Source organism: Hymenobacter rubripertinctus, from assembly GCF_003583925.1.
GTDB classification, from domain to species: Bacteria; Bacteroidota; Bacteroidia; order Cytophagales; family Hymenobacteraceae; genus Hymenobacter; species Hymenobacter rubripertinctus.
Window position 1 is genome coordinate 1 of sequence record NZ_QYCN01000034.1, and the last position, 42,094, is coordinate 42,094.

38 protein-coding genes are annotated in these 42,094 nt (G+C 61.8%); 25 read left to right on the plus strand and 13 right to left on the minus strand.

The genetic code is table 11. The features are described from left to right. Positions 1-587: 587 nt before the first annotated feature. Positions 588-1,631 (minus strand): methyltransferase domain-containing protein, encoded by a 1,044-nt coding sequence (locus D0T11_RS17580; RefSeq protein ID WP_119657117.1) that lies wholly within the window; start codon positions 1,629-1,631, stop codon positions 588-590. Positions 1,632-1,788: 157 nt separating this feature from the next. On the opposite strand from D0T11_RS17580, the gene D0T11_RS17585 reads away from it, so the two are divergent. From D0T11_RS17585 to D0T11_RS17605, 5 genes are all read left to right on the plus strand, one after another. Then, complete coding sequence (locus D0T11_RS17585) at positions 1,789-2,721, plus strand: D-2-hydroxyacid dehydrogenase (RefSeq protein ID WP_119657118.1); 933 nt, start codon at positions 1,789-1,791, stop codon at positions 2,719-2,721. A 129-nt stretch (positions 2,722-2,850) separates the two neighbouring features. Continuing rightward, the gene (locus D0T11_RS17590) at positions 2,851-3,366 is read left to right on the plus strand and encodes an LVIVD repeat-containing protein (protein ID WP_119657119.1); all 516 of its coding nucleotides are present in this window, start codon (positions 2,851-2,853) and stop codon (positions 3,364-3,366) included. Between the two features lie 12 nt (positions 3,367-3,378). Next, positions 3,379-4,140, plus strand: coding sequence for an LVIVD repeat-containing protein (locus D0T11_RS17595; protein ID WP_119657120.1), 762 nt, complete (start codon positions 3,379-3,381; stop codon positions 4,138-4,140). Further along, entirely contained in the window at positions 4,137-4,829 is a 693-nt protein-coding gene (locus D0T11_RS17600; RefSeq protein WP_147374709.1) for a hypothetical protein, read from the plus strand. The genes D0T11_RS17595 and D0T11_RS17600 overlap by 4 nt, the downstream gene beginning before the upstream one ends. Positions 4,830-4,897: 68 nt before the next feature. Next, positions 4,898-5,473: a hypothetical protein gene (locus D0T11_RS17605; RefSeq protein ID WP_119657122.1), complete on the plus strand. Its 576-nt coding sequence runs from the start codon at positions 4,898-4,900 to the stop codon at positions 5,471-5,473. Positions 5,474-5,850: 377 nt separating this feature from the next. Here the strand turns inward: D0T11_RS17605 and D0T11_RS17610 are convergent, their stop codons facing one another. From D0T11_RS17610 to D0T11_RS17620, 3 genes are all read right to left on the minus strand, one after another. Beyond that, complete coding sequence (locus tag D0T11_RS17610) at positions 5,851-6,228, minus strand: DUF3037 domain-containing protein (RefSeq protein ID WP_119657123.1); 378 nt, start codon at positions 6,226-6,228, stop codon at positions 5,851-5,853. Next, the gene (locus tag D0T11_RS17615) at positions 6,215-7,006 is read right to left on the minus strand and encodes a HipA family kinase (RefSeq protein ID WP_119657124.1); all 792 of its coding nucleotides are present in this window, start codon (positions 7,004-7,006) and stop codon (positions 6,215-6,217) included. The genes D0T11_RS17610 and D0T11_RS17615 overlap by 14 nt, the downstream gene beginning before the upstream one ends. A gap of 449 nt (positions 7,007-7,455) precedes the next feature. Then, a complete protein-coding gene (locus D0T11_RS17620) occupies positions 7,456-8,628 on the minus strand; it encodes an extracellular catalytic domain type 1 short-chain-length polyhydroxyalkanoate depolymerase (protein ID WP_119657125.1) in 1,173 nt (390 codons plus the stop codon). 204 nt (positions 8,629-8,832) lie between these two features. Here D0T11_RS17620 and D0T11_RS17625 point away from each other — a divergent pair, with 204 nt between their 5' ends. From D0T11_RS17625 to clpB, 11 genes are all read left to right on the plus strand, one after another. Next, complete coding sequence (locus tag D0T11_RS17625; protein ID WP_119657126.1) at positions 8,833-9,780, plus strand: 1-phosphofructokinase family hexose kinase; 948 nt, start codon at positions 8,833-8,835, stop codon at positions 9,778-9,780. A gap of 80 nt (positions 9,781-9,860) precedes the next feature. Then, entirely contained in the window at positions 9,861-10,784 is a 924-nt protein-coding gene (locus D0T11_RS17630; protein WP_119657127.1) for a DUF808 domain-containing protein, read from the plus strand. 183 nt (positions 10,785-10,967) lie between these two features. After that, positions 10,968-11,192, plus strand: a complete 225-nt coding sequence (locus tag D0T11_RS17635) for a hypothetical protein (RefSeq protein ID WP_119657128.1) — start codon at positions 10,968-10,970, stop codon at positions 11,190-11,192. Further along, on the plus strand, positions 11,185-11,949 hold the full coding sequence (locus D0T11_RS17640; protein WP_119657129.1) for a zeta toxin family protein: 765 nt from the start codon (positions 11,185-11,187) through the stop codon (positions 11,947-11,949). The genes D0T11_RS17635 and D0T11_RS17640 overlap by 8 nt, the downstream gene beginning before the upstream one ends. A 257-nt stretch (positions 11,950-12,206) precedes the next feature. Beyond that, entirely contained in the window at positions 12,207-12,608 is a 402-nt protein-coding gene (locus tag D0T11_RS17645) for an NUDIX hydrolase (protein WP_119657130.1), read from the plus strand. A gap of 128 nt (positions 12,609-12,736) precedes the next feature. Further along, positions 12,737-13,069, plus strand: coding sequence for a hypothetical protein (locus tag D0T11_RS17650; RefSeq protein WP_119657131.1), 333 nt, complete (start codon positions 12,737-12,739; stop codon positions 13,067-13,069). Further along, a complete protein-coding gene (locus tag D0T11_RS17655) occupies positions 13,057-13,458 on the plus strand; it encodes a PIN domain-containing protein (RefSeq protein ID WP_182888475.1) in 402 nt (133 codons plus the stop codon). The genes D0T11_RS17650 and D0T11_RS17655 overlap by 13 nt, the downstream gene beginning before the upstream one ends. Before the next feature lie 126 nt (positions 13,459-13,584). After that, the gene (locus D0T11_RS17660) at positions 13,585-13,779 is read left to right on the plus strand and encodes a hypothetical protein (protein ID WP_119657133.1); all 195 of its coding nucleotides are present in this window, start codon (positions 13,585-13,587) and stop codon (positions 13,777-13,779) included. 28 nt (positions 13,780-13,807) lie between these two features. Next, complete coding sequence (locus tag D0T11_RS17665) at positions 13,808-14,581, plus strand: DUF3800 domain-containing protein (RefSeq protein WP_119657134.1); 774 nt, start codon at positions 13,808-13,810, stop codon at positions 14,579-14,581. Between the two features lie 645 nt (positions 14,582-15,226). Beyond that, the gene (locus D0T11_RS22200; protein WP_147374710.1) at positions 15,227-16,522 is read left to right on the plus strand and encodes a PDDEXK family nuclease; all 1,296 of its coding nucleotides are present in this window, start codon (positions 15,227-15,229) and stop codon (positions 16,520-16,522) included. A 142-nt stretch (positions 16,523-16,664) separates the two neighbouring features. Beyond that, the gene (gene clpB / locus D0T11_RS17675; RefSeq protein ID WP_119657136.1) at positions 16,665-19,280 is read left to right on the plus strand and encodes an ATP-dependent chaperone ClpB; all 2,616 of its coding nucleotides are present in this window, start codon (positions 16,665-16,667) and stop codon (positions 19,278-19,280) included. Positions 19,281-19,394: 114 nt separating this feature from the next. Here the strand turns inward: clpB and D0T11_RS17680 are convergent, their stop codons facing one another. The 4 genes from D0T11_RS17680 to D0T11_RS17695 all read right to left on the minus strand — a co-directional run bounded on the left by D0T11_RS17680 (position 19,395) and on the right by D0T11_RS17695 (position 22,086). Then, positions 19,395-20,390: a hypothetical protein gene (locus D0T11_RS17680; RefSeq protein WP_147374711.1), complete on the minus strand. Its 996-nt coding sequence runs from the start codon at positions 20,388-20,390 to the stop codon at positions 19,395-19,397. Positions 20,391-20,861: 471 nt separating this feature from the next. After that, positions 20,862-21,209, minus strand: a complete 348-nt coding sequence (locus D0T11_RS17685) for a DoxX family protein (RefSeq protein WP_119657138.1) — start codon at positions 21,207-21,209, stop codon at positions 20,862-20,864. Positions 21,210-21,214: 5 nt separating this feature from the next. After that, entirely contained in the window at positions 21,215-21,565 is a 351-nt protein-coding gene (locus D0T11_RS17690) for a DoxX family protein (RefSeq protein ID WP_119657139.1), read from the minus strand. Between the two features lie 224 nt (positions 21,566-21,789). Continuing rightward, on the minus strand, positions 21,790-22,086 hold the full coding sequence (locus tag D0T11_RS17695) for a hypothetical protein (protein WP_119657140.1): 297 nt from the start codon (positions 22,084-22,086) through the stop codon (positions 21,790-21,792). 577 nt (positions 22,087-22,663) lie between these two features. Between D0T11_RS17695 and D0T11_RS17700 the strand changes: the two genes are divergently transcribed. From D0T11_RS17700 to rlmB, 3 genes are all read left to right on the plus strand, one after another. Further along, positions 22,664-26,605, plus strand: coding sequence for a T9SS type A sorting domain-containing protein (locus D0T11_RS17700; protein ID WP_119657141.1), 3,942 nt, complete (start codon positions 22,664-22,666; stop codon positions 26,603-26,605). A 257-nt stretch (positions 26,606-26,862) separates the two neighbouring features. Then, a complete protein-coding gene (locus tag D0T11_RS17705) occupies positions 26,863-28,071 on the plus strand; it encodes a GWxTD domain-containing protein (RefSeq protein WP_119657142.1) in 1,209 nt (402 codons plus the stop codon). Between the two features lie 38 nt (positions 28,072-28,109). After that, positions 28,110-29,168, plus strand: a complete 1,059-nt coding sequence (gene rlmB, locus D0T11_RS17710) for a 23S rRNA (guanosine(2251)-2'-O)-methyltransferase RlmB (protein WP_182888476.1) — start codon at positions 28,110-28,112, stop codon at positions 29,166-29,168. A 140-nt stretch (positions 29,169-29,308) separates the two neighbouring features. Here rlmB and D0T11_RS17715 read toward each other — a convergent pair whose 3' ends face one another. Next, positions 29,309-29,692, minus strand: coding sequence for a hypothetical protein (locus D0T11_RS17715; protein ID WP_119657143.1), 384 nt, complete (start codon positions 29,690-29,692; stop codon positions 29,309-29,311). 281 nt (positions 29,693-29,973) lie between these two features. On the opposite strand from D0T11_RS17715, the gene D0T11_RS17720 reads away from it, so the two are divergent. Continuing rightward, on the plus strand, positions 29,974-31,209 hold the full coding sequence (locus D0T11_RS17720; protein WP_119657144.1) for an NADP-dependent isocitrate dehydrogenase: 1,236 nt from the start codon (positions 29,974-29,976) through the stop codon (positions 31,207-31,209). 93 nt (positions 31,210-31,302) lie between these two features. On the opposite strand, the gene D0T11_RS17725 is transcribed toward D0T11_RS17720, so the two are convergent. Then, the gene (locus D0T11_RS17725) at positions 31,303-32,430 is read right to left on the minus strand and encodes a mannose-1-phosphate guanylyltransferase (protein WP_119657145.1); all 1,128 of its coding nucleotides are present in this window, start codon (positions 32,428-32,430) and stop codon (positions 31,303-31,305) included. Between the two features lie 304 nt (positions 32,431-32,734). Beyond that, positions 32,735-33,712, minus strand: coding sequence for a KpsF/GutQ family sugar-phosphate isomerase (locus D0T11_RS17730; protein ID WP_119657146.1), 978 nt, complete (start codon positions 33,710-33,712; stop codon positions 32,735-32,737). Positions 33,713-33,886: 174 nt separating this feature from the next. Here D0T11_RS17730 and recQ point away from each other — a divergent pair, with 174 nt between their 5' ends. Further along, on the plus strand, positions 33,887-36,085 hold the full coding sequence (gene recQ / locus D0T11_RS17735) for a DNA helicase RecQ (RefSeq protein WP_119657147.1): 2,199 nt from the start codon (positions 33,887-33,889) through the stop codon (positions 36,083-36,085). Positions 36,086-36,312: 227 nt separating this feature from the next. On the opposite strand, the gene D0T11_RS17740 is transcribed toward recQ, so the two are convergent. Both D0T11_RS17740 and D0T11_RS17745 read right to left on the minus strand, forming a co-directional pair. After that, positions 36,313-37,044, minus strand: coding sequence for a GNAT family N-acetyltransferase (locus tag D0T11_RS17740; RefSeq protein ID WP_182888477.1), 732 nt, complete (start codon positions 37,042-37,044; stop codon positions 36,313-36,315). Positions 37,045-37,198: 154 nt separating this feature from the next. Continuing rightward, complete coding sequence (locus D0T11_RS17745) at positions 37,199-37,621, minus strand: BrxA/BrxB family bacilliredoxin (protein ID WP_119657149.1); 423 nt, start codon at positions 37,619-37,621, stop codon at positions 37,199-37,201. Positions 37,622-37,799: 178 nt separating this feature from the next. Here D0T11_RS17745 and D0T11_RS17750 point away from each other — a divergent pair, with 178 nt between their 5' ends. The 4 genes from D0T11_RS17750 to D0T11_RS22645 all read left to right on the plus strand — a co-directional run. Next, entirely contained in the window at positions 37,800-38,093 is a 294-nt protein-coding gene (locus D0T11_RS17750) for a hypothetical protein (protein ID WP_119657150.1), read from the plus strand. A 135-nt stretch (positions 38,094-38,228) separates the two neighbouring features. After that, positions 38,229-39,293 (plus strand): tetratricopeptide repeat protein, encoded by a 1,065-nt coding sequence (locus tag D0T11_RS17755; protein WP_119657151.1) that lies wholly within the window; start codon positions 38,229-38,231, stop codon positions 39,291-39,293. Positions 39,294-39,385: 92 nt separating this feature from the next. After that, a complete protein-coding gene (locus D0T11_RS17760) occupies positions 39,386-41,425 on the plus strand; it encodes an OmpA family protein (protein WP_119657152.1) in 2,040 nt (679 codons plus the stop codon). Between the two features lie 252 nt (positions 41,426-41,677). After that, positions 41,678-42,094 (plus strand): helix-turn-helix transcriptional regulator (locus tag D0T11_RS22645; protein ID WP_182888478.1); only part of this gene is annotated, 417 nt, incomplete at its 3' end.

Sequence of the window (42,094 nt, forward strand, 5' to 3'; positions counted from 1 at the left end):
TTTGCGCCAAAAGTGCGGCGTGTTGGTGCGCAAGTCCTGCTCGTTTAGCCGGTGCGAGAAAATGCACCATACGCGCATCCAACTCGTCATCGACGAGCACAACCGTCGGTTAACGCCAACCTGAATCACCTCGCATTATACCACCGCCGGCCGGGTATGTGGCATAGCTGGTTCAGCATTGTGCCGGAAGACCTGCCTGGACCGCAGGTGCTAACCACACCCAATCCTGCCCGCGCTTTACGCACTCACTATCATTGTTCAGTGAATCCACTCAGAAGCTCATCGAACCGGCGTACCGAACCGGTCAGAGACCTGCTACCGCCTCCTGCCCTGCTATTCATTTGCGCTGCTATCGAAAAGCTCCGCAAAGCACGGCGGGCCGACATTGGCAAACGGCGTGGCTGGCCCGGCGCTATTTGCTGCCGGCCAGGTTCAAGAGCACGCAAAAAGCCCCGCCGGAAAATCCGGGCGGGGCTCTGGTCTTGTTGTTTCCCCGTTGGTCAGGCGGGTCGGGCGGGGGTGCAGGTATCACGCGAATAGCCCGAAAAGCGCCTCGCAAGGCCGTTTCGCGGGGCTATTTGCGCAGCCTAGCAGCCGCAGCCGGGCGCAGTATCGTTGGAGCCGGCGGCCGGGGTGGGGCCGCAGTCGAAGAGGCCAAAGTGGTGGCTCCGGTCGCCGGTTACGCGGAAGTGGGGGGCATAGCGGGTTTCGGATACCATGGCGGCGGTGTTGCCGCACACGAGCATGGGCCGGCCGGTTTCGAAGCGGTGGTGGTCGTCGAGCACAAACGCGTGGGGCTGGCCAGGCAGGGTGCCCTGGTAGATGGCCACCTGGCCATAGTCTTCGCACTGGTCTTCCAGATCGAGCTTGAAGGCGCGGACCGTGAGCGAGTAAAACCGGATGTTGCCTACTTTCTCCTCAATTTCGGGGTTGCCGATGGTGAGGCGGCGGCTGGCGGTGAGCCGGTAGTCGCGCACCCCGATTTCGTGGAGCAGCCGGCGGAAATCCCCGGTGTACATGGCCCCGCTCAGGCACTCACCGTACAGGACCGGATCCTGGCGCAGGCTTTCCGGGATGCGGCGGTCGGCGAATACGTCGGCAATGTGCAGCTCCCCCCCCGGTTTCAGAACCCGGAAAATCTCGCGGTAGGTGGCTTCCTTATCGGTGCTGAGGTTGATAACGCAGTTGCTCACCACAATATCCACACTGTTGTCGGCCAGGCCGGCGGCCCGCAAATCTTCGATGTAGCCGTGGCGAAACTCCACGTTGGGCGCGGCGTAACCGAACCGCTCGGTGTGGGCATCAATGTGGCGACGAGCCACGTCGAGCTGTTCTTCCGTCATATCCAACCCGATTACGTGGCCCTGCTCACCGACCAGCTTGGAGAGCAGATACACGTCGCGGCCGCTGCCCGAGCCCAGGTCGAGCACGGTGCAGCCTTCCACGGCCGGGGGCACGGCCACGCCGCAGCCGTAGTATTTTTCGAGCACCTCGGGCTCCAGCTGAGCCAGAATGCGCTTGTGCTCGGCCGGAGTATCGTCGGTGCAGCAGGCGTTGGTTTGCAAATCGTGCTGGGTCTGAAGCTGGCGGCCGTAGTAGTGCTGAACCTGTTGTTGGGTGAGTTCTTCCATTCGGATGGGGAGGGCAGTAGTGGCGGAAGCATTGGAGCAGCTTCCCGGGGCAAAGTACGCATTCGACCCCAGGGGGCGGGTGCTGGCAGGGCCGGTATAATTCGACTATCCCGAAAAGCATGCAGCCTCGGGCGCGCTTTCCGGTCGTATAGCCCTTATGCATCTATTCGTTTACGCTGCTTTCGCCCCCGACGTGCGCACCCACCTGCTTGCCGGGCTGCCCGTCGGCGTTCAGACCGTTTTCCGGACCGACCTGCCCCCGGCCGGGCAGCAGGCGGCCCTGCACCGCGCCGACTGGCTGCTGGGCAACCCGCCCGCCGACTGGCTGTACCCGCTGCCCCCACAACTGAAGTTCTGGCAGATCGACTCAGCTGGCATTGCCCAGTATCAGCACGTGCGGCCCACCTTTCCGGTAGCCAACATGGGCGACTTCTTTGCCTGGCCCTGCGCCGAAACCATGGTGGCCGGCCTGCTGGCCGTCCTGCGGCACCTGCCCGAGCTAGCCGTCTGGCAAACCCAAAAGCACTGGGTTGGCGAGAATTTCCGCAACCAGCTGGGCCTGCTGCGGGGCAAGCGCGTCCTGATTCTGGGGCGCGGCACCATCGGGCAGGCCGTGGCTCAGCAGCTGAGCGGCTTCGGGTGCCCCGTGCAGTTTCTGGCCCGCACCGACCCCCAGGCCCAGCTCCACACCCCCGCCGATGTGCTGGCCGCCCTGCCCACGACCGACATCGTGGTGAACTGCCTGCCGGGCAGCGCCACGGGTTTTTTCTCGGCCGAACTGCTGGCTGCCCTGCCCCCGCACGCGCTCTACGCCAGCGTGGGCCGCGGCGCTACTACCGATGAGGCCGCCCTCATCGCGGCCCTGCAAGCCGGCCGCCTGGCCGGGGCCGTGCTCGACGTGACCCAGCAGGAGCCCCTGCCGCCCGCCAGCCCCCTCTGGACGCTGCCCCGCGTGCTGCTCACCCAGCACAGCGGCGGCGGCCAGCCCGGCGAGGAAGCCGGCAAAGTAGCCCTGTTTCTGCGCAACCTGCGCCACTACCAGCTGGGCGAACCGCTGGAAAACGAGGTAGTGCTGGCCCGGGGCTACTAAACCCATCCGGCCCCTGGCCCGGGAGCGGCCCTGACGGTGGCGGCTGTTTTTGGCCCGGCGCACTTCGGCGGTGCAACCTTTCCGCCCCTGGTGCGGCTCCTGAGCATATCCCCTTATTTTCAGGAAGCTATGCCCCACCGTTACACCTTATTCCTGGCCGCCAGCCTGTTGCTGGGCCTGAGCGCCTGCCCGATGGTGGAGCCCACCGACCGGATTCCGCTACCCAGCTACAAGCCCCTGCTCATGGCCCGCAGCCAGCTGGAGCAGGCCGTGGCCGTGCTGCCCCCACGTGAGCTCCACAACACCGGCAAAATCTATTTCCGCGACCCCTACCTGCTCATCAACGAGCAGTACGAGGGCTTGCACATCATCGACAACCACGACCCCACCCACCCGCGGCCGGTGGCGTTTTTGCGCATTCCCGGCAACGTGGACGTGACCATGCTGGGCTCCCTGCTCTACGCCGACAGCGGCTCCGACCTGCTCACGTTCGATATGCGCGACATGCCGAACCCCACCCTGCGGCACCGGCTGCGGGAAGCGGTGCCAGAGCTGCCCATGCCCCAGAGCGGCCTCGTTCCCGACCAGTACCAGGCGGCCAACCGCCCCGCCGATGCCGTGGTAATTGGCTGGCAGAAACTCTAACCCCCGGTTCTGATGAAAAACATTTCCACTTTCCTGCGGCTGTCCGGTATGGTGCTGAGCCTGCTGCTAACGGCTTGCAGCGCCAGCAACGATGCCAGTCCGAACCTGGCCGCCGACAACGGGCAGGGCGGTTCGCTGGCCCGCTTCACGGTGCTCGGCAACACCCTTTTCGTGGTCGACAATCAGAACCTGCGCCTGTTCAGCCTGGCCAATCCGGTGGCTCCGGCGCCCGGGGCGGTTGTGCCGCTGGGCCTGGGCATCGAAACCATTTACCCGCGGGCACCCTACCTGTTTCTGGGCACCCAGCGCGGCATGTTCATCTTCGATGCCACCCTGCCCGAGCAGCCCCGGCAGGTGGCCTACTACCAGCACGTGGCCAGCTGCGACCCCGTGGTGGTGGACGACCGCTACGCCTACGTAACGCTGCGCGACGGCCGCTCCTGCGGCGGGGGCAGCAACCAGTTGCAGGTAGTGGACCTGACCAACCTGGCCGCGCCGCGCCTGGCGCAAACCTACCCCATGACGCACCCCATGGGCCTGGGCGTGGACAGCACCCTGCTCTTCGTGTGCGACCAGAACCAGCTTAAAGTGTTCGATAACCGCATGGCGCCCGTGCTGCCCGAGCCCGAGGTTTTTCCGGTGAACGTGTCCGATGTGATTCCGCACCGGGGCTTGCTGCTTGCCATCGGGCCGGACGGGCTCTACCAGTACCGCTACCGCAAAGGCCAGCTCACGGCCCTGAGCAAGCTTGCCGTCAGCCCCACCCGCCAATGACAGGCCGGCGGCTGCTGGGAGTTGGGTTGCTGAGCATCGGGTGGCTATCGGAAGCACAGGGCCAGTCGGCGACGGTGCCCCCGGCTTCGCCCACCCAGGTAGCCGGGAGCAGGTGGGCGCTGTCGGTCGATCTGGTGCCGGTGCCGGCCAGCGGCTACCATTTCAGCGCGGAACGGCGGCTCGGGCAGAGCAGTCGGCAAACGGTGGTTTTTACGCCCCAGTTCTACCGGGGGCCAGTCAGCACCCTGACTTCAGACCTGGCCCAGGCTGCCACCGATCAGGTGCGGGGCTTCGGGCTGGGCGCGCAGCACCGCATCTACCTGGGCCGGCAGCCCACTCCGCTGGCCGGCTCCTACCTGGCCTACGGGCTCAGCTACCAGCACTTCGGAATGCGCTTTCAGGGCATCAGCTGGCAGGCTGAGCTGGCGGCCGATGGCCTGTACTACTACCAGAGCCGCCTGCGCGACCAAACCGAAACCATCAACCGGTACGGGGCCAGCGTGGTGGTAGGCCACCAGGCAACGCTGCCGGACACGCCGCTCTTCCTCGACTTCTTTCTGGGCGTGGGCCTACGGCACGCCACTTCCCGGACTACCCTTCCCAGCCCGCGCTTCGCTACCAGGCCCGCCGACTACGGTTCGGCAGGCCTCTACCTGCCGGTGGGGTTTCGGCTGGGGCTGCGCCTATGAACCAGGGCCGGGCACAACCCGGCCCGCCGGAGCGGAGTAAACCTAAGAGTCCCTTACCCCCCCGTCTCATGGAAATTACCCGCATGTTTTCCGCCGATTCCGAATCCGCGCTTTGGGAGCAGGTCGCGGCCGATATTACCCGCCAGCCCAACCTCTACGACTACCGCGCCGAACTATGCCAGCAGCACTACTGCGTGTGGCTGGAAATTGATATCGATCTGGGAGGCGGATTCGAGGGCGGGTACGAAATCACGACCCTGCGGGCGGAAGTTCCGGGCCGGCCGGCGCTGCACTTCGCCCTCCACGAGCAGGACTGGATTCACGAAATCGGGAAGCTGCTGGGCCTGGAAGACGTGCAGCTGGGCTATGCCGAGCTGGACAAAACCTTTATCATTACCACCAACGACCCCAACGCCCTGCGCCAGCTCCTGGCCGAGCCCGATGTGCACGCCATCCTGCTCCGCCACCCGGCCGGCCGCCTCGCCCTGGCCCCGGCTTCGGCGGAAGCCAACGCGCCGGTCGTACTCACGTTCAGCGAAGAGCGCGCCCTGCTGGAACCGGAGCAGCTCCGGGAAATCTACCATCTGCTGCTCCGGATTCTGCAACAACTGGCCCCGGCCCCCTTCGGCTTGCCAAGTAACTAACTGCTGTTACGCAGTAGCCGTTGAAGCATTCGTTTTTCGTTGCTCGTTTTTCGGGGCTGCTTCACCTTCATTCACCAATCAGCCCCGAAAAACGAGCAACGAAAAACGACCTGCCACCGCAGATACCGGAAGCAACCTGCGTAACAGCAGTCACTAACGCCCCAGCAACCATCATAAACACCCCGGCCCGGGATAATACCGGCCAGGTGCAACACCCAGAACAGGGAGTACACGGCCGGAATGAACAGGGCGTAGGCCCACCAGGGTAGCCGGTTGAGCCCGCGTTGCACGGGCCATTTGCTGTAAACTTCCATGAGCAGCCGGTTAAAAAGTGAATTGACTTTCGGAATATACACAATTCGACATCAACCTCATTTTCAGGCAACCAACTGCTCGTAGAGGCGGGCCAGCGTGGCGACGGGGTCTTCGCAGAGGCCCGGGTGCACGGCCGAGGTCTGGATCACGGTGCTGCGGGTAGCCGTGAGCCAGCGGAAACGGGAGGCCACGGCCAGCTGCCCGATGGGGCCGCCCGCGCGGCGGCCCTGGCAGATGCGCTCGAAAGCCCGCAGACGGGCGCGCAGGTCGTCGAAGTCCAGCCCGGCGGCCGTGAAGGCGCGCAGGCGGTCTTCGGGCAGCTGGCAGCGGGTTTCGAGGAACCCCTGGGCGGCGCAGTACAGAATCACGCCCACGTTCAGAAACTCTTCGCGCTCCACGCGGGGCACCACGCGCAGCACGGCATACTCAAACAAGTGCATGGCGGGCGGTTTCGGCTTCCTGAACAAACGTAGCGGAGGCGGCTAGGCGGGCCGTCAGAAACTGCACGTACTCGGCGCGCTGCCCGGCCGGACTCAGGTCGGGTTCCTGGAGCCACTCGTCGGGCACCAGGGCCACTACGGCTTCGATGACGGCGGGCGTGAGGCGGGCGTGGCCCCGGGCATCGGCGGCGGCCAGCGCGGTGGCCCGGGGCAGCAGCACGTGGTCTTTGAGCTGCGGAAACGGGCGCGGCCTGGGGGCCGCCCAGCCGGCCCCGGCGTGGTGCACGTAGAGGGCCGCGCCGTGGTCGATGAGCCAGAGCTCCCGGTGCCACATGAGCAAGTTGGTGTTGCGGGCGGTGCGGTCCACGTTCAGTGTCAGGCAATCGAGCCACACGATGAGCGAGGCTAATTCGGGCTCCACATCGAGCAGCAGCGGGTCGAAGGTGCTGGCCCCCGCCAGGAAGTGCAGGGCCAGGTTCAGGCCAGTGCTGAAGCGCAGCAGATCCTGGATTTCCTCGTCGGGCTCGGTGCGGCCGAAGGCCTCGCTCAGGTGGATAAACACCAGCTCGGGCATCCGCAGGCCCAGCTGCCGGGCCAGCTCACCCACAATCAGCTCGGCAATCAGCGCCTTCAGGCCCTGGCCCGCGCCCCGGAATTTCACCACGTACATGAACCCGTCATCGGCCTCGACCAAAGCGGGCAACGAGCCGCCTTCGCGCAGCGGAATGATGTAGCGCGTGACGTCAACGGTTCTCAAAGCAAGGGTGGGAGCCGACATACGAAGCAACAAGTCAGGAGGAAATGGCAAAGAACGGACAAACTGCCCGGTTTCGGGGCGGGCAGCAGCCACTCAATTACCGCACGGCAACTCGCACGCGCGGCGCAGGCAACGCCGCCTGGCCCGGACGACAGGTATACAAGCCGCCTCGTTGGACACAATTCGTATACCGGGCAGGTATACAAACCGCCTCGTTGGGCACCGGCTGTATACCTGGCAGGTACACAAACCGCCTCGTTGGGCACAATTCGTATACCGGGCAGGTATACAAACCGCCTCGTTGGGCACCGGCTGTATACCTGCCCGGTTTTTCGGGAATAGCGCGCGAAGCTTCTGCCCCGCGTTTCGTGGAACACGGAGCCGGGAATGAGCCGGGAGCAACGGCATGGGCGGCGGGGGCTTCGCGCTATCGTCGGGCGAACCGGCCTTTACGGCACCCATGAGGGGCCTTACTCGGCTACTTTCAGCAGCTGCCGGTACAGGGGCTGGCCTTTTACTTCGGCACGGAGCCAGTAGGTGCCGGGCGCCCAGCCCTGGGTGGCGAGGCGCAGGCTGCCATCGGGGGCGCGGCGCAGCGTGGCGGGCACCATCCGGCCCACGGCATCCGTTACGCGCACCTGGCCAGGCTCCAGGGAGCCGTCGGCCAGCCGCACGGTTACCGTTCCGCGCACGGGATTAGGAGCCACCGTGAGCCGCGCCGATTCGGCCCGGGCGCTGGCCGTGGTGGCCGTAACGAGGCCGCTGAGCTGGTAGCGGCGCAGAAACCGCCACACTTCCCGGCTGGCATTGATGTCGCGGTTCGTGACGCCGATGTTGATGGGGGCGCCGGGCCAGGTGTGGCCACCCCCGATGATGCGGTAGTGCTCGACCACGCTGCCGTTGCGGCCCCCGCCGAACACCTGCCGCTCGGCCGTACTGCCGTCGGTGGGGTCGAGGTCGGGTACCTGGGTGATGACGGGCGTGGGGTTGCAGCCGTTGCGCGCGGCCCAGGCCGCCACCAGGTCGGGAATGGGCACGAACACCCCGTTGCCGGCGTAGGGCACGGTGCCATCGGCGGTGCCGTGGATTTCGAGCACCGGCACCGCCCGGGTAGGCGCGCAGGCGGCCACGTGGCTGGCGGCCATGCTGCCCGTAACAGAAGCAATAGCGGCCACGCGGTTGCTGAGCTGGCAGGCCAGCTCGTAGCTCATGAAGCCCCCGTTGCTCATGCCGGTGCTGTACACGCGCTGGGCGTTGATGCGGTATTTGGCGCTGAGCGAGTCAATGAGGGCGCTCAGGAAAGCCACGTCGTCGGGGCCGCCGAGGGCGTAGGGCAAAAAGGTGTTCCAGTAGCGGTTGTTGTTGCCGTCGAGGGTGCCGTTGGGGTGCACGACCAGGAAGTTGGCCGTGTCGGCAATGGCGCGGAAGTCGCCGTACTGCTCCTGCTCCACGTTGTTGGAGCCGTAGCCGTGCAGGTTGAGCAGCAGCGGCACGGGCTGGGTGCCGGTGTAGGCCTTGGGCACGTAGAGGCGGTAGTCGCGCACCACGCCCCCGAAACGGATGGAGCCCGTGACGGTTTGCTGGGCCTGGGTGGTGATGCCGGCCAGCAGCGAGCCGGCGAGAAAGAGTAGGGTACGAGTCATAGCAGGAAAGGAATCAGGTAGGGGAAAGAGGGCAAAAAACCGGCGGCATATGCGCCGCCTTCTTCTAAGACGAAGAAACTCGCGGTATGTTTAGGCGTTCATACCCGTTACTACCCCACCGAAGCCGGCCGTACGGCGGCGCAACCGCGCCCAAGCCGGCCCCGGCTTCCCTCCTCACGCCTTCACCGAGTCAGCCCTTCGCCTATGCCCCGCATCGTCACGCTCACGCTCAACCCGACAGTCGATAAAAGCACCACCGCCGGCCAGATCATCCCCGACCAGAAGCTGCGCTGCACCCCACCCAAGTTCGAGCCCGGCGGGGGCGGCATCAACGTTTCCCGGGCCCTCAAGCGGCTGGCGACTGATTCGGTGGCCGTGTTTCCGGTGGGCGGCCCCAGCGGCCTGTTGCTGCGCCAGCTGCTGAGCGCCGAGGAAATTGAGCAGTGCCCCATCGAAACCGAGGGTTGGACCCGGGAGAACTTCATCGTGGTGGACACTTCTACCGGCCAGCAGTACCGCTTCGGCATGCCCGGGGCCGAGCTGCGCCCCGGGGAGCAGCAGCAGGTTATCCGGGTGCTCCAGGAGCTGACGGAGCTGCCCGAATTCCTGGTTATCAGCGGTAGCCTGCCCCCGGGCGTGGAGCCGGATTTCCTGGTGCAGGTAGCCCGGGCAGCCAAGAAGCTGGGCGTGAAAGTGGTGGTGGATACCTCCGGCCCGGCCCTGCTGGCGCTGCTGGCAGAAGGCGTGTACCTGGCCAAACCCAACGTGGGCGAGCTCAGCAAAATGACCGGCGTAGAGGAGCTCGACAGCGAAGCCGTGGCCGGGGCCGCCCGCCAGCTGGTAGAGAACGGGAAGTGCGAAATCGTGGTGGTTTCCATGGGGCCGCAGGGGGCCTGCGTAGTAGCCGCCAACCACGCCGACTACATCCCGGCCCCCTCCGTGAAAAAGCGCAGCACCGTGGGCGCCGGCGACAGCATGGTGGCCGGCCTCGTCTACGGGCTGGTTTCGGGCCGGAGCCTGCGCGAAACGGCCCGCTTTGGCGTCGCCTGCGGCACGGCCGCCACCATGAACCCGGGTACCGAGCTGTTCAAAAAAGCCGACGTGGACAAGCTCTACCAGTGGCTGCTGCACACCATGCCGGCGCAGGTATAAGATACCCCGGCGCGTGCCCGCCCGCGCCACTACGGCGCAATCAGCACTCATTCTCCTCCCTTCCCTCCTTCCGTTAGTGTATGGCCTCAGGTCTGGTAGCTCTTCTCGATGACATTTCCGCGCTGGTAAAAGTCAGTGCCGCCAGCCTGGACGACGTGCCGGCCCAGGTGGCCAAAACCACCGGCAAAGTATCCGGCATCGTCATCGACGATACGGCCGTGACGCCTAAGTACGTCGTCGGCCTCGATCCTGCCCGCGAGCTGTCCATCATCTACCAGATAGCCCGCAAGTCGCTGTTCAACAAGCTGGTGCTGCTGAGTCCGGCGGCGCTGGTACTGGGGTATTTTGCCCCCTGGGCCATCACGCCCATTCTTATGCTGGGTGGGGCATACTTGTGCTTCGAGGGCTACGAGAAAGTCCACGAGCTGTTCCGCGCGCCCGCCGACGGCCCCGCCGAGGTGGAGGACCTGCCCGTGATTACGCCCCAGGAGCTGGAGCAGCAGCGCGTAGCCAGCGCCGTGCGCACCGATATCATCCTGTCGGCCGAAATCATGGCCATTGCCTACAGTGAGGTTGCCGGTCAGGCCATCGTCAACCAGGTGGTGGTGATGGTGGCCGTGGCCGTGTTTATTACCGTGGCCGTGTACGGGTTTGTGGCCCTCATCGTGAAGGCCGACGACTTGGGCGTGCACCTGGCCCAAGATGTGCACCACCCCACCACCCGGAAGATGGGCCGCGGCATCGTGCGCTTCATGCCCCATTTCCTGCAGACGCTGAGCTACGTGGGCACGGCGGCCATGCTCTGGGTGGGGGCCGAAATCATTGCCCACGGCATCCCGTTCACGGCCCATCTGCTGCACGAGCTGGAAGTGGCCCTGGCCCACCTGCCGGTGGTGGCCTGGCTGGCCAAAGCCCTGAGCTGCGCTATTGGCGGTTTACTGATTGGCTTTGTGGTGGAAAAACTGGTGAGGCTGGTCAAGAAACTGCTCCCCCAACGGCAGTAGCCCCGCTGCCGCTGCCCGCTCCCGTCGCTTGAAATCTGCCCCACGGTAGCCACAACCATTGCTTGGCGCAGCTGCCCATACCGCTGAATAAATGGAAGTTTCCAGACCATACGAACCTGCCAAGTTGTATCTTCGTTTACAATTCAGTTAGCGTTTGTTGACCAACCCATCACAAATTCCATCATGGCCCGCAAAGTAAATTTCGAGCTTTCCGAATCCGGCCTCAAGCGCGTGCTGAAAAACGCCTCTGGCCGGGTAGTGAGCGAAAACCTGAATCGGGGTGTCGCCATTACGGTAATTGAGAAGGGCCAAATAGTCGAGGTACGCCCTGATAAGTCGCGCCGGGTGGTACGCAAAACGGCCCCCCAGCCAGTCCACATCACCGAACGGACGCTATACCTTGACTGAGCATATTCCGCGCTTACGCATGCTTGCCGGGCCCAATGGGTCCGGCAAGTCTTTTTTGGTGCCTTCGCTGGCTACTGAAGTCAACATGGGCGTCATCGTCAATGCTGATGAAATAGAGGCACTACTCAGAGCGCAATACCGGCAGCACACGCGGATATTAAATCTGCAGCAGTGGCAGCTTACGCTGACGGAACAGGATTTAGAGGCTTTTCGCCACTCGGCTGCTCAAAGCAATCAACCCACTCTGGCACAGGAGAAATTCTCCCGTTTGCGAATTGAGCAAAACGTACTGCTCTTCTCCCGCATTAAAGTTGACTCTTACCTGGCTTCGCGCGTTGCGGAGTTCCTGCGCTATGCGTTGCTAGCCGCCAAACAGTCGTTTACGTTCGAAACGGTGATGTCGCACCCCTCGAAACTGGAGTTTCTGCGCGATGCCCAGGCGGCTGGCTACCGCACCTACCTGTATTTCGTGGCGACGGAAGACCCTGAAATCAACATCGCCCGGGTTCGGGCACGGGTGAAAAAGAAAGGCCACCACGTCGACAGCGACAAAATTGTGTCGCGCTATGCCCGTACGCTCGATTCGTTGTTTGATGCCGTGAGGCTCGTAAACCGCGCCTTTTTGTTTGACAACTCTTCGGATGCACCGCAGTTGATTGCGGAAGTAGAAGAAGGCAAGCGCATAGAGTTCAAAACGACAACAATTCCGGCTTGGGTAGATACTTACTTCCGGCAGAAGGTCTTGCGGAGGCAATAAACCCGCCCGCTGTTCGCGCACCTGAAGTAGCTTTTCCGCTTCTGTTCAACGACAACCTCACAAAGCGGAAGAGTTGCTGGGACTACGCTCCGTGTGGCGCTCTTTCTCTGCCTGTAAGCAAGCACTGAATTCCTATGCCCTACCCTCCCCAAAAACCCGAACTGCCCGCCTGGGTGTTTCTGGCGCTGCGCTTCGGCTCGGTGGCGCTGGTAGCGGCCGTGGCGTACTTCGTGGTGCGGTGCCAATAACCTACTTCCATGCCCCCCATCGATAAAATAGCCTGGCTCCACCTGCACGAAGGCCGCGTGCTGAGCACCCGCAGCCGGGGCAAAGACCGCTACTACCTGCCCGGCGGCAAGCGCGAACCCGGCGAAACCGACGCCCAAACGCTGCTGCGCGAAATCCGGGAGGAGCTGACCGTAGCCCTGGACCCCGCCAGCCTGCAACCGCGCGGCGTGTTCACGGCCCCCGCCCACGGCCACGCCCCCGAGGTGCTGGTCCAGATGACGCTCTACGCCGCCACCTACACCGGCACCCTGCAACCCGCCGCCGAAATTGAGGAAGTGGTCTGGCTCAGCTACCGCCACCGCCCCCAGGTGTCGGCCGTCGACCAGTTGATATTCGATTGGCTGCACGAGCTGGGCGAGTTGAAGGCCTGACTGCCCGGGCAACCGGCCGCCATAGCCCGGTTTAGCCGCCGCCCCGCCCGCTGCCTGAAACCGCTAAGGAAGTGAGGGCTTCTGGGTAGCTTGATGCCGAATTATTGGGAACGACGTAAATTGAGATTATGAAACTAGCCGTTGAATTAGAATTTCCGGAGGAGCAGGCTGCTCTGGCCTTGGAATGGCTGCAAAGCTTGCCTGCCGGCATTGCTGCCCGGCTGCGCGGTAAAGGAAAAAAGCTGGCAAAAAGCCAGTCTGTAAATTTTGCAGAAGCAACTGCAACGCTTTCCCTTGCGGAAGAGCAACAGTTGCTCCACGAGCTTTTCGGAGCGTGGAAGTCGGAGGTGAGCGGCGATGAGATGAATCGTGCCATTGATGAGGCCCGGCAAACCGGCCACCGCGAGGTAGAACTACGAGCGGCTACCTGCTTGACACCAACATCTGCGTGCATTACCTGAAAGGGGAGCACGCATTGGAGGCCAAAGTAACGGCAGTTGGCTTGCGTAACTGCTTCATTTCCGAGTTGACGATTGCCGAGATGCTCTACGGACTGGCCAAATGCGAACCAGCCTATGCGGCCCAACAGCGGCAATACATCACCAAACTACAACGCCTGTTCAACACCCGGCTATTGCCCATGGCTACCGCCTTCGAGCTATACGGACCGGAAAAAGTGCGGCTACTAGAGCAGGTGAGGCAAGGAGCATTGGGCAAATATCCCGGTGAACTCGATGTGCTTATTGCTTGTAGCGCTCTGGCGCATCAATTGGCGCTGGTAACGCGCAACACCAAAGATTTCGCAGCCATCGTCGGCCTGCCGCTGGAAAACTGGATTGACAATCCGTAGCTTCTCCCGCCGCCCCGCCTGATGCCCCCGCCGCTGGAGGAGCGTGGGCTTCTGTGTAACTTGGTTTTCCTGTGGTACTGGAAGTAAACGGCTATATTTTCAGAACACCCTTAATTCACTTTGGACATGATAGTTGAATTGGAATTTCCAGATGACGATGCTGTTTTCATGATGGAATTGATTGAGCGAATGCCTGGGGTTCGTATTCTGCCGCCCACAACGGAACCCGAAGCTGCCAAGCGGGAGCGGGTCGCAGCATTTCGTAAGCAACTATATCACAGCCACAATCAGCCCGATCCGCTACAAAGCGAAGGAAAGTAAGGCAGGTTATATTCTATTGGTCTTGTTTATGTATCTACTATATGTTGATGAAAGCGGCGATATTGGCCTCCAGAACAGCCCTACCAAGTACTTTATCCTTACCGGAATCATCCTCCACGAAACGCATTGGCGGGGCATTCTGACCGACTTGGTTGCATTCCGCCGTCACTTGCGCCTTACCAAAGACCTGAAGCTGCGCGAGGAAATACACGCCGCGCCTTTTATCAACAATCCTGGCCCGTTGGTGCGCATTAAGCGTCACGACCGACTCGACATTCTGAAACAGTGCATCGATTTTCTCGGCAACCGTTCTGACGTCAGCATTATCACGATAGTGGTTAACAAAGCCACCAAGCCCGCTAACTACGATGTATTCGAAGCAGCGTGGCAAGCCCTCATTCAGCGGTTCGAGAATACGATTCGCCACCGCAATTTTCCCGGTGCTTTCCCCGACCAGCGCGGAATGGTGCTACCCGACAATACCGATGGCGGCAAGCTTACCCGCCTGCTTCGGAAGATGCGCCACTACAATCCGGTGCCCAGCCAGGCCTACTTCCAGCAGCAAGGCAGCCCCTACCGCAACATGGCGCTGCAATACGTCATCGAAGACCCTTTCCTGAAGGATTCCGCCCATTCGTTCCTGCACCAGCTGACGGATGTGGTGGCTTACTGCGCCCGCCAGTTGTTTGAGCCCAACAGCTACATGAAGAAAAAGCAGGGCCACAATTTCTACGCGCGGCTTCGGCCCGTACTCAACCCCTATGCCTCTCGTAGCCACGCGTTGCATTTGGTGCTATTGTAAAACGCATAAAAAAGGGGCTGCCTTACAGCAGCCCCGGAGGAATCCTACTAGGGCGACTAGCACCCGTTCAGATTCATACAAATATACCGAAGTTTCGGTACTATTGTTTCCACGCTTTCGTGTCTACTCCCACATAGCTCAGTTTTTCTGTCGCCCCAGTCTCCCAACCTGCTCCTACCAACTCGGCGGCTATTTGGTATGTTGCACCCAGATTTCATGGCCGCCCACCCCCTTCCATGTCCCCTGCCACCATGCAGCAACCCCGCCGACCGCAAGCCCAGCTACCGCCGCCTCGAAGTGCTGCCTGAGCCGCTGAGTGCCGAGCGACTGGCCCAAGCCCGTGATATACGCCAAGCAGTTCAAGTTTGACACGCTGTCGGAAGAGGATTTACTTCGCATACGCCGTAGTGCGTAAGCTTATCTGCTTTGACTAGGCGACCTGTTGCTCCTATCTAGCCTACGCCCCCACCCTAGCTACCCGCAACACCCACCACTTCTCTGAACTACAAGAGGTTCTGGTAGGACGTTGGATAGGTAAGCCGCAAATGCCTTCACACTCACTATTTGCGATGCTGGAAGAGACAGAAACTTCTTTGAGAATAACGTTAGCTTAAGACGATGTTTTCAAAATGAGAAACCCTTTTTATGATGAACTACCCAATTGTTAAAATTCCGCAACGTTTTATTCAAATAAAAAATTTCGTTCCTATACAGCCCTCTAAACCTACAGAACCCCTAAAGCCGATTCAACCTATTGAACCTGAGCCACCAAAGATATTGGTTGTTAAAGAGACTTTTGTATCCTCGGGGTATTTAGGGTCAATATTTTTTTGGATTATCGGAATGGGCATAATACTCATTGGCAATCTTGGCAGCAGTAGACCCGTTGCCACAGGAATAGGTCTATTATTTATTTTATTTGCCATTTTCAGACCTCGTAATAAAAATTATAAAATAGCACAAAAAACCAACTTAAAGCAACAAAATATATATTCTAAATATATAGAAAAACATGCCAAAGAACATCACAATTTTAAAGCTAAGATGATGCAATATTCTGTGGAATTACAAAAATACATATCCGATAAGAAAATTTACGATTTGTCGTTAAAAGAGAGTAAAGACGAGGATGATTACGAATGGAGTATACGGAAGTTAAGACAGTCCATACTTGCTGAAGCACTAAGTCAATCTGCTACTCCAGTTTTATTTAAAGGAAAGCAACATAAAAAAGGCATAACCGAAGATTCGTTCTTTGATGCTTTAGCCAACTTCTTTTCCGAACATGACTACGACCTTCCATTACCAATACATAAGAAAAACGCCTCTTTAGTTTCACCGGAAAAAATTGAAGTCAATATATTACGTCATCATATTATATCAGACAGAGATACGGAGCGGCCATTTATGCCTGATTTCGTTCTGTCAATTGCAAGTAATAAGCAAAGCGTAGTAATAGAAATTGATGAGCCCTATGTTGGCAGTGACGGCACTCCCATACATCACATCAATTCTAAGGATGACTACCGGGACAAGTACTTTTTGGCTAATGGTTGGATTGTAATCAGATTTGCCGAAGAACAGGTAGTAAAGCATCCTTTTGAATGTTGCTGGTTCATAGCGAATACACTGCTTCAGAATACGCCTTCATTTGAAATGGGAAGTATCCACTATAAGATGATGTCATATTGGGATGAAATCGACCTAATACGTGTACCGCAGTGGACGGAGAAGGAAGGTAGTCGGATGGCCTTTGCTCGTTACAGAAATACATATTTACCAAGCCATCTTGCAGCCAAAATAAAAGAAGAAGAGTATAACCCGTTAAAAGTAATAAACGTTGAAATCCGCACTGCTTTCAACAGCGAAGAGTTTGACAAACGCAAGGAGATACAGCGTTTGATAGATGAGGAAGAGGGCAACAATCACCTTCCTTTTTAAGGCAGACTATTTGACGCAAAATAGTTGTGCAGCTGTTTGTGTTCCCCGCCAAAACGTCAGTCCCACACCTCTCGCACCCTGTTTGCTAGCCTCGTCGTAGAACTTCTCACACCCTGAAGTTCTCACTTAACGAAAGCAAGCCATGAACTTTAACAACTATACCATTAAGGCCCAGGAGGCCGTGCAGAAGGCCACCGAGTTGGCCGGCGGCAACCAGCAGCAGGCCATCGAAACCGGGCACCTGCTCAAGGGCCTGTTCCAGAGCGACGAGAACGTCCTGTCATTTGTGGCGAAAAAGCTGGGCGCCAACCTCAACGTGCTGACGCCCCGCCTCGATGCCCTGGTGGCCGCTTACCCCAAGGTGAGCGGGGGTTCGCCCTACCTCGCCAACGACACCGCCGCGGCCCTGCAACGTGCCACCGGCTTCCTCAAGGAGTTCGATGACGAGTACGTGTCGGTGGAGCACTTGCTGCTGGGGCTGCTCGGTGGCAAGGATGGCACCGCCACGCTGCTCAAGGATGCGGGCTTCAACGAGAAGGACCTGAAAACGGCCATTCTGGAGCTGCGCGGGGGCCGCAAGGTCACGAGCCAGTCGGCCGAAGACCAGTACCAGAGCCTCAACCGCTACGCCCGCAACCTCAACGAGCAGGTGCGCACCGGCAAAATGGACCCGGTTATCGGCCGCGACGAGGAAATCCGGCGGATGCTCCAGATTCTGAGTCGGCGTACCAAGAACAACCCCGTGCTGCTGGGCGAACCCGGCGTGGGCAAAACGGCCATCGTGGAGGGCCTGGCCCAGCGCATCGTGGCCGGCGACGTGCCCGAAAACCTCCAGGACAAGGTGATTATGAGCCTCGACATGGGCCTGCTCATTGCAGGGGCCAAGTACAAGGGCGAGTTCGAGGAGCGCCTCAAGGCCGTCATCAAGGAAGTAACCGACTCCGATGGGCGCATTATCCTCTTCATCGACGAGATGCACACCCTGATTGGGGCCGGCGGCGGCGGCGAAGGGGCCATGGATGCCGCCAACCTGCTCAAGCCGGCTTTGGCCCGGGGCGAGCTGCACGCCATCGGGGCCACCACGCTCAAGGAGTACCAGAAGTACATCGAGAAAGACAAGGCCCTGGAGCGCCGTTTTCAGGCCATTATAGTCGATGAGCCGACCGTCGAGGACGCCATCAGCATCATGCGCGGCATCAAGGAGAAGTACGAGCTCCACCACGGCGTGCGCATCACCGACGACGCCGTGATTGCCGCCGTGGAGTTGAGCTCGCGCTACATCACCGACCGGTTCCTGCCCGACAAGGCCATCGACCTCATGGACGAGGCGGCCGCCAAGCTCCGCATCGAGCTGAACTCGATGCCCGTGGAGCTCGACGAAATCCAGCGCCGCATCATGCAGCTGGAAATTGAGCGCGAGGCCATCCGCCGCGAAGAAAACCACGACCGCGAGGGCATCCTCAACAAAGACATTGCCGACCTCGGCTCCCGCCGCGACGAGCTGAAGGCCCAGTGGGAAAACGAGAAATCGGCCCTCACCGGCATTCAGACCGAGAAGGCGAACATTGAGCGCTTCAAGCTGGAAGCCGACCAGGCCGAGCGCCAGGGCGACTACGGCCGGGTGGCCGAGTTGCGCTACGGCAAGATTCAGGAAGCCGAAGCCCGTCTGCGCGACCTGCAAGCCCAGGCCGAAGCCGACAAGGGCAAGGAAGGCGGCTCGATGCTCCAGGAAGTGGTGACCCACGAGGACATTGCCGACGTGGTGGCCAAGTGGACCGGCATTCCGGTAAGCAAAATGCTGCAATCGGACCGCGAGAAGCTGCTGAGCCTGGAAGCCGAGCTGGGCAAGCGCGTGGCCGGCCAGAGCGAGGCCATTGCGGCTATTTCGGATGCCGTACGCCGTTCCCGGGCCGGTTTGCAGGACCCCAAGCGGCCCATCGGCTCGTTCATTTTCCTGGGTACGACCGGCGTGGGCAAAACCGAGCTGGCCAAGGCCCTGGCCGAGTACCTGTTCAACGATGAAAACGCGATGGTGCGCATCGATATGAGCGAGTTTCAGGAGCGCCACGCCGTATCGCGCCTCATTGGGGCGCCTCCCGGCTACGTGGGTTACGACGAGGGCGGCCAGCTCACGGAGGCCGTGCGCCGCAAACCCTACTCGGTGGTGCTGCTCGACGAAATCGAGAAGGCCCACCCCGACGTGTTCAACATCCTGCTGCAAGTGCTCGACGACGGCCGCCTGACCGACAACAAGGGCCGGGTAGCCAACTTCAAGAACACCATCATCATCATGACCTCGAACACGGGGGCCGACATCATCCAGCACAATTTCAAGGAGCTCAACGAGTACAACCACGACGAAGTGGTGGACCGCACCCGCAACGAGGTGGTGGAGCGTCTCAAGCAGCACATGCGCCCCGAGTTCTTGAACCGCATCGACGAAATCGTGATGTTCCAGCCGCTCAAGCGCAAGGAAATCCGCAAAATCGTGGACATCCAGTTCAAGCAGATCCAACAGCGCCTCAATGAGGCCGGCATCCGCCTCGAAGCCACCTCAGAAGTGCTCGATTACCTCGGCGAGCAGGGCTTCGACCCCACCTTCGGGGCCCGACCGCTCAAGCGCGTTATCCAGCGCCTGGTGCTCAACGAGCTGAGCAAGGACATCCTGAGCGGCCGCGTGAGCAAGGACGCCGTGGTGGAAGCCGTGCTCGAAGACGGCGGCATCCGCTTCAACAACGTGGAGATGCCCGCTGTGTAGGTTTTTCGTAGTCGAGTATATACAAAAGCCCCGCTGGCGTTGTGCCGGCGGGGCTTTGTGCGTTGGGCTGATTACGTGGTCTGCTGGTTTTCCCAGCCCGGCGACACGCCGGATTTAGCGGCTCCGACGAGCTGCTTTGCGCTCCAAACGGGCCCGGTAGGTGCGGCCCGCCGCCAGGTGCTTCTCTTTGAGGCGCACCCGGATGGCGGCGGGCAAAGGGGCTCCGGCCAGATAACTGGTGCGCAGTTCGTGGAACTTCTCATCGGAATACGGCGCGTTGTGCACGAACATGTACGTGAGCCCACCAGCCGCCAGCAGCAAGCCGGTCGCTACCTGGCCGCCAGAAGGCTCCGCAGGTTGGGAAACGTACGGAGAGCCCGATGAACCATTACTGGCTCCGGAACCCGTCATCAGGCGCAGTCCGGGCAGGGCCAGCAGAATGGGCAGCTGCCCACCCGTGCGCCTGGCGTTGAAGAATCCTTGCACGGCGTCCAGGGTATCCTGGCGGGCATCGGCCAGCGCCTGTTCCGGCGGCAGGGAGCGAACCAGCTGGCTGGCGGGGGCCGGGGCTATGGGAGCCGGGGTGTCAGGCCCCGGGGCATCAGGGGTCGGGGTGAGGGGGGCCGGGATATTGAGCGCCAACAGGGGATTTTGCTCGGACGCGGTGCCGTGCAGGGGCAGAAAGTTACCCTTGAGGCGGCGGCTGATGTTGGGCGGTACGTGGCCGGTGGCGGCCAGCTCACGCAGCACCCGCTGCTCCTGGCTCCACCAGAACTGCACGCTCTTATTCAGCCCGATGCCCAGGAAAACAGTGCCCGCCACCACCCCGGGCGTCCAGACCCCGGCGCTGGTAGACTGCTGGGCGGGCAGAATGGAGGCCAGCATACTGGCCGTTCCCAGGCCCAGCCAGCTGGCGGCCCCGCCCCGCCGGCTCTTGAAGAGCTCGTGCACGGCCCGGGCCGTATCGGCGCGGGTCAGGGCCGGTTCAGGAAGTGAGGTGGAAACAACGATTGGCAGCGGCGCTGCCGCAGGGGCAGCTACATCCTGTGCGGTGGCGGTGGCAGCGGCAATAGCCACTACAGTAATGGCACTAAAAACCCGGGTTAGCATAAACAGCAACGAAGAGAAAGGGTACGCACTATGGCCTACAAGCCGGTAAGCCCTGTAAAGCGGATAAATGGAGGGTGAATTCTGCCTGTTGCTTCTCTCTGGCTGAACCCTCCCACTGCTACAAGCATTCGGCAGTAACGAAGACTCCGTCCGGCTGGCCGCGATACTACAAAAGCCAGGAATGCAACAGAAAGCAGGGCGCAAGATAATGGACTTCCGGCGAAGGGCAGCGTCAATAATACGCGCGTCGTCCCCCCCGCCTCGCCACTGATGCATGATCTCGCCGCTCGGGCGCGGGACGCCGCCCCCGTACTGATAACGGGAAGTGTTGCCAGTACGGGGGCGGCCGGTCGGGGTGCAGCAGCAGGGCGCGGCCGTTGGCAGGCACTTACGGCAGTGGCTAACCCTGGCAGAACAAAGCCCCGCCGACGTGGTGTCGGCGGAGCTTTTTAGGATGGTGCGGGTTCCGGCTTACCCCGAATAATGCGTCTGCCAGCTTACGTAGCAGATGTAGCCATTGAGCAGCATGAACAGGAAGGAAGGCAGCGACAACCAGAAACCGTCGCCGATTTTCATCCGCACGCCAAAGCCCAGCAGCATCAACAGGGCCAGCCCGCCGGAAGCCAGGACCAGAAGGGGCGGCGAAATCAGCCCGACAAGCAGACCAATGCCGCCCAGAAGCTCCACAATGGCCGTCAATGGGCCGAACTTCGCCAGCCCGTAGCGCACAAATTCGTCTTTGAGCTTTTGAGAGGTAAAGTAACTGATTCCGTAAAACAGAAACGAGAGGGCCGAAAGCCAGATCAGAACAACCATCATCGCGCTTAACCGGCAAGCAGGCCCGCGTGGAAGGCTGCCACGAACAACGACAGCAAGAGCAGCAGCAAAGAAGGCACGTACTTATGCCAGGGGTTGCGCACTTTGATATGCGCAACCTGCGCGCACAGCATCAGAAAAGCCATCAGCAGCGCGGGAACCAGCACCAGCCCGGGATACCAGATGCCGGCAACCAGCAGCGTGGCCAGCGCTATTTTGGCCGCCCCCACCAGGTTGCGCACCAGGTCCGGCAAGCCGTATTGCTTGAACTCTTCAACAATGTTATCGAACCGGAATACCCAGACTATCACGATGGAAAGTGCGATGATAAGCTGCGCGAGAGTAACTATCGTAGGCATGGGCAATTGGTTTTAGGCTACTGGAAAATAACTGGCTGCTTCGCATTTTTCTACCGGACTGCAAGCACAGACCTGCCACCGGATGCGCCAGTTCTGGAATGGACAACGCCCCCCAACAGACCCAAGAACGGTTGCTCCGCGCTTGTATCGGCTTTAGGCAGTGCTGTTGCTGGTAACCGCTGCTGGCAGGAACAAGTTTTTCGCGCCCGTATTTGTGGCTCCTGCTACTGCTTGCAGGCCCTTTCGTAGCAGGCACTCTGCTCCCTTACCGGTTCGATGGTGCTTGCGGCGGCGGCTCCCGCTCCAGTTGCTGGCGCAGGGCTTCGCGCAGGTAGGTCGCTTTGGCGAAATGGCTGGCCCCGGAAATAAACCAAGTGGGCCTTGTTGAATTTGGGGGCGTGGGCAATGAAATCCACCACGGTACCGGCCAGCACGGCTCCGCCCAGCGGGGGCGAAACGGCCTCGTCGGCCACGGTGGTCTGACCGTAGCGGTCGGTGGAGGAAATGGGCAACGCGAGCATCGCCCCGGCAATTAAAGGGTGCGGTGAACAACGAGCCGGCATAGCGGCGCTTCCGAAACAGGCTCAGCAGCGCCCCCGTGGTAGCGGCCTCGGAGGCCCGGGCCTGAAAGTGCGGCAGCTACCAGCCAAATGGCGGCCCACCACGCCTGGCACTGAACGCTGGCTAACCTCTTTGGCGAGCCGGGAATCCTGCGCTGGTTTGCAATCCATGTCCTGGGGCCAATCCTGGGCTAAATACCATTCAGCTACCCCTTGCGGAATCATTTGCCGGGCTCTTCGCTGCCTGTTCAGCATATCCGAGAAATAACCGCTAAAAATTTATCATTTTCGCAATAATCAGGGATTGTGATTTACTGAATAAGCAGCATCTTTACCCTTTAGCGGGTAACGGGACTATAACCCTATTCCCGCAAAACGGGTGAAAGCAGTTGGTTGCTGCGCACACCCAACAACACCCCGTCAAGGCGGGGCAACATCCTTTATTTCCCTGGTTGGCAGGGTTTTCAAGCCCCTTCCACTGCATCAATTACCACAAGTCGGTTGACTTGCTGGCACCCTGTCCCCTTTTCCCCTTTTTATGCTAAAACCATTACTTCCGCTGTCGGCTTCCCCGACGACGGCCCTGCGGCGGCCAGCCAGTGGCTGGCGCCCGTTGCTGGCCGTAGCCATTGGCCTGCTGCCCGCCCTGCCCATGCAGGCGCAGCAGCGCCCCGGACTGGTTCCGGCGGCGCTGGCCTCGCGCCCGACTGCGCAGCTGCCGACTCCGGCAGCCGTCGCCGCGCCGGCAACTGCCCGGCCCGCGCCCATTGTCCGGCGCGGGGTGCTGGGGGCCGTTTCTTCCACCGCCACGGGCGGCAACTGGAGCGAGGCGACCACCTGGACCGGGGGCGTGGTGCCCACTGCCGCCGATGACGTGACCATTATGGCGGGCGCGACGGTTACGCTGGACGTGGCCGCCAGCGTGGCTTCGCTCACGGTAGCTACCGGCGGCTCCCTGCTCAACTCCGCCACCACCGGCTACACGCTGGCCGTGGGCGGCAGCGTTACCAACAACGGCACGCTCGACCTGAGCGCCACCGCTGCCATCGGCTCCGACCTGCGCTTCACGGGGGCCGGCAATGCCACCTTCGGCGGTTCGGGTACCACCGACCTGCAAACGGTGTCGCTGGCCAAAGCGGTGCGGGCCGATATTGTGGACATGAACCTGCCCACCTTCACGGTAAAGGGCGCGGCCACCACCGATGGTTTCCTGTTTACGCGCACAACCGGCACCACCCCGGCCGATGACATGACGGGCACCCTCAAGGTGTCGGGCACGGCGACCATCAGCAGCAAGGTATTCGGCAACGCGGCCTCCTACCTTATCCCGGCCACCGGCGGCTTCTGGCTGAGCAATCCGAACTTTACGGTAGCCGCGCAAACGGGCTCAGCTACGGTAAACGGGTTACTGCGCGTTTCCACGGGCACTTTCAACGTGGGCACGGCCAGCGGCAACTCCCTCACCCTGGGTTCAGGCTCAGTGCTGACGGTGGAGGGGGGCACGCTCTCGTCGGCCGGGCGCGTGACTTCGTTCACGTCGGCTACCGCCGCTGCCACCACTACGTTCACCCTCAGCGGCGGCACCATCAACGTGGCCACCGTGGGCAACGCGTCGGGCACTCCTTCGTTTGGCATCAACGGCACCACCACCATTTCGGGCGGCACCGTTAACCTGGTGCAGCGCAGCACGGCCACCACGCCACTCGACTACTACGTGGCGGGCACCTACAACTTCACGGGCGGTACCGTGAACGTCGGGACGGCGGCCACGGCCACCAACTTCGATTTCCGCATCCGGGGCACGTTCCCGAATCTGACCATCGATAACACGACTAATCCCAAGAGTGCCCTGCTCCAGGGCCAGACCAATGTGTACGGCACGACGCTGATTACGCCGGGCGCGACGCTGAACCTGAACGGCATGTTGCTGCTCCAGCTCGGGGCCACCATCACCAACAACGGCACGCTCACGGGTACTACGGCCAGCAGCACCATTTACTTCGCGGGCAGCGTGCCCCAGACCCTGGGCGGCGCAGGAACGTTCACGACCATCCGCACGCTGACGCTGGACAACAGCGGCGGCGGCGTGACGCTGAACGTGCCCGTGGTAGTAACCCGCGTGAACCTGTTTACGGGCAACCTGAACGGGGCCGGCAACCTGACCATCGGCGACGGCTCGGCCCTCTTCTTTCTGGTGCAGGTTGGCGTGACGGGTAATACGGGCACGAGTGGCTCGATTACGTCGGCTCCGACCTTCAACATTGGCAGCGGGGCGCTGCAACTGATTTACGGCCCCGAAACCACCAACCGGACGACTGGCTTCGAAATCCCGGCTACCCGCACCGTTGATGTCATCACGATTGCCAATCCGGCGGGCGTAACCCTGGCCGGCGGCAACGTGCTGATTCCCGGCATTTCCACTGCCTCCCTCATCCTCACCAACGGGGTGCTCACCACCTCGTTGGCCAACACAGTGGTGCTGGGTGCCACCGCCGGCGGTATCCCCACGGGCGTGGCCACTTCCTACGTGAATGGCCCGCTGGGCATCACGGTGAACAGCGCTACCGCCGTTAGCCGCACCTTTGCGGTGGGCGACGCCGCCGGCTGGCGGCCGGTAGTGGTAACCGGCATTACCGCCGCTACCGACCAGGTTTTCACCGCCACCGTCATCAATGGCGCAACGGGCGGCAACGTATCCGGGATGCTGTCGGGCCTGAACCCGGCGCGCTACGTACGCCTCCAGAACTCGGCCAACCTGCCCGCTACAGCGCGCGTGCAGCTGAGCTATGGGGCAGATGACGTGGTGGGCAGCACAGTTACGGCCGTTGTGGCCCAGGCCGCTACGGCCAACGGCACCTACGCCAGCCTGGGCGGGGCTACCGCTACGGTCGTCCCCCCCACTACTACGCCTGCCAGCGCTTCGGCTACCGGCATTATCTCCACCCAGGACCTGACGCCCGGCAACGATTTCTTCGTGCTCGGTACTACGGAAGGCGGCACCCTGACTTCGTCGGTAACGGCGGTATGCAGCGGCTCGAATACCGGCACCATTACCCTGGCGGGCTTTACTGGCACCATCACGGGTTACGAGGCCAACACCGGCAGCGGCTTCGTGGCCGTGGCCGGCACCAATACCGGCGCCACGTACACCTTCACCAACCTGACGGCCACCACTACTTTCCGGGCCGTGATTATGACGGCCGATAACCGCACCGTGTACTCGGCTCCGGTAACCGTGACAGTGAACCCGGCTACCACGGCCACCTTCACGTATGCCGCTGCCGCCTACTGCCAGAGCGGCACCAACCCTACGCCCACCATCACGGGCACGGCGGGCGGCACGTTCAGCAGCACAGCGGGCCTGAGCATTGATGCCACCACCGGCGTTATCAACCTGAGCGCCAGCACGGCCGGCACCTACGTGGTAACCTACAGCGTGGGCGGCTCCTGCCCTTCCTCGGCCACGTTCAGCGTAACCATTACGACCCCGGCCACGGCCGGCTTCAGCTACGCCAGCGCCACGTACTGCACCACAACGGCCGGCACGGTTGCGCCGGCCCTGGCAGCCGGGGCTACGGCCGGGGCGTTCACCAGCACCACGGGCCTGAACATCAATGCCGCCACCGGAGCCATTACGCCCGGCACTAGCACGCCCGGCACCTACGTGGTAACCAACACGGTAGCGGCCAGCGGCGGCTGCAACGCCGTAACGGCCACGTTCAGCGTAACCATTAATGCCCCCGCTACGGCTGGTTTCAGCTACGCCAGTGCTTCGTACTGCCTGGGGGCCACCAACCCCACGCCAACGCTGGCAGCCGGGGCCTCGGCCGGTACGTTCACCAGCACCACGGGCCTGGTGATTAACGCCACCACCGGCGTCATCAACCTGGCCACCAGCACGCCCGGCACCTACGTGGTGACCAACACGGTAGCGGCCAGCGGCAGCTGCAACGCCGTAACGGCCACGTTCAGCGTGACCATCAACGCCCTGCCGGCTCAGCCGACGGTTTCGGTGCAGTACAACGGTCCCGTCACCACGCTCACCAGCAGCAGCGCTACCGGCAACCAGTGGTACCGCAACGGTGTCGCAATTACCGGCGCCACCAACCAGACTTACGTCATCAACGCGGCGGCCCAGTTCGGCACCTACACCGTTGTTGTGACCAATACGGCCGGTTGCGCCTCTCTGGCTTCGGCCTCGCAGGTGGTTACGTCCACGGTGAAGCCGCTGGCCGGCACTTCCCTGCAACTCTACCCCAACCCCACCACCGACGGCCAGCTGACGGTGAAACTGGCGGGGTATACCCAATCGGTGGAGCTGACGGTTTACAACGCCATCGGCCAGCAGGTGCGCACCCTCACGGTGCCCGCCGGCCGCCTGGAGCAACCCCTCGACCTACACTTGCTGCCCAGCGGCGTATACCTGCTCAAGGCCCGCACCGAAGGCGGCCTCGATGTTCGGCGGATTGTGAAAGAATAGCCCGCCCGAATACGTTCATGCTTCATCAGAAAGCCTGCCGATACCTGTCGGCAGGCTTTTTTTGTCCCGACTGGCCCGCGCCCACGGGCTCCTTTTCGTGCTTCGGACTACTCGCCCGACAGGCCGTTGGGGGCGTTTGAGAGGAAGAACGCACGGTTTTTGACCGTCGGGGCTGGCCCCGCACCACGGGCCGGCCAGTAGCCGGTGGCTACCGTTACGCCCCCGGCCAATCCCTTACGCCTTATCTTCCACCACCTATGAGACAGAGACACATCGCCGCGCTCCTTCTTCTGCTGCTCACCGCTTCCACTCTATACGCCGCGCCCCGCCGCGACTTCGCCACCCAGTACCGGCCCGAGCGGCGGATTGCCGTGGATACCCGCCGCGAGGGCGACAGTCTGCGCGTGTACCTGCGCTTCCCAAACCGGAGCCTGCTGCGGCGCGGCTTTCCACTGCACGTAGTGGGCTGGGCCGATTTTGATGCCCGCAAGCCGCTCTGGCGGGATACCGTGCGCCAGCTGGCCCGCCGCCTGCGGTCCGACGGCGACGCGGCCCGCGTGAGCTTTACGCTGCCCCTGAGCCGGCTGCGCAACGGCGCGGTGCTGAGCATGGCCATTGGGCCGGCCGAGGAGGCCGCGAGTGGCGACGCGGCCTGGCTGCGCCTGACCCCCGATTACCTGACCCGCAATTTTATCCTGACCGACTCGGTGGGCCAGCCCCTGCTGCGCCGCTACCTCCAGGCCCGGGAAGTGTTCGGGGTGGCGGCCTACGGCCCGGATCAGGAGCTGAGCGCCTACCGCTACCCGCTCAGCTCGCTGGCCGCCGCCCCGCCCATGTCAGGGCCCGGGGCGCTGGGGCCGCAGCCGCGCACACTCAGCGCCCAGGACTCGGCCCGGTTCCGCGCCGACCAGCTGCTGCGGCTGCCGGCCGGCCTGTATCTGCTGCGGGTGGGCACGGGGCCGCGGGCCGGGCTGCTGGTGGAAGAAAACCAGTTTCCGGCGCTGACTACGGCCGATGAGCTGATTGCCCCCCTGATTTACGTGACCACTTCCGCCGAGCGGCAGAAGCTCTTCGACGCCCCCGAGCCCAAGAAGGCCGTGGATTTGTTCTGGCTGGGCGTGGCCAATAACAGTCAGCCGGCGGCCCGCCTGCTTATCCGCACCTTTTACGGCCGGGTGGCGGAAGCCAGTCAACTTTTTTCGGCCCACAAAGCCGGCTGGCTCACCGACCGGGGCATGCTGTATCTGGTGCTGGGGCCGCCCGAGAGCGTGTCCCGGGTGGGCGCGGAGGAACGGTGGGTGTACCGGGGCGACGCGCAGCGCGGCGGCACATTCATCTTCCGCGCCAAACCCAGTACCTTTGCCCCCAACAACTACGAACTGGTGCGCCGCCCCGAGTATGAATCGCTCTGGTATGCCGCCGTGGAGCAATGGAGAAAAGGACGAACCGCCCCGCCCGGCCGCTGAATGAACGCCGCCAATTTTTTGACTCGGAAAACCGCCCCGTGCCCAACCGCCGCCCGAATCCGCGCGACGCGGACCGGCGCAACGAAGGCCGCCGCGACGATAAGCCCCGCTTGGAGGGCAGCCGGGCCGACGACGACCGTTTCGAGAACAGCCGCGCCGAGGAAGGCCGCTTCGATGATAACCGGGACGACAGCAACCGGGACGACAGCAACCGGGGCGACGATAACCGCTCCTTCGGCCGCCGGCCCGAAGGCAACCGCAGCGAAGGCAACCGGGCCGAGGGTGGACGCGGCGAAAACCGCTCTTCCGACAAGCCCCGCTACCCCCACCGCCCGGCCCAGGACCGCAGCATCGACATGATTTTCGGGTTGCGCCCGATTCTGGAGGCGCTCAGCGCGGGCCGCACGCTGGACAAGATATTCCTGCTGCGTGCTACTAAGAATTCCATGACCCAGGATATCAACGTCCTGGCCCGCGAAGCCAACGTGCCCGTGTCGATGGTGCCGGTGGAGAAGCTCGACAACATCACCCGCAAGAACCACCAGGGTGCGGTAGCTTTCGTTTCGCCGATTGACTACATGCCCCTGGACAACATCCTGGCCGGACTCTACGAGGAAGGCAAAACCCCGCTCCTGCTGGTGCTCGACCGGATTACCGACGTGCGCAACTTCGGCTCCATTGCCCGCAACGCCGAGTGCCTGGGCGTGCACGCCATTGTGGTGCCCAGCCACGGCGCGGCCCAGATCAACGGCGACGCGCTCAAAACCTCGGCCGGCGCCCTCAATATCATCCCGGTCTGCCGGGAGCACAACCTCAAGCAAACCCTCACGTTCCTGCGCGAATCGGGCGTGCAGGTCGTCGCCTGTACCGAGAAGTCGGACGCCAGCCTGGAAGCCGAAACGGTGGACCTGACCGGCCCGTTGGCCATTCTGATGGGTTCGGAGGAAGATGGCATCAGCCCCGAGTACCTGCGCCTTGCCGACCACAAGCTCCGCATTCCAATGGCCGGCCAGATCAGCTCCCTCAACGTGTCGGTAGCCAGCGGCATCATGCTCTACGAGGTGCTGCGCCAGCGGCTGGGAGCAGTTAATAAGTAGGCAGCAAGGAATTAAAAACCGGCTGTCATCCTGAGCGGAGCGAAGGATCCTGTTACGTTGAAACGATAGGCGTCACCCCGACCCTTCCTGGCGTAACAAGATCCTTCGCTCCGCTCAGGATGACAGCCGGTTTTTAATTCTCAACTCAACAGCCCCGCCTTATTCGCGGCGCTGATGAGTTGCGGTACGTTTTTGAGGGTGGCGGCCACAAAGCGTTTGCCCGATTCCTTGACCTCGTCCTTACTGACTTCGCCAGCTTCTTCGCGCACGAATTCGCTCAGGGCGTGAAAGGCGTCGCGGAGGGCCTCGTGCTTCGGGCGCTCCGCCCGAAGCTGCTCCTGCACCAGGGCCAACTGCTCCCGGATTTTCTCGCGGCGGGAGCTGAATACCGAATCATGGCCGACGTGGGGACGGATGCGTTCTACCAGCTCCAGCAGCGGCCGGAGGCGAGTAGCCGTCAGCACCACGGAGTCGGCGAGCTTGTCGCGTTTGCGCAGCGGCGGGGTAGCATCGGGGCAGTTCATGCAGGGTGCAACAATGGGTTGGGCGGCATTGGCAAGGCCGCTATAAAACGGGGCCTGGCGGGGCAGCTAAAATACGCCGTATCGGGGAGCGTTGGCAAGCGCGCTGGCGCTCAGCAATACCACTCACCTGCCCCCAATATGCCGCTTTGTGGCGGGCTTAGCCCCGGGTTGCTATCTTGCCACCGGCGAACAGATAAGTAGCCGGGCCGGTTACCCCCTGGTTCCGGCAGCCGAACAACTCGGTTCGCCAGCCTTAGTTTCACTCCCACATCCCCCCATTCATGACCAAAATCAAGGTAGCCAACCCGGTAGTTGAGCTGGACGGCGACGAAATGACGCGCATCATCTGGAAGTTCATCAAGGACAAGCTGATTACGCCCTACCTCGAACTCGATATTAAGTATTACGACCTGGGCATTGAGTACCGCGACGAAACCAACGACCAGGTAACCATCGACGCGGCCAACGCCATCAAGCAGTACGGTGTGGGCATCAAATGCGCCACCATCACGCCCGACGAGCAGCGGGTGGAGGAATTCGGCCTCAAGCAGATGTGGCGCTCCCCCAACGGCACCATCCGCAACATCCTCGACGGCACGGTGTTCCGCGAGCCGATTGTGATGAGCAACGTGCCCCGCCTCGTGCCCAACTGGACGGCTCCCATCTGCATCGGCCGCCACGCCTTCGGCGACCAGTACCGCGCCACCGATTTCCTGACCAAGGGCAAGGGCAAGCTCACCATCACCTTCCAGCCCGAAGACGGCGGCGAAACCCAGTCGTTTGAGGTCTACAACTTCAAAGGCGACGGCGTGGCCCTGGCCATGTACAACACCGACGAATCTATTCGCGGCTTCGCCCATGCCTGCTTCAACCAGGCCCTGAGCAAGAACTGGCCGTTGTACCTGTCCACCAAGAACACCATCCTCAAAAAGTACGATGGTCGTTTCAAGGACATCTTCCAGGAGATTTACGAGCAGGACTACCTGGCTAAGTTCAAGGAAGCCGGCATCACCTACGAGCACCGCCTGATTGATGACATGGTGGCCTCGGCGCTGAAGTGGAACGGCAACTTCGTGTGGGCCTGCAAAAACTACGACGGCGACGTGCAGTCCGATACCGTGGCCCAGGGCTTCGGCTCATTGGGCCTGATGACCTCCGTGCTCATCACCCCCGACGGTACCGTGATGGAGGCTGAAGCCGCCCACGGCACCGTTACGCGCCATTACCGCGACCACCAGAACGGCAAACCCACGAGCACCAACCCCATCGCCAGCATTTTCGCCTGGACCCGGGGCCTGGAGTTCCGCGGCAAGCTCGACGGCAACCAGGAGCTCATCGACTTCTGCCACGCCCTCGAAGCCGTGTGCATCGAAACTGTGGAAAGCGGCAAAATGACCAAGGACCTCGCCGTCTGCATCCACGGCAACAAAGTGGAGCACGGCCGCGACTACCTCTACACCGAGGAGTTCCTGGCCGCGCTGGACGAAAACCTGCAAGCGAAGCTTTCGAAGAATTAAAAATTAAGAGTGAAGAATTAAAAATGGCCGTTGAACGCCCCATCCGGGAATCGTTCAACGGCCATTTTTAATTCTTCACTCTTAATTTTTAACTCAATTATACCCCACGCCCTTTTTCGATTTCACGTCGGCTACGAACTCCTTGACGCGCTGCTCCTCGGTGCGCTTGCAAATGAGCAGTACGTTGTCGTACTCGGCCACGATGTAGCCTTCCAGGCCCTGCACGACCACGAGGCGGTCGGAGGGCGTTTTGATGACGCATTCCTTGGTATCGTAGAGCAAAGCGTTGCCATCCACTACGTTTTCGTCGGCATCGTGCTGGCCCATGCGGTGCAGGGAGTCCCAGGTGCCCAGGTCGCTCCACCCGAAGTCGGCGGGCAGCACGTACACGTTGTCGGCCTTTTCCATCACGCCGTAATCGATGCTGATGTTACGGCACAGGCTGTACGCGCGGGTGATGAACTCCTCCTCCCGGGGCGTGCCCAACTGGTCGGCACCTTCGTCGAATACTTCGGCAATATCGCTCAGGTAGTGATGAAACGCCTGCACGATGGCATCGGCCCGCCACACGAACAGGCCCGAGTTCCAGAGAAACTCGCCGCTGTTCACAAACATCTGGGCCAGCTCCAGATTGGGTTTTTCGGTGAAGGTTTTCACCTTGCGCAGCTCCGGCGGAAAGGTCCCGTTCTCGTGGCCGGGCATAACCTGCACGTCGCGGGGCTTCACGAAGTCGTCGAGGAACTGAATGTAGCCGTAGCCGGTATCGGGGCGGGAGGGCTGGATGCCAAGCGTGATGAGCACGTTGTGGGTGCGGGCTCCATCGAGGGCCGTGCGGATGGTGGCCCGGAAGTTCTCCTCGTGCATCACGGCATGGTCGGCGGGCGTGACCACCATCACGGCCTCGGGGTCGAGGCGGGCAATGCGGTAGCTGGCGTAGGCAATGCACGGGGCCGTGTTGCGGCCGATAGGCTCCCCCAGAATCTGGTGCGGGGCCAGCTCGGGCAGGTGCTGGTGCACCAGGTCGGTATAATCGCGGTTCGTGACGACGAACACGTTTTCGGGCGGACAGATGCCCCGGAACCGGTCGACGGTGAGCTGGAGCATGGAGCGGCCCAGGCCCAGCACGTCGTGAAACTGCTTGGGGTGATGTGTGCGGCTGAAGGGCCAGAAGCGGCTGCCGATGCCGCCGGCCATGACCACCAGATAGGTATGTTGTTCCATGAGCGCTAAACCGAAGAGTGCGGGGTGAGAGAGCGGGAGAGTACGTTAAGAAAGTCGGGCCGGCCAGGCCTGAACCGATGTTCGCTCAAGGTAAGGTACGGAAGTAGAATCTTGCATCCAGGACCGGCGGACAGTGAGTGGCAGGAGCCCCACTGCGGGCTGGCCAGGCAATGACGCTCTTGCGGTTAGCGGGCCATCCGGCCCGATTACGCAGCCTCAAACCTACGTAAATTCTTATTTATATAATAATTTTGCTAAAAAATTTAATTAAATCTATCCCCCCCCCAGTTGTCGCAGCCCTGAGCTACACCAGTCCTTCCCGCAGCAGGTCGTGCAGGTGGATGAAGCCGTTGAAGCGGCCCTGCTCCGTAACCAGGAGCTGGGTGATGTTGCGGGCCTGCATCCGGGCCAGGGCCTCCACCGCAAAATCGTCCACGTCGACGGTGACCGGGTTGGGGGTGAGAATATCCAGCGCCCGCACCGACTCCAGCCGGCCCTCATACGTGGTGAGCATCCGGCGCAGGTCGCCATCGGTAATAATGCCGACCAGGTTTCCCTCAGCCGTCAGCACGGCCGTGGCCCCCAGGCGCTTGCCCGATATTTCGAGAATGATGTCCTTGAGCAGGGCCGAATCCGGCACCTGGGGCTGCTGGTTCTGGCGGCTCAGGTCGCCCACTTTCAGGTAGAGCTGCTTGCCCAGTGTGCCGCCGGGATGGAGGCGGGCAAAATCCTGGCGCGAGAAGTCCCGGCTTTCGAGCAAGCACACGGCCAGCGCGTCGCCCAGGGCCAGGGCGGCGGTGGTGCTGGTGGTGGGGGCCAGGTTGTGGGGGCAGGCCTCGCTTTGCACGGGGGCGTGCAGAATGTAATCGGCCTGCTGGGCCAGGTAGGAGTCGGCGTTGCTCACGAGGGCGGCCAGGGGCACACCCTTGCGCTTGAGCAGGGGCACAAGCACCTTTATTTCGGGTGTGTCACCCGATTTGCTGATGGCAATCACGAAGTCGCCGGCCTGAATCATGCCCAGGTCGCCGTGGATGGCGTCGGCGGCGTGCATAAACAGGGCGGGCGTGCCGGTAGAGTTGAAGGTGGCCACCATTTTGCCGGCAATGTGGGCGCTCTTGCCAATGCCCGTGACCACAACCCGCCCTTGCAGGGAGAGTATGGCCTCTACGCATTGTGCAAAATCCGGCCGCTCATCGAGGGCGGCGGCCACCCCCTGGATGGCGGCGGCTTCCTGCTGAAGCACTTTTTTTGCGAGGGTGTTGAGTTCGGTATGCGGTTTCAATCTAAATTTGGTAGTGCGTTGCGAAAGCGGAGCTGCCGGAGAACCGTTGAACGGAGTCAGCGTGCTGCTCCTAACTTCTTCGCTGCGAGTACTATAAAATTCTTAGATTGAGTGTGGCGACCCGCAAAGGCGGCCGCCCAATCTATCAACCCAATTGAGCAAGTGAGGATGTCGATGCCAGCCGTGAAACAACAAGTGCCGCCAGAAGCTGATTTGAAGGGCAAGTTAAAGGAAGTTTTTGGGTACGGGCAGTTCCGCGGCGTTCAGGAAGACATCATCCAGAACGTCATCAAGGGTCACAACACCTTTGTTATTATGCCCACCGGGGCCGGCAAAAGCCTGTGCTACCAGCTGCCGGCGCTGGTGCTGCCGGGCACGGCCATCGTAATTTCGCCCCTCATTGCCCTGATGAAAAATCAGGTCGATCAGCTCAACGCCTTCGGCGTGAATGCCCAGTTTCTGAACTCCACGCTGAGCAAATCGGAGATGAACCGGGTGAAGCGCGACGTCATCAGCGGCGAGGTGCGCCTGCTCTACGTAGCCCCCGAGAGCCTGACCAAAGAAGACACCATCGAGTTTCTGCACAAGGCCACCATCAGCTTCGTGGCCATTGATGAGGCCCACTGCATTTCGGAGTGGGGCCACGATTTCCGGCCCGAGTACCGCAAAATCCGCGGCATCATCGACAACCTGGGCTCCGGCGTACCCATCATCGCCCTCACGGCTACGGCCACGCCCAAAGTGCAGCAGGACATCCAGAAAAACCTGCAAATGGATGATGCCTCGGTGTTCAAAACCAGCTTCAACCGCACCAACCTCTACTACGAAGTCCGGCCCAAGCACAACACCAAAAAGCAGCTCATCCAGTACGTTAAGCAGCATAAGGACCAAGCCGGCATCGTGTACTGCCTGAGCCGCAAGAAGGTGGAGGAAATTGCCGAGCTGCTGCGCGTGAACGATGTGCGCGCCCTGCCCTACCACGCCGGCCTCGACCCGCAGGTGCGCATGCGCAACCAGGATGCCTTCCTGCACGAGGAGTGCGACGTGATTGTGGCCACCATCGCCTTCGGCATGGGCATCGATAAGCCCGACGTGCGCTTCGTGATCCACTACGATACGCCCAAAAGCATCGAGGGCTACTACCAGGAAACCGGCCGCGGCGGCCGCGACGGCCTCGACGGCGACTGCCTGATGTTCTACAGCTACGACGACATTGTGAAGCTGGAGAAGTTCAACAAGGACAAGCCCGTAACGGAGCGCGACAACAGCAAGCTGCTGCTCCAGGAAATGGCCAATTACGCCGATTCGGCCGTGTGCCGGCGCAAGCAGCTGCTCCACTACTTCGGGGAGGTGTTTGAGAAGGACTGCGGCTTCTGCGACAACTGCCGCCACCCCAAGGAGCGGTTTGAGGCCCAGAACGAAGTGCTGCTGGCCCTGAAAGCCGTAGTGCAGACCGGGGAGCGGTTCGGGCTCGACCACACCGCCACCGTGCTCATGGGCATGTCCAACCCCCACGTGGTCAGCTACGGCCACAACAGCCTGCCCATCTATGGCGAGGGCAAAGACCACGACGCCCAGTTCTGGCGCTCTTTGCTGCGGCAGACGCTGCTTAACGGCTTACTGGCTAAGGATGTGGAAAATTTTGGCGTTATTCGGATTGCCCAGAAAGGCCTCGATTTCATCGAAAATCCGCATTCTATGAAACTCACCAAAGACCACAACTACGACGAAGAAGTGAAGGTGGAGCAGCAGCAGGAAGACGTGCAGCACGCCGCCGGCCACGATGATGCCCTGTTTGAGATGCTCAAGTCCCTTCGCAAGAAGGTGGCCAGCCAGAAGAACCTGCCGCCCTACGTGCTGTTCCAGGACCCTTCGCTGAAGGAAATGGCCACCACCTTCCCGACCAAAATGGAGGATCTGGCGCACGTTTCGGGCGTGGGCCAGGGCAAGGCCCAGAAGTTCGGTACCCCCTTCCTGACGCTCATCAAGCAGTACGTGGAGGACAACGACATCACGACGGCGGCCGACGTGGTGGTGAAATCGGCTATCAACAAGTCGAAGATCAAGATTTACATCATTCAGCAAATCGACAAGAAGATGGACCTGGAGGAAATTGCCTCCGCCAAGAGCCTCGAGATGCGGGAGCTGATGGAGGAAATTGAGCACATCTGCTACTCCGGCACCAAGCTCAACCTGGGCTACTACATCAACGGCGTGCTCGACCAGGCCCGCCAGGAGGAAATCTACGACTACTTCATGTCGGCCAGCACCGACAACATCGCCGTGGCCCTCAAGGAACTCGGCACCGACGAGTACACCGAAGAAGACCTGCGCCTGATGCGCATTAAGTTCCTGAGCGAAGTGGCGAATTAGGGCTTAGATGATAGAGCCCAGAGCCTAGAGCTTAGATATTAGATATTAGAAAAAAGCACGTCATCCTGAGCAGCGCGAAGGACCTTATTACGTGAGAACGACATCGTATTGATGACTCGTGCTGATGTAATAAGGTCCTTCGCTGCGCTCAGGATGACGTGCTTTTTTCTAAGCTCCAATATCTAAGCTCTAATATCTAAGCTCTAGGCTCTGGGCTCTATAATCGCCTACAGCCACACGTGATACACGTGCTCCTCATGCACGCGGCAGAAACCCTGGCGCTCATAGAAGCGGCAGGCCCCTTCATTGTCGAGTTGGGTGGTAACGTGGATTTCGGGCAGATTCCAGGCGTGGGCGTAGTAAAGCGCGGCATTCAGCAGTTGCTGGCCAATGCCCTGGCTCCGCCGCTCTTCCTGCACGGCCAGCAGCCCGATGGTGGCGTGGGTGGGCTGGTAGTCCAGGGTGAGCAGGCCGGTGGCTTCCCGCTCCCCAATGGGCTGGTAAATCAAGGTCTGCCGGGCCAGCTGCCCGCTGATGCTGCGGCGAATCCAGTGGTCGTAGAGCCGCTCGTAGAGGCCGGCCTGAAACGCGGGGTCGAGGCGGAAGCGGGAGTAGTGGCCGCTCTGGCGGGCCAGCTCCAGCAGGCGGGGCGTCAGCTCCTCGGTGGGGCAGACGTGGGCGGACATGACTTGCGGACCCGCCGCAAGCTTTTTCACGAAGCGGGCCTTGCGGTCGGTCAGGCGGATGCGCAAGGTCTGGGCGCTGGCCGCCGACGCCTCATCGGAGGGCTCCACGAACCAGTACAGCAACCGCCAGCCCTGCTCGCGGGCCTCGGCAATGAGGGCACGTAATTGAATTTCGGAGACATTCGCCCCCCGCAGATGCCCGACCGGAAAGCCGAAGAACTGGCTGTCCCAGGTTAAGGGTTGGATAGCATAGTTGCCCTGATTGTTTGTCATAACCATAGCAATACGATTTAGGCGTCAGGGCTCTGCCGGGCAGCACGTACCGGCAGGCGGGCGGCTGGCAGGTGCTGCGTAGTATAAAAAAAAACCGTCCGTAACAGACAGTCACGGACGGTTAAACGAACCAGAATCAGAAAAAGCTAACTAATTAGCAATATTCTTCAAAAGCCCCTTGCAGGTTGTTCACGATGCGCATCAGGTCGTTGCCTTCGATGTGGTAGCGTTCAATCATGTGGACCAGCTCGCCGTCCTTGAACAGGGCGATGCAGGGGCTGCTGGGCGGGTAGGGCAGCATGTGCTCCCGGGCCTTGGCAACGGCCTCGGTTTCCATGCCGGCAAACACGGTTACCAGCTTAACGGGCTTCTTTTCGGAGCTGGAAACGGCCATTTTCAGGGCCGGGCGGGCTTTGGAGGCGGCGCAACCGCACACCGAGTTCACGGCCACCAGAACGGTGCCGCTGCCGGGCGTGAGGGCGCTATCAACTTCTTCGGGGGTCATGAGCTGCTCGAAACCGGCCTCGGTGAGGTCCTGACGAATCGGCGCTACCATGTATTCGGGATACGTGGCCATAGGTGAAAGCTAGGCGTTAGGGTGAACTATTCCGGGGGGCACATTGCCCGGCGGCGCAGTAAAATTACGCAACTGCCGCCGCACTCCCACGGTTGGCCCCTAAAACCCCGGCCGCCGGTCGGAAGTTTACTACCCGACCGCTTTCTGACGACCACCGCGCTTTTATCTGCTGCCTTTTATGACGTATCCCGACTTTCTCGCCTCCCAAACCCAGCCCGAACCACCCGCCGGCCTCTCGCCCCTGCTTGAAGCGCTCTGGTACGCCGGCCGCGACGAGTGGCACCGCGCCCACGCCATTGCCCAGGACAACGAGCACGACCCGCTGCACAACTGGCTGCACGCCTTTCTGCACCGCCAGCAGGGCGACCAGGGCAATGCGGCCTACTGGTACCGCCGCGCCGGCCGGCCAAATTTTGAGGGCTCCCTGCGCCACGAGTGGCAGGAAATGGCCAAAAATCAGCTGCCCGGGTAAGCCGGCTTATACAACGGAAACGGGGCTGCGGCGGCTCAGCAAAAGCCAACCCAGGCCGTAGGACCGAAGACGAAGCAGGGCTTCTCCGTAAATAAATTTACATTTATCCCGCGCCTCTCAAACCGGCGGGATACGATGCGACAGACTTTTCTCCTCTCCCTTAGCCTGCTGCTGAGCGCGGCTACGGCCCAGGCCCAGGTAGATTCCGTGCGGGCTTCCACCCTGCCGCCCGACCAGCAGGCCGAGCGCCTCTACAACAGTGGGGTAGCCAAGTTCAACCAGAAAAGCTACCGGGCGGCCTTGCTCGACTTCGATAAGGCCCTGACCGCACGGCCCGATTTTGCCAAGGCCTACTACAACCGGGCCGCCGTGCGCTACGAGCTGAAGGAATACCAGCCCGCCGTGCAGGACTACAACCAGGCCCTGCGCCTCGACCCCAACACCTTCACGCCCTACTTCGGACGGGCCCAGGCCGAGGAAGCCCTCCAGCAAACCGAGGAAGCCGAGCGCGACTACGGCAAGGCCGCCGAGCTGAAGCCCGACTACGCCCCGGCCTGGTACTACCGCGGGGCCTTGCGCTTCGAGCGGGCCGACTATACGGGGGCCAAGGCCGATTTCGATGCCGCCCTCAAGGCCGATGCTGCCTACGCCTACGCCTGGCACGACCGGGCCAGCACCCAGCGCCAGCTCAACAACCTGCCCGCCGCCATTCAGGACTACTCCCAGGCCCTCAAGCTCCAGCCTGAGCTGCTGCCGGCCCTGCTCAACCGCGCCGCCACCCGCCGCCGCGCCGGCGACCTGAAAGGGGCCTTGCAGGACTACAACGACTACCTGACCCGCAAGCAGGACAATGCCCTGGCCTACACCAACCGGGGCGCGGCCCGCTACGAGCAGGGCAACTACAAAGCCGCCGTGGAGGATTTCAGCAAGGCCGTGGAGCTGGATGCCGGCTACGCTTTTGCCTGGAACAACCGCGCCGCCGCCTACCTCAAGCTCGAAGACTATAAAAAGGCGGAAGCCGATGCCGGCAAGGCCATTAGCCTGAACAAGGAGTACGCCGAGGCCTACCTCAACCGGGGCCACGCCCGCGAAATGCTCCGCCTGCCCGACGCCGCCTGCCAGGACTGGCGCAAGGCCGCCGAGCTGGGCCTCGAAGTAGGCCTGACCCACGCCGCCAACTCCGGCTGCGGGGCCGAGTAAGGGGCCTTGCCCCGCCCGCCCGCCCCCTGTTCGCACTGTTTGCACTGTTTTACCCCCGGGCGCAGCTTCGCCTCGTCCTCCAACCAGCTCCCATGCACAAGTACCTACTCGCCTTTCTGCTGCTGACCACCGGGGCGGCTTCGGCCCAGAGCGTGGAGTTCAGCAAAGACCGGTTCGGCAACGACAAGGACGGACTCAAAGCGGCCCAGAAGGAAATCAAGCAGGGCAACGAGTTCTACGACATGGACCCGCCCCGCTACGAACAGGCCCTGGGCCACTACCTGGCGGCCCAGAAGTTCAACCCCAGCAACGACCAGCTCAACTACAAAATCGGCGACTGTTACCTGCATTCGGGCTTCAAGCCCCGGGCGCTGGAGTATTTGCAGCGGGCCTACCAGCTCAACCCCGATGTGAACCCGCGCATCCATTACCTGCTCGGCCGGGGCCTGCACCTGAACGCCAAGTGGGACGCGGCCATAGCCGAGTACAAGCGCGCTACCCCGGCCACCGGCACCAAGAACACCGCCGGCCTGGTCCAGGATATTCAGAAGAAGATCCGGGAGTGCGAAAACGGGCGCAAGCTGGCCGCCAAGCCCACCCGCGTGTTCATTGATAATGCCGGACCGGGCGTGAACTCGCCCTTCCCCGAGTACGGCCCCGTGATTACGGCCGATGAGTCGGTTATCCTCTTCACCTCCCGGCGGGCGGGCTCCACGGGCGGCAACACCGACCCCGAAACCGGCGGCTTCTTCGAGGACGTGTACCAGAGCACCCGCGAAGGCAAGGACGGCTGGAGCGCCGCCCAGGGTCTGGGCGACGCCATCAATACCGACGGCCACGATGCCACCGTGGGCCTGGCCCCCGACGGCCAACGCCTGCTGGTGTACGTGGAAGACAACGGCGGCGACCTGCAACAGGCCGAGCTGCGGGGCACCGAGTGGCGCAAGCCCCAGAAGCTGGGCTCCCGCATCAACTCCAAGTACCACGAGTCGTCGGCCTCCTACACGCCCGACGGGCGCAGTCTGTATTTTGTGAGCGACAAGGAGGGCGGCCTGGGCAACCGGGATATTTACAAGGTGGAGATTGAGGGCCGCGGGCCGGCCCAGAACCTGGGCTCGGTCATCAATACCCAGTACGGGGAGGAAGGCGTGTTTCTGCACCCCGATGGCAAAACGATGTACTTCAGCTCGGAGGGCCACAACTCGATGGGCGGCTACGACATCTTTAAATCGGTGTTTGAGAACGGCAAGTGGAGCACGCCCGAAAACCTGGGCTGGCCCATCAACACGCCCGACGACGACGTGTTCTTCGTGATTTCGGCCTCGGGCCGGCACGGCTACTACTCCTCGTTCCGGGATGATGGGCTGGGCTCCAAAGACATCTACCAGATTACGTTTCTGGGGGCCGAGAAGCCGCCCGTGCTCAGCCAGGAAGACCAGCTGCTGGCCTCCCGCGTGCAGCCGGTGAAGGAAACCCTGCTGGCCCCGCCCGTGGCCATCGTGGCCGCCCAGGTAACCATTCTCAAGGGCGTAGTAACGGAGGAAGCCAGCAAGCAGCCCCTGGAAGCGACGATTGATGTCATCGACAACTCGCTCAACCAGGTCATTGCCTCGTTTCAGTCCAATGAGAAGTCGGGCCGCTACCTGGTCTCGTTGCCTTCGGGTGTGAACTACGGCATTGTGGTGCGCAAGGAGGGCTACCTGTTCCACTCCGAAAACTTCGATCTGCCGGCCGGCTCGGCCTACGCGGAAGTGGTGAAGGATATTGCCCTCAAGAAGCTCGACGTGGGCGTGAAGGTGGTGCTCAACAACATCTTCTTCGACTTCGACAAGGCGACATTGCGCAAGGAAAGCACCGGCGAGCTGGAGCGCCTCCAGAAGCTGCTCACCGAAACGCCCGCCCTGCGCCTCGAAATCTCGGGCCACACCGACAACGTGGGGGCCGACGCCTACAACAAGGACCTCAGCCAGCGCCGCGCCAAAGCCGTAGTGGACTACCTCGTAACCAAGGGCGTTGACAAAGGCCGCCTCACCTTTGCCGGCTACGGCGACACCCAGCCGGTAGCGCCCAACACCACCAAGGCCGGCCGCCAGCTCAACCGCCGCACCGAGTTCAAGGTAACGGGCAAGTAGGATCGGGGAGCAGGCCAACCGCCTGCCGAAACCGCCACCCGCCCTTGCCGCGCCGGGCAGCTTGGGGGTGCAGGGGGCAGCGCCGGTACCGGCTCAGTCCCCTGCACCTGGGGGGCTGAAAAAAACAGGGGGTGTTTACGATAAAATATTCGGCACCCCACCGCGTTGTGGGGTTGTCGTTATTTTTTTACGACCAGCCCCCGCAGCTGTGGGGTTGCCGTTGTTTTTTTACGAATACCCCACCGCTTTCTTATGTCGCGTCCCGTTGCTTCCAACAGCCTGGCGGCCAGCATCCGCACGCACTTTGGGCTCACCCAGGCCGAGCTGGGCCAGTATTTGGGCGTGAGTGAGCGTCAGGTTGGCAACATAGAGGCCGGCCGCCGCCGGGCCGCGCCCCTGGCCAACCTGCGCCTGGCCCGCCTGGCGCTGGCCCTGCCCCCGCCCGATGGTTATGGCCTGCCCGCCCCGCTTGCGCCCGTTACCGGGGCTTTGCCGGCCACCCCGTTGCCGCTGCCGGTTGTGCCCGGGTTGCTGGCCGCCGCCCCCCTGGCCCGGCGGCAGCGGCAGCTGGCCCGCCGCCTGGCCCTGCTGCTGCGCGACGAGCGGCGGCTGTGCCAGCAGGTGGCCGCCCAGGCGCACCGCCGCTGGGCCGGGCCGGTGCTGGCCGCC

What these genes read in the sequence shown, in the direction of transcription:
- D0T11_RS17725 (WP_119657145.1), bottom strand. Translation starts at nt 32,430, where the DNA reads ATGGAACAACATACCTATCTGGTGGTCATGGCCGGCGGCATCGGCAGC.
- D0T11_RS17660 (WP_119657133.1), top strand. Translation starts at nt 13,585, where the DNA reads ATGATAGTTGAATTGGAATTTCCAGATGACGATGCTGTTTTCATGATG.
- D0T11_RS17760 (WP_119657152.1), top strand. Translation starts at nt 39,386, where the DNA reads ATGCACAAGTACCTACTCGCCTTTCTGCTGCTGACCACCGGGGCGGCT.
- D0T11_RS17645 (WP_119657130.1), top strand. Translation starts at nt 12,207, where the DNA reads ATGCCCCCCATCGATAAAATAGCCTGGCTCCACCTGCACGAAGGCCGC.
- D0T11_RS17705 (WP_119657142.1), top strand. Translation starts at nt 26,863, where the DNA reads ATGAGACAGAGACACATCGCCGCGCTCCTTCTTCTGCTGCTCACCGCT.
- D0T11_RS17620 (WP_119657125.1), bottom strand. Translation starts at nt 8,628, where the DNA reads ATGACTCGTACCCTACTCTTTCTCGCCGGCTCGCTGCTGGCCGGCATC.
- D0T11_RS17695 (WP_119657140.1), bottom strand. Translation starts at nt 22,086, where the DNA reads ATGCTCGCGTTGCCCATTTCCTCCACCGACCGCTACGGTCAGACCACC.
- D0T11_RS17690 (WP_119657139.1), bottom strand. Translation starts at nt 21,565, where the DNA reads ATGCCTACGATAGTTACTCTCGCGCAGCTTATCATCGCACTTTCCATC.
- D0T11_RS17600 (WP_147374709.1), top strand. Translation starts at nt 4,137, where the DNA reads ATGACAGGCCGGCGGCTGCTGGGAGTTGGGTTGCTGAGCATCGGGTGG.
- recQ (WP_119657147.1), top strand. Translation starts at nt 33,887, where the DNA reads ATGCCAGCCGTGAAACAACAAGTGCCGCCAGAAGCTGATTTGAAGGGC.
- D0T11_RS17650 (WP_119657131.1), top strand. Translation starts at nt 12,737, where the DNA reads ATGAAACTAGCCGTTGAATTAGAATTTCCGGAGGAGCAGGCTGCTCTG.
- D0T11_RS17585 (WP_119657118.1), top strand. Translation starts at nt 1,789, where the DNA reads ATGCATCTATTCGTTTACGCTGCTTTCGCCCCCGACGTGCGCACCCAC.
- D0T11_RS17590 (WP_119657119.1), top strand. Translation starts at nt 2,851, where the DNA reads ATGCCCCACCGTTACACCTTATTCCTGGCCGCCAGCCTGTTGCTGGGC.
- D0T11_RS17610 (WP_119657123.1), bottom strand. Translation starts at nt 6,228, where the DNA reads ATGCACTTGTTTGAGTATGCCGTGCTGCGCGTGGTGCCCCGCGTGGAG.
- D0T11_RS17750 (WP_119657150.1), top strand. Translation starts at nt 37,800, where the DNA reads ATGACGTATCCCGACTTTCTCGCCTCCCAAACCCAGCCCGAACCACCC.
- D0T11_RS17665 (WP_119657134.1), top strand. Translation starts at nt 13,808, where the DNA reads ATGTATCTACTATATGTTGATGAAAGCGGCGATATTGGCCTCCAGAAC.
- D0T11_RS17740 (WP_182888477.1), bottom strand. Translation starts at nt 37,044, where the DNA reads ATGACAAACAATCAGGGCAACTATGCTATCCAACCCTTAACCTGGGAC.
- D0T11_RS17700 (WP_119657141.1), top strand. Translation starts at nt 22,664, where the DNA reads ATGCTAAAACCATTACTTCCGCTGTCGGCTTCCCCGACGACGGCCCTG.
- D0T11_RS22200 (WP_147374710.1), top strand. Translation starts at nt 15,227, where the DNA reads ATGATGAACTACCCAATTGTTAAAATTCCGCAACGTTTTATTCAAATA.
- clpB (WP_119657136.1), top strand. Translation starts at nt 16,665, where the DNA reads ATGAACTTTAACAACTATACCATTAAGGCCCAGGAGGCCGTGCAGAAG.
- D0T11_RS17755 (WP_119657151.1), top strand. Translation starts at nt 38,229, where the DNA reads ATGCGACAGACTTTTCTCCTCTCCCTTAGCCTGCTGCTGAGCGCGGCT.
- D0T11_RS17680 (WP_147374711.1), bottom strand. Translation starts at nt 20,390, where the DNA reads ATGCTAACCCGGGTTTTTAGTGCCATTACTGTAGTGGCTATTGCCGCT.
- D0T11_RS17625 (WP_119657126.1), top strand. Translation starts at nt 8,833, where the DNA reads ATGCCCCGCATCGTCACGCTCACGCTCAACCCGACAGTCGATAAAAGC.
- D0T11_RS17745 (WP_119657149.1), bottom strand. Translation starts at nt 37,621, where the DNA reads ATGGCCACGTATCCCGAATACATGGTAGCGCCGATTCGTCAGGACCTC.
- D0T11_RS17720 (WP_119657144.1), top strand. Translation starts at nt 29,974, where the DNA reads ATGACCAAAATCAAGGTAGCCAACCCGGTAGTTGAGCTGGACGGCGAC.
- D0T11_RS17715 (WP_119657143.1), bottom strand. Translation starts at nt 29,692, where the DNA reads ATGAACTGCCCCGATGCTACCCCGCCGCTGCGCAAACGCGACAAGCTC.
- D0T11_RS17605 (WP_119657122.1), top strand. Translation starts at nt 4,898, where the DNA reads ATGGAAATTACCCGCATGTTTTCCGCCGATTCCGAATCCGCGCTTTGG.
- D0T11_RS17685 (WP_119657138.1), bottom strand. Translation starts at nt 21,209, where the DNA reads ATGATGGTTGTTCTGATCTGGCTTTCGGCCCTCTCGTTTCTGTTTTAC.
- D0T11_RS17615 (WP_119657124.1), bottom strand. Translation starts at nt 7,006, where the DNA reads ATGTCGGCTCCCACCCTTGCTTTGAGAACCGTTGACGTCACGCGCTAC.
- D0T11_RS17580 (WP_119657117.1), bottom strand. Translation starts at nt 1,631, where the DNA reads ATGGAAGAACTCACCCAACAACAGGTTCAGCACTACTACGGCCGCCAG.
- D0T11_RS17630 (WP_119657127.1), top strand. Translation starts at nt 9,861, where the DNA reads ATGGCCTCAGGTCTGGTAGCTCTTCTCGATGACATTTCCGCGCTGGTA.
- D0T11_RS17635 (WP_119657128.1), top strand. Translation starts at nt 10,968, where the DNA reads ATGGCCCGCAAAGTAAATTTCGAGCTTTCCGAATCCGGCCTCAAGCGC.
- D0T11_RS17595 (WP_119657120.1), top strand. Translation starts at nt 3,379, where the DNA reads ATGAAAAACATTTCCACTTTCCTGCGGCTGTCCGGTATGGTGCTGAGC.